Source organism: Flavobacterium sp. (assembly GCF_004295795.1).
Classification (GTDB): Bacteria; Bacteroidota; Bacteroidia; order Flavobacteriales; family Flavobacteriaceae; genus Flavobacterium.
In genome coordinates this window covers 1-48,224 of sequence record NZ_SEBR01000024.1, presented here as the reverse complement: position 1 = coordinate 48,224, position 48,224 = coordinate 1, and the positions used below count along the sequence as shown (strand labels likewise).

Annotated in this window: 54 protein-coding genes; 35 read left to right on the top strand and 19 right to left on the bottom strand. The window is 46.6% G+C overall.

Annotated elements, in window-relative coordinates; genetic code table 11:
• The coding region (locus EOO49_RS16635) for a hypothetical protein (RefSeq protein ID WP_290847741.1) at positions 1 to 274 on the top strand (274 nt) is incomplete at its 5' end.
• Positions 275 to 451: 177 nt separating this feature from the next.
• On the opposite strand, the gene EOO49_RS16630 is transcribed toward EOO49_RS16635, so the two are convergent.
• From EOO49_RS16630 to EOO49_RS16620, 3 genes are all read right to left on the bottom strand, one after another.
• Positions 452 to 763 (bottom strand): rhodanese-like domain-containing protein, encoded by a 312-nt coding sequence (locus EOO49_RS16630; protein ID WP_290847739.1) that lies wholly within the window; start codon positions 761 to 763, stop codon positions 452 to 454.
• A gap of 99 nt (positions 764 to 862) precedes the next feature.
• On the bottom strand, positions 863 to 1,468 hold the full coding sequence (locus tag EOO49_RS16625) for a thioredoxin family protein (protein WP_290847737.1): 606 nt from the start codon (positions 1,466 to 1,468) through the stop codon (positions 863 to 865).
• 4 nt (positions 1,469 to 1,472) lie between these two features.
• Positions 1,473 to 2,015, bottom strand: a complete 543-nt coding sequence (locus EOO49_RS16620; RefSeq protein WP_290847736.1) for a TlpA disulfide reductase family protein — start codon at positions 2,013 to 2,015, stop codon at positions 1,473 to 1,475.
• A 121-nt stretch (positions 2,016 to 2,136) separates the two neighbouring features.
• Here EOO49_RS16620 and EOO49_RS16615 point away from each other — a divergent pair, with 121 nt between their 5' ends.
• Genes EOO49_RS16615 through EOO49_RS16605 form a run of 3 tightly spaced genes read left to right on the top strand, consistent with a single transcriptional unit; the run spans position 2,137 to position 3,842 of the window.
• A complete protein-coding gene (locus EOO49_RS16615; RefSeq protein ID WP_290847735.1) occupies positions 2,137 to 2,589 on the top strand; it encodes a MarR family transcriptional regulator in 453 nt (150 codons plus the stop codon).
• Positions 2,590 to 2,610: 21 nt separating this feature from the next.
• A complete protein-coding gene (locus EOO49_RS16610) occupies positions 2,611 to 3,246 on the top strand; it encodes an NAD(P)H-dependent oxidoreductase (RefSeq protein ID WP_290847734.1) in 636 nt (211 codons plus the stop codon).
• 26 nt (positions 3,247 to 3,272) lie between these two features.
• Entirely contained in the window at positions 3,273 to 3,842 is a 570-nt protein-coding gene (locus EOO49_RS16605; RefSeq protein ID WP_290847733.1) for a YceI family protein, read from the top strand.
• Here the strand turns inward: EOO49_RS16605 and EOO49_RS16600 are convergent.
• Positions 3,826 to 4,065, bottom strand: coding sequence for a hypothetical protein (locus EOO49_RS16600; RefSeq protein WP_290847732.1), 240 nt, complete (start codon positions 4,063 to 4,065; stop codon positions 3,826 to 3,828). The genes EOO49_RS16605 and EOO49_RS16600 overlap by 17 nt on opposite strands.
• Positions 4,066 to 4,496: 431 nt before the next feature.
• Here EOO49_RS16600 and EOO49_RS16595 point away from each other — a divergent pair, with 431 nt between their 5' ends.
• From EOO49_RS16595 to EOO49_RS16540, 12 genes are all read left to right on the top strand, one after another.
• The gene (locus EOO49_RS16595) at positions 4,497 to 5,897 is read left to right on the top strand and encodes an anthranilate synthase component I family protein (protein ID WP_290847731.1); all 1,401 of its coding nucleotides are present in this window, start codon (positions 4,497 to 4,499) and stop codon (positions 5,895 to 5,897) included.
• 35 nt (positions 5,898 to 5,932) lie between these two features.
• Entirely contained in the window at positions 5,933 to 6,496 is a 564-nt protein-coding gene (locus EOO49_RS16590; protein WP_290847730.1) for an aminodeoxychorismate/anthranilate synthase component II, read from the top strand.
• A 35-nt stretch (positions 6,497 to 6,531) separates the two neighbouring features.
• Positions 6,532 to 7,524: an anthranilate phosphoribosyltransferase gene (gene trpD, locus EOO49_RS16585; protein WP_290847729.1), complete on the top strand. Its 993-nt coding sequence runs from the start codon at positions 6,532 to 6,534 to the stop codon at positions 7,522 to 7,524.
• Positions 7,521 to 8,315 (top strand): indole-3-glycerol phosphate synthase TrpC, encoded by a 795-nt coding sequence (locus tag EOO49_RS16580; protein ID WP_290847728.1) that lies wholly within the window; start codon positions 7,521 to 7,523, stop codon positions 8,313 to 8,315. Before trpD ends, EOO49_RS16580 begins: the two co-directional genes overlap by 4 nt.
• A complete protein-coding gene (locus EOO49_RS16575; protein ID WP_290847727.1) occupies positions 8,312 to 8,914 on the top strand; it encodes a phosphoribosylanthranilate isomerase in 603 nt (200 codons plus the stop codon). Before EOO49_RS16580 ends, EOO49_RS16575 begins: the two co-directional genes overlap by 4 nt.
• A complete protein-coding gene (gene trpB / locus EOO49_RS16570; RefSeq protein WP_290847726.1) occupies positions 8,911 to 10,092 on the top strand; it encodes a tryptophan synthase subunit beta in 1,182 nt (393 codons plus the stop codon). Before EOO49_RS16575 ends, trpB begins: the two co-directional genes overlap by 4 nt.
• Positions 10,093 to 10,256: 164 nt before the next feature.
• On the top strand, positions 10,257 to 11,018 hold the full coding sequence (gene trpA, locus EOO49_RS16565) for a tryptophan synthase subunit alpha (protein WP_290847725.1): 762 nt from the start codon (positions 10,257 to 10,259) through the stop codon (positions 11,016 to 11,018).
• A 120-nt stretch (positions 11,019 to 11,138) separates the two neighbouring features.
• The gene (locus EOO49_RS16560; protein WP_290847724.1) at positions 11,139 to 11,741 is read left to right on the top strand and encodes a TetR family transcriptional regulator; all 603 of its coding nucleotides are present in this window, start codon (positions 11,139 to 11,141) and stop codon (positions 11,739 to 11,741) included.
• Positions 11,728 to 13,065 carry a TolC family protein gene (locus EOO49_RS16555; protein WP_290847723.1) on the top strand — a complete coding sequence of 446 codons (1,338 nt, stop codon included), beginning with the start codon at positions 11,728 to 11,730 and terminating at the stop codon, positions 13,063 to 13,065. The genes EOO49_RS16560 and EOO49_RS16555 overlap by 14 nt, the downstream gene beginning before the upstream one ends.
• A 9-nt stretch (positions 13,066 to 13,074) precedes the next feature.
• A complete protein-coding gene (locus EOO49_RS16550; RefSeq protein ID WP_290847722.1) occupies positions 13,075 to 14,172 on the top strand; it encodes an HlyD family secretion protein in 1,098 nt (365 codons plus the stop codon).
• Positions 14,173 to 14,541: 369 nt separating this feature from the next.
• Positions 14,542 to 16,137 (top strand): DHA2 family efflux MFS transporter permease subunit, encoded by a 1,596-nt coding sequence (locus EOO49_RS16545; RefSeq protein ID WP_290847721.1) that lies wholly within the window; start codon positions 14,542 to 14,544, stop codon positions 16,135 to 16,137.
• A gap of 101 nt (positions 16,138 to 16,238) precedes the next feature.
• The gene (locus EOO49_RS16540) at positions 16,239 to 16,592 is read left to right on the top strand and encodes a hypothetical protein (RefSeq protein ID WP_290847720.1); all 354 of its coding nucleotides are present in this window, start codon (positions 16,239 to 16,241) and stop codon (positions 16,590 to 16,592) included.
• 163 nt (positions 16,593 to 16,755) lie between these two features.
• On the opposite strand, the gene EOO49_RS16535 is transcribed toward EOO49_RS16540, so the two are convergent.
• The 5 genes from EOO49_RS16535 to EOO49_RS16515 all read right to left on the bottom strand — a co-directional run bounded on the left by EOO49_RS16535 (position 16,756) and on the right by EOO49_RS16515 (position 21,597).
• A complete protein-coding gene (locus EOO49_RS16535; protein ID WP_290847719.1) occupies positions 16,756 to 17,307 on the bottom strand; it encodes a cupin domain-containing protein in 552 nt (183 codons plus the stop codon).
• A gap of 46 nt (positions 17,308 to 17,353) precedes the next feature.
• A complete protein-coding gene (yaaA, locus tag EOO49_RS16530; RefSeq protein ID WP_290847718.1) occupies positions 17,354 to 18,112 on the bottom strand; it encodes a peroxide stress protein YaaA in 759 nt (252 codons plus the stop codon).
• A gap of 720 nt (positions 18,113 to 18,832) precedes the next feature.
• Positions 18,833 to 19,537, bottom strand: coding sequence for a hypothetical protein (locus tag EOO49_RS16525; RefSeq protein ID WP_290847717.1), 705 nt, complete (start codon positions 19,535 to 19,537; stop codon positions 18,833 to 18,835).
• A gap of 385 nt (positions 19,538 to 19,922) precedes the next feature.
• Positions 19,923 to 20,981, bottom strand: coding sequence for an RluA family pseudouridine synthase (locus EOO49_RS16520; protein ID WP_290847715.1), 1,059 nt, complete (start codon positions 20,979 to 20,981; stop codon positions 19,923 to 19,925).
• Positions 20,974 to 21,597, bottom strand: coding sequence for a PASTA domain-containing protein (locus EOO49_RS16515; protein WP_290847712.1), 624 nt, complete (start codon positions 21,595 to 21,597; stop codon positions 20,974 to 20,976). The genes EOO49_RS16520 and EOO49_RS16515 overlap by 8 nt, the downstream gene beginning before the upstream one ends.
• Positions 21,598 to 21,756: 159 nt before the next feature.
• Here EOO49_RS16515 and EOO49_RS16510 point away from each other — a divergent pair, with 159 nt between their 5' ends.
• The 5 genes from EOO49_RS16510 (at position 21,757) to EOO49_RS16490 (ending at position 25,804) form a co-directional block, all read left to right on the top strand.
• Positions 21,757 to 22,734: a D-alanine--D-alanine ligase gene (locus EOO49_RS16510; protein ID WP_290847710.1), complete on the top strand. Its 978-nt coding sequence runs from the start codon at positions 21,757 to 21,759 to the stop codon at positions 22,732 to 22,734.
• Between the two features lie 5 nt (positions 22,735 to 22,739).
• Positions 22,740 to 22,868 (top strand): hypothetical protein, encoded by a 129-nt coding sequence (locus EOO49_RS16505; RefSeq protein WP_290847709.1) that lies wholly within the window; start codon positions 22,740 to 22,742, stop codon positions 22,866 to 22,868.
• A 13-nt stretch (positions 22,869 to 22,881) separates the two neighbouring features.
• A complete protein-coding gene (gene coaD, locus EOO49_RS16500) occupies positions 22,882 to 23,346 on the top strand; it encodes a pantetheine-phosphate adenylyltransferase (RefSeq protein ID WP_290847706.1) in 465 nt (154 codons plus the stop codon).
• A gap of 152 nt (positions 23,347 to 23,498) precedes the next feature.
• A complete protein-coding gene (locus tag EOO49_RS16495; protein ID WP_290847704.1) occupies positions 23,499 to 25,226 on the top strand; it encodes a M14 family metallopeptidase in 1,728 nt (575 codons plus the stop codon).
• A complete protein-coding gene (locus EOO49_RS16490; protein ID WP_290847703.1) occupies positions 25,223 to 25,804 on the top strand; it encodes a hypothetical protein in 582 nt (193 codons plus the stop codon). Before EOO49_RS16495 ends, EOO49_RS16490 begins: the two co-directional genes overlap by 4 nt.
• Positions 25,805 to 25,817: 13 nt before the next feature.
• Here the strand turns inward: EOO49_RS16490 and EOO49_RS16485 are convergent, their stop codons facing one another.
• The 4 genes from EOO49_RS16485 to EOO49_RS16470 all read right to left on the bottom strand — a co-directional run bounded on the left by EOO49_RS16485 (position 25,818) and on the right by EOO49_RS16470 (position 29,357).
• Positions 25,818 to 26,207: a RidA family protein gene (locus tag EOO49_RS16485; protein ID WP_290847702.1), complete on the bottom strand. Its 390-nt coding sequence runs from the start codon at positions 26,205 to 26,207 to the stop codon at positions 25,818 to 25,820.
• An 87-nt stretch (positions 26,208 to 26,294) separates the two neighbouring features.
• Entirely contained in the window at positions 26,295 to 26,858 is a 564-nt protein-coding gene (locus EOO49_RS16480; RefSeq protein WP_290847700.1) for a Crp/Fnr family transcriptional regulator, read from the bottom strand.
• Positions 26,858 to 27,277: a DUF1801 domain-containing protein gene (locus EOO49_RS16475; protein ID WP_290847698.1), complete on the bottom strand. Its 420-nt coding sequence runs from the start codon at positions 27,275 to 27,277 to the stop codon at positions 26,858 to 26,860. The genes EOO49_RS16480 and EOO49_RS16475 overlap by 1 nt, the downstream gene beginning before the upstream one ends.
• A gap of 1,480 nt (positions 27,278 to 28,757) precedes the next feature.
• Positions 28,758 to 29,357 carry an NUDIX domain-containing protein gene (locus tag EOO49_RS16470; protein WP_290847696.1) on the bottom strand — a complete coding sequence of 200 codons (600 nt, stop codon included), beginning with the start codon at positions 29,355 to 29,357 and terminating at the stop codon, positions 28,758 to 28,760.
• 7 nt (positions 29,358 to 29,364) lie between these two features.
• Here EOO49_RS16470 and pyrE point away from each other — a divergent pair, with 7 nt between their 5' ends.
• From pyrE to EOO49_RS16445, 5 genes are all read left to right on the top strand, one after another.
• Positions 29,365 to 30,012, top strand: coding sequence for an orotate phosphoribosyltransferase (gene pyrE / locus EOO49_RS16465; protein ID WP_290847694.1), 648 nt, complete (start codon positions 29,365 to 29,367; stop codon positions 30,010 to 30,012).
• Positions 30,013 to 30,020: 8 nt separating this feature from the next.
• Complete coding sequence (locus tag EOO49_RS16460) at positions 30,021 to 30,413, top strand: SRPBCC family protein (RefSeq protein ID WP_290847692.1); 393 nt, start codon at positions 30,021 to 30,023, stop codon at positions 30,411 to 30,413.
• Positions 30,414 to 30,597: 184 nt separating this feature from the next.
• On the top strand, positions 30,598 to 31,038 hold the full coding sequence (locus EOO49_RS16455; RefSeq protein ID WP_290847690.1) for a response regulator: 441 nt from the start codon (positions 30,598 to 30,600) through the stop codon (positions 31,036 to 31,038).
• Positions 31,039 to 31,045: 7 nt separating this feature from the next.
• Positions 31,046 to 31,633: a biliverdin-producing heme oxygenase gene (locus tag EOO49_RS16450; protein ID WP_290847688.1), complete on the top strand. Its 588-nt coding sequence runs from the start codon at positions 31,046 to 31,048 to the stop codon at positions 31,631 to 31,633.
• Positions 31,633 to 33,894 (top strand): ATP-binding protein, encoded by a 2,262-nt coding sequence (locus EOO49_RS16445; RefSeq protein WP_290847686.1) that lies wholly within the window; start codon positions 31,633 to 31,635, stop codon positions 33,892 to 33,894. The genes EOO49_RS16450 and EOO49_RS16445 overlap by 1 nt, the downstream gene beginning before the upstream one ends.
• Here EOO49_RS16445 and EOO49_RS16440 read toward each other — a convergent pair.
• Positions 33,888 to 34,616 carry a biotin--[acetyl-CoA-carboxylase] ligase gene (locus tag EOO49_RS16440; RefSeq protein ID WP_290847684.1) on the bottom strand — a complete coding sequence of 243 codons (729 nt, stop codon included), beginning with the start codon at positions 34,614 to 34,616 and terminating at the stop codon, positions 33,888 to 33,890. The two genes, EOO49_RS16445 and EOO49_RS16440, sit on opposite strands and share 7 nt — an antisense overlap.
• 94 nt (positions 34,617 to 34,710) lie before the next feature.
• Here EOO49_RS16440 and rsfS point away from each other — a divergent pair, with 94 nt between their 5' ends.
• The 7 genes from rsfS to EOO49_RS16405 all read left to right on the top strand — a co-directional run bounded on the left by rsfS (position 34,711) and on the right by EOO49_RS16405 (position 40,205).
• Positions 34,711 to 35,082 (top strand): ribosome silencing factor, encoded by a 372-nt coding sequence (gene rsfS / locus EOO49_RS16435; protein ID WP_290847682.1) that lies wholly within the window; start codon positions 34,711 to 34,713, stop codon positions 35,080 to 35,082.
• A 14-nt stretch (positions 35,083 to 35,096) separates the two neighbouring features.
• Positions 35,097 to 37,025 carry an ATP-dependent zinc metalloprotease FtsH gene (ftsH, locus tag EOO49_RS16430; protein ID WP_290847680.1) on the top strand — a complete coding sequence of 643 codons (1,929 nt, stop codon included), beginning with the start codon at positions 35,097 to 35,099 and terminating at the stop codon, positions 37,023 to 37,025.
• A gap of 101 nt (positions 37,026 to 37,126) precedes the next feature.
• Positions 37,127 to 37,726, top strand: coding sequence for a lactate utilization protein B/C (locus EOO49_RS16425; protein WP_290847678.1), 600 nt, complete (start codon positions 37,127 to 37,129; stop codon positions 37,724 to 37,726).
• A 1-nt stretch (position 37,727) separates the two neighbouring features.
• Positions 37,728 to 38,528, top strand: a complete 801-nt coding sequence (locus EOO49_RS16420; protein ID WP_290847676.1) for a phosphatidate cytidylyltransferase — start codon at positions 37,728 to 37,730, stop codon at positions 38,526 to 38,528.
• Positions 38,518 to 39,177: a phosphatidylserine decarboxylase family protein gene (locus EOO49_RS16415; protein ID WP_290847674.1), complete on the top strand. Its 660-nt coding sequence runs from the start codon at positions 38,518 to 38,520 to the stop codon at positions 39,175 to 39,177. The genes EOO49_RS16420 and EOO49_RS16415 overlap by 11 nt, the downstream gene beginning before the upstream one ends.
• Complete coding sequence (locus tag EOO49_RS16410) at positions 39,170 to 39,439, top strand: acyl-CoA-binding protein (protein ID WP_290847672.1); 270 nt, start codon at positions 39,170 to 39,172, stop codon at positions 39,437 to 39,439. The genes EOO49_RS16415 and EOO49_RS16410 overlap by 8 nt, the downstream gene beginning before the upstream one ends.
• A 1-nt stretch (position 39,440) precedes the next feature.
• Complete coding sequence (locus EOO49_RS16405) at positions 39,441 to 40,205, top strand: superoxide dismutase (RefSeq protein ID WP_290847670.1); 765 nt, start codon at positions 39,441 to 39,443, stop codon at positions 40,203 to 40,205.
• A 217-nt stretch (positions 40,206 to 40,422) separates the two neighbouring features.
• Here EOO49_RS16405 and EOO49_RS16400 read toward each other — a convergent pair whose 3' ends face one another.
• Positions 40,423 to 43,050, bottom strand: a complete 2,628-nt coding sequence (locus EOO49_RS16400) for a valine--tRNA ligase (RefSeq protein WP_290847668.1) — start codon at positions 43,048 to 43,050, stop codon at positions 40,423 to 40,425.
• Between the two features lie 157 nt (positions 43,051 to 43,207).
• Here EOO49_RS16400 and EOO49_RS16395 point away from each other — a divergent pair, with 157 nt between their 5' ends.
• Positions 43,208 to 43,645, top strand: coding sequence for a DUF1573 domain-containing protein (locus EOO49_RS16395; RefSeq protein ID WP_290847666.1), 438 nt, complete (start codon positions 43,208 to 43,210; stop codon positions 43,643 to 43,645).
• A 76-nt stretch (positions 43,646 to 43,721) separates the two neighbouring features.
• Here the strand turns inward: EOO49_RS16395 and EOO49_RS16390 are convergent, their stop codons facing one another.
• Positions 43,722 to 45,047, bottom strand: coding sequence for a PDZ domain-containing protein (locus EOO49_RS16390; RefSeq protein ID WP_290847664.1), 1,326 nt, complete (start codon positions 45,045 to 45,047; stop codon positions 43,722 to 43,724).
• A gap of 123 nt (positions 45,048 to 45,170) precedes the next feature.
• Between EOO49_RS16390 and EOO49_RS16385 the strand changes: the two genes are divergently transcribed.
• Positions 45,171 to 46,364, top strand: a complete 1,194-nt coding sequence (locus EOO49_RS16385) for a pyridoxal phosphate-dependent aminotransferase (RefSeq protein WP_290847662.1) — start codon at positions 45,171 to 45,173, stop codon at positions 46,362 to 46,364.
• A gap of 316 nt (positions 46,365 to 46,680) precedes the next feature.
• Here EOO49_RS16385 and EOO49_RS16380 read toward each other — a convergent pair whose 3' ends face one another.
• The 3 genes from EOO49_RS16380 to EOO49_RS16370 all read right to left on the bottom strand — a co-directional run.
• Positions 46,681 to 46,875, bottom strand: coding sequence for a hypothetical protein (locus EOO49_RS16380; protein WP_290847660.1), 195 nt, complete (start codon positions 46,873 to 46,875; stop codon positions 46,681 to 46,683).
• 227 nt (positions 46,876 to 47,102) lie between these two features.
• Positions 47,103 to 47,639, bottom strand: a complete 537-nt coding sequence (locus EOO49_RS16375) for a hypothetical protein (RefSeq protein ID WP_290847658.1) — start codon at positions 47,637 to 47,639, stop codon at positions 47,103 to 47,105.
• Between the two features lie 447 nt (positions 47,640 to 48,086).
• Positions 48,087 to 48,224 (bottom strand): T9SS type B sorting domain-containing protein (locus tag EOO49_RS16370; RefSeq protein WP_290845401.1); only part of this gene is annotated, 138 nt, incomplete at its 5' end.

The following is a 48,224-nucleotide window of genomic DNA, read 5'->3' as shown; positions in this document are numbered from 1 at the left end:
GGCTGTCAGGTCGCCAAAATCGGTCGTGCCGCGCGCCCTTTTGTTACTTTTGCGGCGAGGCAAAAGTAAGCCCCGCTGGCAGGCGACGAATCAAAATCAAAGCCTGCGGCAGCGCAGCTGCCGAAAGAAGCAAAATGAGCGAAGCTCATTTATCCAGGTTTCGAGAGTGAGAGAAAGCTCCGTGAACACCGAATTAAATAAAAAGAAAAAAGATCGTCTTACGACAATCCTAGCCCGGATGACGGCAACTAGCCTTTTGCAGAAAAAGACGTGATTTTCTTGACTTGAAACAGCGACCAACGGAAGCTCGTTTCAAGACATAGAAAAACCGGCTTTTACAAAAAAGCTAGTGCCAGTTAGCCGGAAAAAGCTCCAAAAAAATTTGAAACAAAAACAGAAAACCATCAAAAGAAAAATTCCCCTGATGGTTCTCAAACTAAAAATGTGCGGTTTAAGGCTCGGTCGTAGCGCCTTGCCACTGCGAAAATCCGCCGACGAGATTGTAGGTCGTCGGGAAACCGAGTTGGTTCATGATCGCGCAGGCTTGAGCGGAACGTCCGCCGGCTTTGCAGTACACGAAATAGTTCTTGTTCTTGTCGAGTTGGTCGACTTCGTAGATGAAGCCCTGGCCTTTGTAGATGTCGATGTTGATCGCTCCGGGAATGATGCCGTCGTTCCATTCGTCCTCGGTGCGCACGTCGAGAATTACTGCGTTCGGGTCGTTCTGGAGTTTTTCCTGCCAGTCGTTTTGGGATAAATCCATTCTTTTAATTAATAATTGATAATGAATAAATAATAATGAGCGGTGGGTGTGATTGACAATTAACAATTATTAATTAATAATTATTAACTATTAATTGAATCAGGCTTTGATCGAGCATCCGATCGCTTTGGTTTCGGTGACTTTTATGGACTGGCCTTTGAGCAAGGCATCGACGGCATTTTCAACATATTTCTCTTTTACGGCCGACGGTTCGTCATAATTGTCATCGATCGCGCCTATGTACTTGACCTCGTTCCCTTTGGCGGTTTTCTGCAAAATGTAGACGTGTGGTGTTTTGGTCGCTCCATATTGCGGATGGATTTTCTGGCCTTCGTCGAAAAGATACGGGAACGCGAACCCTTTTTCCTTGGCACGCACTTTCATCAGGTCAAAACTGTCCTCTTTTTGTTTTTCGGGATTGTTCGGATTGATCGCGATCACGGGATAGCCTTGTGGCGCGTATTTTTTGTTCAGGGCCACGATTCTGTCCTCGTAGGCTTTGGCGTAAGGACAATGATTGCACGTAAAGACGACGATGAATCCTTTTGCCGATTTGTAATCCGATAACGAGACCATTTTCCCGTCGACGTTCCTGAGTTTGAAATCGGTGGCGATGTCGCCTACTTTATAACCAGTTCCGGGCAGAGTGAATGCCGACATGAACGCCACGATGGCAAAGGCGGCAAGAATTTTTAAAGTTTTCATGGGATTATTTGATAAAAGGTTTGACTTGTGATTCGAGTTCGTCGTAAGTGAAACTTTGTTCGTAGAATTTGCGCTCGCCCGTTTTGCCGTTGTAGACTACCGTGGCCGGAATCGCTCCTGACCAATCGGGGTTGACCTTTGGAATCCACGAATTCATATCCGGATCGGCCAAAAGCACATATTGCGATTGCAGTTTCTTCTTTTTGATGAATGGGATGAGTGACTTCTCGACGACCTTGCGCGAATCGAGGCTCACCAACAGCACTTTGACTTTCTTGTCCTTGTACTTTTGGTTCAGTTGCTCGAAAAACGGCAATTCCTTGATACACGGCGCACACCAAGTAGCCCAGAAATTGACTACATAAACCGTGTCGTCGGATTTATTTAAAAAAGGTTCGAAGGTGCTGAAATCGTATGCGTTGACTGTGATTCCGTCTTTTGAGAAAACTTCCTTCGGTTTTGGATCGGATTGGGAATATCCGAAAGAAAATACGCACAAAAGAAACAGTGTCAAGGTTTGGCGTATAGAAAGCGACGTTGATTTCATCCTATAAAATTAGGCTGTTTGAAATCTGTCTAAATCGTATTAACAAAAAAATAACAATGACATTTGTAGCTACAAATAAAAAATCGGCATACATTTGTACCTACAAATTTTGAACTTACAAATGACAATCGAGGAAATCATCAAAAGCAGTGTTCCGATGTCGCCCACGAAACGGGTCATACTGAACATCGGCTACACGCAAACCAGATTGGGCGAAAGCATCCAGGCGGTTTTGAAGCCGTTTGATATTTCTACCGAACAGTTCAATGTACTCAGGATTTTACGTGGCCAAAAAGGGAAGCCCGCGAACATGTCGCTTATACAGGAAAGGATGTTGGCAAAAACCAGCAACACAACCAGATTGGTCGACAAATTGCTGGCGAAAGAACTTGTCACGAGAAAAATCTGTCCGTCCAACCGACGCAAAATGGAGATCGAAATCACGAAAAAAGGCCTCGACCTGCTTTTGAAGATCGACCCGGTGATCGATAATCACGAAACGCTGTACGGACGAAAAATGACAGCCGAAGAACTCAACACATTGAGCCTTTTGCTAGACAAATTCCGCGATTGATAACATCACATTAACATTCTTATGAATACTTTTATATCAGATTTGAACTGGCGTTATGCCACCAAAAAATACGACGCTTCGCAAAAGATTTCAGGCGAAGACCTCGACGTTCTTAAACAGGCGATCCGTTTTAGCCCGTCGTCCATGGGATTGCAGCCTTATAAGGTCGTTATCGTGGAAGATGCAAAAATTCGCGAGCAATTGGCCGAAGTTTCTTTCATGAACAAACAGTCGGTGCTCGAGGCTTCCCACCTTTTCGTATTCGCGAACATACTCGACCTTTCCGGCGATCATGTCGCCGATGCGATCGGACAGATCAGCAAAGTGCGCGGTATTCCATTGGAAAATCTCGAACAGATGATTTCCGGCTACAGTAGTTATGTCGCTTCGAAAGAAATCGTGGAGCGCAATATCTGGACTTCCAAACAAACATATATCGCTTTGGCAAACTTATTGAATGCAGCCGCTGCGTTAAAGATCGACGCTACGCCTATGGAGGGTTTCAACCCTGACGCCTACAACGAGATTCTCGGTCTTGGCGAAAAAGGACTGAGCGCCTCGGTTATCGCAACGGTCGGTTACAGGCACGAGGATGACCGTTTTCACGGATTGGCCAAAGTGCGCAAACCCGAATCAGAATTATTCATCACATTATAATCAATATCTAATCCTTAATTAATCCAATGAAAAATTTCAAAACAATCGCAGTAGCGCTTTTCCTTGCAGTAGGAACTTTGACAGCGACAGCACAGAACAAGGCTGTTGACGTGAAGAAAAGCACGATCAAATGGGTCGGAAAAAAAGTGACAGGTTCACACGAAGGAACAGTCAACCTCAAAAGCGGAACTTTGGTCCTTAAAGCAGGAAAACTTGCCGGTGGATCTTTCGTGATCGACATGACTTCCATCGCCGTTACAGATCTTGAAGCCGGAAAAGGCAAAGAGAAATTGGAAGGCCACCTCAAAGCTGACGATTTCTTCGGAACAGACAAATTCGCTACAGCAAAACTTGACTTCAAAACCGTTCAGGCAAAACCGAACAACGTTTACGCAGTTACCGCTGATCTTACCGTAAAAGGCAAAACAGCTCCCGTGACTTTCGACCTTACTTTGGGAAAAAATACGGCTACGACCGCGTTCAAAGTCGATCGTACGAAATATGACGTGAAATACAACTCGAAAAGTTTCTTCGAAGGTTTGGGCGACAACGTGATCTACGACGATTTCGACGTAACGGTCAACCTCGTTTTCTAATAGCTTTCTTTTTACAGCATGGCCTCGGAGTTTTCTTCGGGGCTTTTTTTTTGAGTGCCTGAGTGGCGGAGGTGCTGAGTGCCTGAGTTTGCTGTGCCGGAAACTGTTCTATTTCTGCGCCTGTTACTGCAACTGCTTCTGCTTCTGCTACTGCTTCTGCTTCTGCTTCTGCTTCTGCTACTACTTCTGCACCTGCTTCTGCTACTGCTACTGCTACTGCCACTACCTTCCAAATCACGGCGTGCCGGCGGCGGTCACACAACCCAATTCTATAATCGTTAGCATACCTGTTTTCCGAACGCGCTCCAAAAAGCCGCCGTCGGGCTACAGGCACTCGCTTTTTGCACGAAAAATATCTGTAAGCGACAAATCCTGAGACGCAAAAGAGCTCAAACAATGCCAGTATCCCTCACGCAATCGGGAAACACGAACAGGCATTTTCAAAACCACATTTTGTCCAAAATCCAAAAAAATCCCAAAAAACTTGCACACCAAAACCACTTGCCTATCTTTGCCACATGTACAAAATGCAACAAAACAACTGGTGGTGGAAAACTTTACGTCGATATTCGTGAAGCGCGTCCGCTATTAGTATTTTCATACAAAAGGCCCGTCAATCACGACGGGCCTTTTTTTATACCTAAAATCCAAGATATGGACACTTACAACTTCCAGACTTTCCACAAAACCGTTCTCGCCGATACGCTCACGCCAGTGGGAGTTTACCTCAAGCTGCGCGACCGTTTCGCCAATTCAATCCTGCTCGAAAGTTCCGATTTCCAGGCCGGGAAGAACAGTTTCTCGTATATCTGTTGTGATCCGATCGCTTCGGTGAAAGTCGAGAACGGCGAGTTGCGACAGGAATTTCCCGACGGAAAAATACTTTCAGAAAAGCTTTCCGCTTCCGACAATCTGATGCAAAAAATCCAGGGTTTTTCGTCGAGATTCGAATTGGCAAAAACCCACCACAAATGCATTCAGGGCGGACTTTTCGGTTATATTGCCTATGACAGCGTGCGCTATTTCGAATCAGTGGAAATCGCCAAAAAAGACGGCGACCTCGAAATTCCCGATCTGCAGTATTCGTTTTTCAGGAACGTCATTGCCATAAACCATTTCCGAAACGAGGCTTATCTGTTCTGCCATTCGCTCGACGAAAATTCCAATCTTGAAGAAATTCTCGGATTGCTCCAAAACAGCTCGCTCCCGAAATACAAATTCACAAAATCGGGCGAAAAGACGGCAAATATTCCAGAAAGCGATTATCTCGAACTCGTCGCGAAAGCCAAATCGCATTGCCAGCGCGGCGACGTTTTCCAGCTTGTGCTTTCGCGTCGGTTTTCACAAGCGTTCAAAGGTGACGATTTCAACGTTTATCGCGCCTTGAGAAGCATCAATCCGTCGCCTTACCTTTTCTTTTTCGACTACGGGAACTTCCGCATTTTTGGGTCTTCGCCCGAAGCGCAACTCGTCGTCGAGAACGGAAAAGCCGAAATCCATCCTATCGCGGGAACTTTCAAACGCACCGGAAACGACGAAGAAGACGCGATTTTGGCGCGCGCACTGTCTGAAGACAAAAAGGAAAACGCCGAACACGTCATGCTGGTCGATCTGGCCAGAAACGATTTGAGCCGAAATGCATCCGAAGTAACCGTCGAGAAATATGCCGAACTGCAGTTTTTTTCGCACGTAATCCACCTTGTATCCAAAGTCACTGGAAAACTCAAGAACCAGAACGGAACGTTGCAAGCCGTCGCCGACACTTTTCCGGCCGGAACACTGTCGGGAGCGCCAAAACACCGCGCCATGCAGCTCATCGAAAGTCTCGAGAACCGCAACCGGAGTTTTTACGGCGGCGCGATCGGTTTCATGGATTTCGACGGCAATTTCAACCACGCCATCATGATCCGGACTTTCCTGAGCAAAGCCAATACTTTGCATTTTCAGGCCGGAGCCGGAATCACGGCCGCATCTGACGAAAAATCGGAACTTCAGGAAACTTACAACAAACTGGCCGCACTCGAAAAAGCGATTGCATCGGCAGAATCAATCTAAACAAACATTTTTCACTACATTTAGCTTCCTACCACATGAAAGTCCTTATCATAGACAATTACGATTCCTTCACCTACAATCTGGTGCATTACCTCGAAGATCTTGGGGCCGAAATCACGGTTTTCAGAAACGACCAATTCGATTTGGAGGAAGTGGCGCAGTTCCACAAGATTTTGCTTTCGCCCGGTCCCGGAATTCCGGATGAGGCCGGTTTGCTCAAAGATGTGATCCGCGAATACGGAAAAGACAAGAGCATTTTGGGCGTTTGCCTTGGCCAGCAAGCCATTGGTGAGGTTTATGGCGGATCGCTCGTGAATCTCGATTCGGTTTTTCACGGCGTTTCCACCAAGGTAAAAATCGTCGACAGGAACGAAGCTTTGTTCAAGGATCTGGATTCCGAAATCGAGGTCGGACGGTATCACTCCTGGGTTGTCGATGCAAAGTTGCCCGATGCGCTGATCGCGACTTCGATAGACGAAAACGGACAGATCATGTCGCTGCGCCATTCGGTTTATGACGTGAAAGGCGTGCAATTCCATCCCGAAAGCGTTTTGACGCCTCACGGGAAATCGATCCTCAAAAATTGGCTTGAGAGCTGACAGACGAAAATCAGTTCCAATCCAATCAGAATCCCATGAAAACTATACTCAACAGGCTTTTTGGCCACGAAACTTTATCGCAGACCGAAGCCTACGACGTGCTGACCTCGATTTCGAACGGAGCGCACAACCAAGCCCAGATCGCATCTTTCCTCACGGTTTACATGATGCGCCCGATCACGATCGCCGAACTTTCCGGTTTTCGTCAGGCGTTGCTCGATTTGTGCATCAGGATCGATTTGTCCGATTTCGACACGATCGACCTTTGCGGAACGGGCGGCGACGGCAAGAACACGTTCAACATTTCGACTTTGGCGTCGTTGGTCGTGGCAAGTTGCGGCGTGAAAGTCGCCAAACACGGCAATTACGGCGTTTCTTCGGTTTCCGGGTCGAGCAATGTCATGGAAGCCCTGGGCGTGAAATTCACCAACGACGAGAGCGTGATAAAACGCTGCATCGACGAGGCGAACATCGCGATCCTGCATGCGCCTTTGTTCCATCCGGCGATGAAAAACGTGGGACCGATCCGCAAGGATTTGGGTGTCAAGACGTTTTTCAATCTGCTTGGGCCGCTTGTGAATCCGGCCTTTCCGAAGAATCAGCTGTCGGGTGTTTTCAATCTTGAGCTTGCCAGAATGTATGGCTATCTTCTCCAGGAAACCGATGTGAATTTCCGCGTACTCCACGATTTGAACGGCTACGACGAAATTTCGCTCACGGGTAAAACCAAAGTGATTTCCAAAAAAGAAGATTCGATTTTTTCACCTTCCGATTTCGGGCTGGAACAAATCCGCGAAAGCGACATATACGGCGGAAATACAGTCGAGGAAGCCGTTTCCATTTTCAGGAATATCCTCGAAGGAAAAGGCACGAAAGCCCAAAACGATGTTGTGTGCGCGAATGCGGCACTTGCTTTGGAACTCCTGCACAATACCGACAAAAAACAAGCGTTTGAAACGGCTCACGAGGCACTTTTATCAGGAAAGGCCTTGCATACTTTATACCACATCCAACAGTTGACCAAATGAACATTCTAGAAAAAATCGCTGCCAACAAGGCCCGGGAGGTCGAGTTGCGCAAAAAGGTCGTCTCGCGACCGCTGCTCGAGAACACACAACTTTTCAAACGTCCGACGTTTTCGCTTGCCGATGCGCTTGTGACGAGTGACTTCGGAATCATCGCCGAACACAAAAGACGTTCGCCATCGCGCCCGAACATCAACCAGAATCTGCCTGTAGCCGATGTCGTGACAGGTTATGCGAACGCCGGCGTTTGCGGGATTTCCGTGTTGACCGACATGACTTATTTTGGCGGATGCGTCGACGATATTCTCATGACGCGAGCCGCTGTTTCGACACCATTGCTGCGAAAGGAGTTCATTTTGGACGAATACCAGATCGTGGAATCGAAATCGACCGGAGCCGATGCGATTTTACTGCTGGCTTGCATGCTGAAACCTTTCGAGATCAAGAATCTATCGGTTTTGGCGATGTCTTTGGGCATGGAAATTTTGCTCGAGGTCAGAACCAAAGAAGAATTTGAGAGATCGATCTGTCCCGAAATTTCGCTCGTTGGCGTGAACAACCGCAATCTCAAGGATTTTGTCGTCGACGTTGATGTAAGCCACGAATTGGCCGAGCACATTCCGAGCGAGTTCGTGAAGGTGTCAGAAAGCGGGCTCGACAGTGCCGACACCGTGAATGCTTTGCGAGCTTCGGGCTATCAAGGCTTTCTCATGGGCGAACACTTCATGAAACACGAAAATCCCGGTTTGGCCGCTAAGAATTTCATGGAAGAAATGCAAACATTGGCGCGATGAAGATCAAGGTGTGCGGCATGAAAGACAAGGCTAATATGACGGCGGTCGCCTCACTCCTTCCCGATTTCATGGGCTTTATTTTCTGGGAAAAGTCGGCGAGATATTTTGATGGGGATTTGCCAAATTTGTCCGGATCCATTAAAAAAGTCGGTGTTTTCGTGGATGCATCCGAAGCGGAAATTCGAGCAAAAATCGACAGATACGATCTGGATCTGATCCAATTGCACGGAAGCGAGTCGCCCGCTTTTTGTCGCGAACTGAAATCCGGAACGATCGAAATCATCAAAGCTTTTTCGGTCGACGAAGATTTCGATTTTGGGATTTTGGACAGATACGAAGCCAGTTGCGACTATTTCCTGTTCGACACCAAAGGCAAAAACCCCGGTGGAAACGGGTTGGTTTTCGATTGGAAGCTGCTTGCAAATTACGCCGGACAAAAACCGGTCTTGCTAAGCGGCGGAATTGCGCCCGATTCTGTTCAAGCCTTGAAAAACCTGACATTTCCAATTTACGCGATCGACATCAACAGCAAATTCGAGATCGAACCCGGAGTGAAAAACGCATCGGCAATCGCCAACTTCAAAAACGAGTTACAATGAAATATGCAGTAGACAAAAATGGTTTTTACGGAGATTTTGGAGGCGCTTTCGTGCCCGAAATGTTGTATCCGAACGTAGAAGAATTGCGAGAAAATTACCTCAAGATCTGCCAAACCGACGACTTCCAGAAGCAGTTCCGCGATTTGTTGCAAGACTACGCCGGCCGCCCGACGCCGCTGTATCTCGCATCTCGCCTTTCGCAAAAATACGGAGCGAAAATCTACCTGAAACGCGAAGATCTGTGCCACACGGGCGCCCACAAAATCAACAACACGATCGGACAGATCTTGCTGGCCAGGCACTTGGGAAAAACGCGCATCATCGCTGAAACCGGCGCGGGTCAACACGGCGTTGCGACCGCGACGGTTTGTGCTTTGGCGAATCTCGAATGCATCGTCTTCATGGGCGAAATCGATATGGAACGCCAAGCTCCGAATGTGGCCCGCATGAAAATGCTTGGAGCCGAGGTGCGTCCGGCCAAATCGGGTTCGAGAACATTGAAAGATGCCACGAACGAGGCGATCCGCGACTGGATCGCAAATCCTGAAAACACTTATTATTTGATCGGATCGGTCGTTGGGCCGCATCCTTATCCAGATTTGGTGGCGCGTTTCCAGTCGGTTATTTCAGAGGAAATCCGCAAGCAACTTCTGGACAAGGAAAAGCGCGAAAAACCAGATTATGTGCTGGCTTGCGTTGGCGGCGGAAGCAACGCTGCGGGCGCTTTCTACCATTTTCTTGACGATCCTGACGTGAAATTGGTCGCGGTTGAAGCCGCCGGTCACGGAGTCGATTCCGGTGAAAGTGCGGCGACTTCGATGCTTGGAAAACCGGGCATCATCCACGGAAGCAAAACGCTTTTGATGCAGACCGAAGACGGGCAAATCACCGAGCCTTACTCGATATCGGCGGGTTTGGATTATCCCGGAATCGGGCCTTTGCACGCACATTTGTTCGCTTCGGGGCGCGCTGATTTTTTGTCGGCGACCGATGACGAGGCGATGAAAGCCGGACTTGAATTGTGCCGACTTGAAGGCATCATTCCCGCGATTGAAAGCGCGCACGCTTTAGCTGTTCTCGAAAAAATGAGTTTTGATCCGGACGATGTCGTCGTGGTTTGTTTGTCAGGTCGTGGCGATAAGGATCTGGCGACTTACATCAAACATTTCAATATTTAGGAATAACGTTCAAGTCATTTTGGACCATTGAGATCGTTAAGAAAATTAAGGTTTTTCATAGCCGTATTCAGTCAATATAAATTCAGTTAATCTAAGCGCGGATGCACTAATTCCCTAAAAATTAGTTCGTTATCCGTGCAAAAAAATACTTTCATAACGAAACAATGAAAAGACTTTCCAACCTATTCCATTCGGACAAAAAGCTTCTTTCCGTATACTTTACGGCCGGTTTCCCGAATTTGGACGACACCACAAAAATCATTTCCGAACTCGAAAAATCGGGCGTTGACTTTGTCGAGATCGGACTGCCTTTCAGCGATCCTTTGGCCGATGGCCCGGTGATCCAACACAGTTCTACGGTTGCGATAGAAAATGGCATGACGGCCAAATTGTTGTTCGACCAACTGCGAAACATCCGCGAAAGCGTGGATATCCCTTTGATGATCATGGGCTATTTCAATACGATGTTGCAATTTGGCGTTGAAAATTTTCTGGAGAAATGTTCCGAGGTTGGAATCGACGGACTGATCGTGCCCGATTTGCCTGTCGACGTTTACGTTTCGGACCACAAATCGATGTTCGAATCGCACGGAATTCCGATGGTTTTCCTTGTGACGCCACAAACTTCGAACGAAAGGATCCGTCAGATCGACTCGGTTTCGGACGGCTTTATTTATTTGGTTTCATCGGCGGCGATTACCGGAAATGCTTCGGAATTCGGACAAAAACAATCGGATTATTTCAAAAGAGTCTCGAACTTGAAACTCAAAAATCCGCTCGTGACCGGCTTTGGCATCCACGACAAGTCTACTTTTGAATTGGCTACGGAGTTTACGCGAGGCGCGATCGTTGGTTCGGCATTCATCCGACACATCGAAAAAAACGGTCTGGAAACCATCTCCCATTTCGTACAAAATTTCCACTAAAACGTTTGAATCTGTTAAAGAAAAGTTAAACCAAAAACTAAACAAACGTTTAACTTAAACAAGCGTTTAATTTTGCATCGTAATCCGAACGAAGAAATGTCAGAATTGAACGAAAAACAAATGCAGATTTTGCTGGTGGCCGAAAAGCTTTTTGCGGAAAAAGGCTTCGACGGAACTTCCATACGCGATATCGCCAAAGAGGCGCACATCAACGTGGCCATGGTTTCGTACTACTTCGGTTCAAAGGAAAAAATGCTCGAGTCGCTCATTTTGTCAAGAACGAGCGACATGGAACTCCAACTCACGACCTTGCTCAAACTTCAGGTCGACCCTTGGGAAAAAATGGAGCGCCTTATCGATCTCTACATCACGCGCGTCAACAAGAACCGCTGCATTTACAAGATCATCCATTCCGAAGTGCTGAATTCGCAGCGCAATCTTTCGATCCAACAGTTCAATGAAGTCAAGTTGCGCAACCTCAACCTGATTAGGCAGATTGTCGAGGAAGGCCAGAAAACGGGACAATTCAAACAGGACATTCCCGTGCATTTGCTTCCCACGACGGTTTTGGGAACGTACTTCCACTTTACCAACACGCGAATTTTCTATGAGGAAATGCTCCACCTCAAAACCGATCGCGACTTCGACAATTACGTCAAGAACAACCTTATCCCTTATATCAAACAAGTAATAAAAGCCCTGCTCAAAAATGAAAATCAGTAAGATTCTCGGTTTGGTCGTGTTGTTTTTAGCCGCTTCGCAACTTCAGGCGCAAAAGAAAAGCCTGTCTTTGAACGAAGCCGTGAAAATGGCCGTGACCAACAGCAATCAGGCGGTTTTGGCAGACACCAAAGTCACTACCGCAAGTTTCGAAACGCAATCGGTCAAGATGAACCAGTATCCGGATTTGAAGATTTCCGGACAGTACATGCGCTTGACAAATGCCGACATCAACCTCAAAAGCTCGAGTGAATCCAACAGCGGAGAAGACACCCAAGAAGGCGCTTCTTCACCCAAAGTGAACCAATTGATCTTGGGCCAGGCGAATTTGTCTGTGCCGATTTTTTCTGGTGGAAAACTTCGCAACAGCATCAAATCGAGCGAAAACCGATACAGATCGGAACAAGCTAATGCCGCGCATTCGAAAGAGCAAGTCGCGATGGAAGTCGTGCAATATTACGCCGATCTTTACAAAGTGCAGAAGTCGATCGAACTCTTGCGCGAAAGCATCAAAAGCCAAAAACAGCGCGTGACCGATTTCACCAACATGGAAGAAAACGGACTCATCGCAAGAAACGATCTGCTCAAAGCCCAATTGGCGCAATCCCGCGTTCAGATTTCACTCGACGAAGCCGAAAAGAACGAACGCGTGATCAACTACTATCTCGTGACATTGCTGAAATTGCCGGCCGGAACGCAAATGCAGGTTACGCCCGAGAACATCGACCGCGACGTTTTCGAGATGCGTTTGAATTCCGAAGGTCAGGCGATCGAAAGCCGAAAAGACCTCGAGGCTCTGAGCTATGCCAAAAAGGCTTCCGAGGACGAGGTTAAAGTGGCCAAAGCCGATTATTATCCAACGTTGGCACTTACCGGCGGTTACATCTTCGCCGATCTGCAGAATGTCGTGAGAATCGAGAACGCTATGAATGTTGGTGTCGGGCTTTCTTACAACATCAGTTCGATCTTCAAGAACGGAAGTTCGGTCAAGGCCGCAAAAAGCCGCACTGCCGAACTCGAGCAACAACAGGCGATTTTGACAGACGAGATCAAACAGGAAGTCGTTCGTGCCAACGAAGACTATCAACTTTCGCTCAAACAGGACAAGGTTTACAACGAGGCTGTCGGTCAAGCCGATGAGAATTTCAGGATCGTCAAGGACAAATATGACAACGGGCTCGTCGATACGAACGATTTGCTCGAAGCCGACGTAGACGATTTGAACGCCAAGATAAACGTCGCTTATTCCCAAGCCAACATCGTCCTTAAATATTACGAGCTTCTCGAAGCCAACGGACAATTAACCCAATCATTCAAACTCAACTAATATTTCGTCATGAAAGAAGAGAAACAAGTCGAAAAGAAAAAGACAAACAAGAAATTCATGTTGATTTTCGGAGTGCTGATCCTCGTGGGCGGAACTTTCGGGATCTACAAATACATCCATTCCCTGTCTCACGAATCTACTGATGACGCACAGATCGAGAAGAACATGAACCCGATCATTCCGCGTGTTTCCGGTTATGTGACCAAGGTTTTCGTGAAGGACAACGATTACGTGAAAAAAGGCGATACTTTGTTTACGATCGACGACAAGGATTACGTGGTTCGCGTGGAAGACGCCAAAGCGGCCTTGCTCGCTGCCGAAGGGAATTTCGCGGTTTCGAAAGCCGATGTGGGAAGCGCTTCTGCCGGAGTTTCGGTTTCGGAAGCCAACGTGCAAAGTGCCGGCGGAAACATCGAATCGGCGAAGATTAGATTGACCCGCGCACAACAGGACTACGACCGATACAAGATTTTGTACGACAAGCGTTCGATCACCAAACAGCAGTTCGAGCAAGCCGAAGCGGTTTTCCTCGAAGCCAAAAACCAGGTGAAAATCCTGCAAGACCAACAACGCGCGAGTTCTTACCAAAAATCGGTGAGCCAGGCCAGAAGTACGGTTTCAGGCAAGCAGACCGAAGTTGCCGCGGCGAACATCGAGCGTGCAAAAGCGGCTTTGGCGGCTGCCCAATTGAACGAAAGCTACACGATAGTCACGGCGGCGGTCGATGGACAGGTTTCGAAGATCAACGTGCAACCGGGACAACTGGTCGCCCCGGGACAATCTTTGTTCTACATCATCAACAATCAGGAAACTTGGGTTGTGGCCAACTTCAAAGAAACACAGTTGAACAAAATGGTCATTGGGCAAAAAGTTACCGTGAAAGTCGACGCTTATCCCGATACCGAATTCGAAGGTGAACTGGTTTCTTTCTCGCCTGCTACCGGAGCTCGTTTTTCGTTGCTTCCGCCCGATAACGCGACTGGAAACTTTGTGAAAACCGTGCAGCGTCTGCCTGTGAAAATCGCTTTGAACAATAAGGAACAAGCCGAGAAACTCAAGAGTTTGCGTCCCGGGATGAATGTTGAGGTCGATGTGCATTTGAAGTAAAGGGATCCTGAGTGAAAAAGTACCTGAGTGCCTGAGTTTTTTTCCGAGTCACAGACTCGGTCACACGCCTCGCGAAGTTAAAAACTTCGCTCCCAAGCAAAAAAGCAAACTCAAAGCCAACCCGCTCTGGACATTTGCCGACCAAAGAACATACAACAAATAGTTTCGAACAAAGAACAATTCCCAGCCCGGATGCAAGTGGTTAGCCTTTCGCAGAAAACAACCTGGTTTTGTTCGCGCCCAAAAGCGACCGCAGGAAGCTCTTTGGGCGCGTTACAAAACCGGTTGTTTGCAAGAAAGCTAAAAACGGGCAGCCGGATAAAGCTCAATTATCAATTATTGATTAATAATTATTAATTACCAATCACAATGTCTGCCCAAACCATTACCCAAAATCCCGACGACCTCGTAGAATACGGCTTTCGGCGCGTGATCATCACCGTTACGGCTGTCATGTGCGCCTTGCTCGAGATTGTCGATACGACTATAGTGAACGTGGCTTTGACACACATGCGAGGTTCACTTGGCGCGACCTTGACCGATGTTGCCTGGGTTATCACGGCCTACGCGATCGCGAACGTCATCGTGATTCCTCTTACTAGCTGGCTTTCGCAACAATTCGGGCGTCGCAACTATTTCGCGGCCTCGATCATCATTTTTACCATAGCCTCATTTCTCTGCGGAAACGCAACAAACATTTGGGAACTCGTCGCCTTCCGCTTCATTCAGGGAATGGGAGGCGGTGCGCTTCTCGTGACGGCACAAACGATCATTACCGAATCTTATCCGTTGGCAAAACGCGGGATGGCGCAGGCGATTTACGGGATGGGCGTGATCGTCGGCCCTACGCTTGGTCCGCCGCTTGGCGGTTGGATTACCGACAACTGGGATTGGTCGTGGATTTTCTACATCAACATCCCGCTGGGAATCATCGCGACTTTCCTCACGCTTACTTTCGTGAAAAGTCCGAAATATGCCGAAAAACTCAAGGCGAGCCAAGTCGATTGGTGGGGCATCGTTTTCCTGATTTCTTTTATCGGATCGCTTCAGTTCGTGCTCGAACACGGACAACAGGATGATTGGTTCGACGAGCCGCTGATCGTGATCTTGAGCATTGTTTCGGTTTTGGGATTACTTGCTTTCATTTGGCGCGAGTTGACTTACAAATATCCGATCGTGAACCTCAGCGTTCTCAAGGACAGCAATTTGCGCGTCGGAACCGTGATGTGTTTCATTCTCGGATTCGGGCTTTATGGATCGACTTTGGTAATTCCAATCTACACACAACAGATTTTGGGTTGGACGGCGACAGAAGCCGGGTTATTGCTGATTCCGGGCTCGCTTACGACCGCATTCATGATGCCTATCATCGGAAAAATGATCCAGAACGGCGTGCCGCAAACACGATTGGTCGCCATCGGATTCGGGGTTTTCTTCCTTTTCACCTTCTGGATGTACAACGTCATGACGCCTGACACGGGAGCCGAACACTTCTTTTGGCCGTTGATCATGCGCGGAATCGGACTTGGACTGCTTTTCGTACCGATTACCACCATGTCGCTTTCGACCTTGAAGGGAAAACATATCGGGGAAGGCGCTGCTTTCACCGGAATGATGCGTCAGCTTGGCGGCTCTTTCGGAATCGCGATCATCACGACTTTCATCACGAGATTCACGCAATCGCACAGAGTCGACCTTGTGGCCAATCTCGATCCTTCGAGACCGAGCGTCGCTACTCGCGTTTCCCAAATACAGCAAGGTTTTGAGGCTAAAGGTTTCTCTTTCAACGAGTCGCTTCAAAAAGCGTATCAGGCCTTGGAAGGCGCGGTCATGAAACAGGCGACAGTCATGTCTTACATGGATATTTTTCTTTACCTCGGACTGTTGTTTTTGTGCTGTATTCCCGTAATTTTGCTGGTGAAAAAGAGCAAGAACAAAGTCGATATGTCAGAGGCAATGCATTGATTTTCAGCCTCCGATGTTAAAAAATAATGACCAAAAAGTTATTCCGGCTTTAATTTTTGCCTATATTTGAGATTCCTCCAAGACAAAAAAACAACCAACAAATGGGACTATTCGGAAACAATATCAAGAAAATTATCCGCGAGGTCCGCAGGATGAGTGAGTATTATTCGAACGACCTCAGCAAAGAGATCAACGAATCGTTCGAAGACCTGAAGTCGGAATACGACCAAAACAGCAACGTAGTTCCGGAGTTTATGGAATTCGTGAATCAGCTCAAACCGAAACTCGATTCGGCAGATGCGAGCAAATTGGATGTGTTCACCCAAAAGATCTCAAAAGTCGATCGAAACGCCCAAAAAGGTGTGGACGCGCTTTACGAACTCTCGCGAAACCAGCGAAAGATCACGACCGAAAGCTTAAGAGACATCGAAGAACTCGAGCTCGAGTTAAAATAGAGAAAGAACCGTCAGCAATGGCGGTTTTTTTTTGAAATTCCATTTTCCAAATCCCAAATTCCAATTGGCTTTGAACGCTTTTTGGTGTTTGGGGTTTTAGTTTTTGGCTTCGATTCCAATTGTCGAATTTTGAGCTGCAGTTTTGGATTTTGGATTTTAAAACCTATAACTTTATCGGAGCGCCCACGACAGGCGAATCGGGATCGATCTCATAATCTGGCATTTTTTCGTAAGTGCAAAGGTATTTGAAAAACTCTTCGTTCTTTCCGGCCGGTTGGTGTATCGAAATCAAACTTCCGGGATTGTTGGCTATCGGATTGGCAAACGTGTGAGGAACGCCTCTCGGAATAAAAACCGTATCGCCTGTTTTTACCGCGAAGATGTCCTTGTCAACCTGAATCAGGAATTCCCCGCTCGAAACGAAAAAGATTTCGTCCTGAAACTTGTGTATGTGCAATGGCGGACCGCCTTTGAAGGCGAACGTTTTTTCTCCAGGCGCGACAATCAGCAGTTCACCTTCCGTATCAGCTGCGGAAATCAGGCATCGACCGATTACGTTCTTGACCGTTTTTTGTTTTCCGTCAAAACGGCTTTCGTTGGCTCTGATCAAAATGCCCTTTTTGGGTCTTTCGCTTTTCTTGAAATCCCAGAACTTCGCCAAAGCCAATCCAGGAAGCGACAAAAGCGTCGTAAGTACGAAATTCCTTCTTTTCATCTTTCAGTCGTTTCCCGAAAGATACCGTATTATCCTCAATGTTAGATCATCTGGTAAAAACCAAACTATTTCCGGTAGACAAATTCGCGTCAAACGAGTATCCGTCATAATTGAAGCCCTTCAAATCGTCGACGGTTTCGGCATTCGTATCGATGATGAAACGCACCATCATGCCTCTGGCCTTCTTGGCAAAAAAGCTGACAATCGACAGTTTCCCGTTTTTATAATCCTTGAATTCGGGCGTTATCACGGGCACCTTGAGCGCTTTTGTATCGATGGCAGAAAAATATTCGTTGCTGGCCAGATTCACGAAAAGTTCTCCTTTTTTGAGTTCTTTGTTCAGCGCTTTGGTAAGCGTTTCTTTCCAGAAAGCATACAAGTTTTTATCCTCGCCGATAGGAAGTTGTGTGCCCATTTCGAGTCTGTAAGGTTGGATCAGATCTAGCGGTTTGAGCAATCCGTAAAGTCCCGACAGGATTCGCAGTTTGTGTTGCAAGTCGTCTATTTTATCGGCAGGAATCGTGTACGCATCAAGCCCGATGTAAACGTCACCGTGAAAAGCATACATTGCCGGACGCGCATTTTCGGCTGTGAACGGCGTTTTCCAGGCCTTGTTCCTTTGCCAGTTCAGATCGGCGAGCTTGTCTGAAATGTCCATCAATTCCATGAGTTCTTTCGGTTTTTTGGACTTGAGCTCCTTGTGGACTTTTCGGCTTTGGGTCAAAAACGCCGATTGCGTGTGGCGTTTTGATGGAAGTTCAGATTCGAAATCGAGTGTTTTGGCTGGGGAAATGACGATTTTCATTGGTTTGGATTGTTTGGCTAAGATACGAAGTGTGGCAATTTCGGTTTTGCTTCGGATGCTACAAATTTCCTTTTCCTCCACGGATTTTTTGCCGCGGATTTTTTGCCATACTTCGCTTTCGTCCAGTTCGTTTTGATCGGACAACTCGTGTCTGCAAATCTCTGCGGCTTAAAAAACTATTCGCCAAAGATTACTTTTCAGCCGCGAATTCGCGAATTTCATCTTCTGATTTGAAAACGAATTCGCCAATTAGCGGTAAAAAAGATTTGCCCTATCAAAATCCGCAGACAAAAAATCCATTCGCCAAAGATTATTTTTCAGCTGCGAATTCGCGAATTTCATCTTCTGATTTGAAAACGAATTCGCCAATTAGCGGTTAAAAAGATTTGCCCTATCAAAATCCGCAGACAAAAAATCCATTCGCCAAAGATTACTTTTCAGCCGCGAATTCTCGAATTTCATCTTCTGATTTGAAAACGAATTCGCTAATTAGCGGTTCAAAAGATTTGCCCCATCAAAATCCGGAGATAAAAAATCCATTCGCCAAAGATTATTTTTCAGCCGCGAATTCGCGAATTTCATCTTCTGATTTGAAAATAATTCGCCAATTCGCGGTTAAAAAGATTCATCCTTAAAATCGGCGGACAAAAAATAATAACGACTTGCCGCGGACTTTCCAACCGCAAGCATTTCCTTTGAAGTGAAAAATAGGTGGAAACGTTATTTTTTCTCGGTATAAATCCGAAGCAAAGCCAAGGCTAGATTCGGTTCAATCCGATGGATCGTGCCGGTGTTGATGCTGATTCCGCCGCCACCGCCCGCAGTAATTCCAACTTGGTTCACGCCAATTCCCGAGAATCCGAAAAACGAGGAATAACCCGACGCATTTCGCTTGACCCAAACCGCCATTCCCGTGATTCCGCCTTTTACGATCTTGATTTCCTTATTTTCGGGAATGTCGAATTGCTGGAATTTGCCGCTTTCGATCTCGTACTTTTTGCCGTCGAGTTTGTAGCCCTGCGATTTGTTATCAGACAAGTCCGGACTTCCGAAGATGAAAATCCTGTTGGCCGGAATATTCAGGAAATTCCGGTCGAAAAAATCGCCTTCGACAAAATAAACCGACAACACGAGTTCGCCATTTTCGGCATCTGTTTTTTGGAAACTCTCGAATTTGAAAGCCGTCGCTCCTACTTTTTGGGCACTCGCCTTGATGCTGTTGAACAGGCCCGAAACGTCTTTGAGTTCGCCGGTCGCTTTGATTTTTCCAACGTAAACCACGTCCGCTAAATCGGTCTTGTCGTCTATGTAGATGAAGATTTGGTATTCTGGTTTTTGGATGGTGTCGGCTTTTTCTAGAAACACAACTTTTTGGGATTTTGCCGCGAATGATGCGAAAAGCGTTAGCAACAACAAGTATTTCATGGCCGATGTTTTCCGTAAAGATAATACGGTTGCAGGTTTTTCGTCCCGATATTCCTTGCTTCTGATTTTTGGCCAACGATTTCACGGATCTTCACCGACCCGGATGTCTATTTTCGTCAATCGTATTTCACGAATTGCGATTTCTCATTGCTCGCGTTCCAGATTCAAAAGATTTTGCCCGTAATCGATTCGTGCATTCGTGGCCAAAATTTTCATATGGTTTTGGCCACGAATGCACGAATTTGTTTTGCGGAGTTCCGTATGTACTGAATTGGCAGCTCATCCGCGGAAGCCATAAGAAATAAAGACCTTAATGTTCCTAATGGTCTTAATGGTCTTAATGGTCTTAATGGTCTTAATGGTTCAAAAAAACTAAAATGTAAGATCAGTCTTCCTCGTCCTCAAAATCGACCTTCGCAGCAGAAGAATAAGTGCGCCATTTCTCGATTAAGGCTTTCATGTCGGCCGGCAATTCCGTATCGAAACGCATCCATTCGCCCGTTACCGGATGTTTGAAACCCAAAGTCTTGGCATGCAACGCCTGACGCGGACAAACCTTAAAGCAGTTATCGACGAATTGTTTGTATTTGGTGAAAGTCGTTCCCTTGAGGATTTGCGAGCCGCCGTATCGTTCGTCGTTGAAAAGCGTGTGCCCGATGTATTTCATGTGCACGCGAATCTGGTGCGTGCGGCCGGTTTCGAGTCGGCAAGAAACCAAAGTCACGTAACCCAGACGCTCGAGCACTTTGTAATGCGTGACGGCCGGTTTCCCGATGTCTTCGCCTTCAAAAACCGCCATTTGCATGCGATCGCGCGTGTGGCGTGAAATGTTTCCTTCGATCGTGCCCGAATCTTCTTTCACATTTCCCCAAACCAAAGCCACATATTCGCGCTCGGAAGTCTTGAACTCGAATTGGGCCGCGAGATTGGCGAGTGCGGTATCGGTTTTGGCCACGACCAAAAGTCCGGATGTATCTTTGTCTATTCGATGGACCAAACCCGGACGATTGCTCGAATTCATCGGCAAATGCTGGAAATGGTAGACCAAAGCATTGACCAAAGTTCCGGTGTAGTTGCCGTGTCCGGGATGCACGACAAGTCCGGCGGGCTTGTTCAATACGATCAGAGAATCGTCTTCATAAACGATATCGAGCGGAATATTTTCGGGATCGATCCTGTTTTCGAAAGGCGGATGCGAGAGCAAAACGCGCAACACATCGCCGGGTTTTACGCGATAGTTCGATCTTGTCGGAACGTCGTTTACGTAAATGTCGCCGTTGTCAGCCGCATTCTGGACTTTGTTTCGCGTAGCGTTCGGAATGAGTCCGGTGAGATATTTGTCGATTCGCACCAAAGCTTGTCCTTTTGGGACATCGAATCTGAAATGTTCAAAAAGTTCCTGGCTTTCCTCCTGGCCTTCGAGGTCGAAATCTTGGTTACTCATCTGTTTTCGGTGTTGCCGACGATTTTGAGGACGTGCTGTCTTGCTCGTCTTCCTGTTCTTCAAAACCTACTTTTCCGTCTCCGAGTACCAAATCGATCTTGGACGACTTCCAAATCTTGTCGCCGGGCTTGATTTTCTTGCCATTGTAGCGCATTTCGAGAACCATGTCTTTCCCCAGATAGGGCTTGTAGGTGATTTTTCCTTCGACCAAACCGAGCGCCAAAAGGGTCGGAATGGCTTGTCTGTAAGTCTTCTCGATAAGATCTGGCATTTTGATTGACGTGAATCCGGACGAATTGATCTTCACATAAATCTTTCGGTCTTCCTTGACTTTCATGCCCGGAGCCGGATCTTGCGTAACGACACTGTGTTTCGGATAATCCTTCACGAAATCGACGCTGTCCAAAACGACGTAATCCAAATCGACGGCATCGAGTTTTTCCTCGACCTGGGTTTCGGTGAGCTTGCGCAAATCTGGCACCGTGATCTCGTTCCCGTGATCTGTGGTAAAAGTCAGCCAGTGCATGAGCAGATAACCGAGGACGAAAAGGATAACTACGGCGGCCAGCATCTGCAAGGCGAAAACGCGGCTGGTCAAGTATTGTTTAAGACTCATCAAAAATGGATTTGCGCAAAGATATGAAATGAGACCAATGGAAAAAAAGGTTAATTTTGGGGTGAGTGCCGGAGTGCGGAGTGCGAAGTGCCTGAGTTGGCCGTGCATCTGGGTTTATCCGGAAATCCGACACCAACTTTGAACCTAAAACGAATACAGATGAAAAAAATTGCCATTGTGATGGGCGGTTATTCGAGTGAATTTGAAATTTCCCTAAAAAGCGGCAACGTGGTTTACGACTATTTGGACAAAACGCGCTACGTCGGGTATCGCATCCATATTTTCAGGGAAAAATGGGTTTATGTGGATGAAAACAATCAGGAATTCCCGATCGACCGAAACGATTTCTCGGTTGTCGTAAACGGCGAAAAAGTCAAGTTCGACGCGGTTTTCAACGCCATTCACGGCACTCCGGGTGAAGACGGATTGCTCCAGGCCTATTTCGAGCTTTTGGGAATTCCGCAGAATTCCTGCGATTACTACCAAGCGGCCTTGACATTCAACAAACGCGATCTTCTATCAGTGCTGAAACCTTACGGAATCAAGACCGCGACTTCGTTTTACCTGAACAAAGGCGATCATTTCGAGACGTTCGAAATCGTGAATAAGGTCGGACTTCCATGTTTCGTGAAACCGAACAAATCCGGTTCGAGTTTCGGAATCTCGAAAGTCAAGACCGAAGCCGAATTGCCCATCGCCATTGAAATCGCTTACAAGGAAGACAACGAGATCATCGTAGAAAGTTTCCTCGACGGCACTGAAGTTTCGGTTGGAGTGATCGATTATCAGGGCGAAATCATCGTTTTGCCGATCACCGAAATCGTGTCCGAGAACGACTTTTTCGATTACGAGGCCAAATATCTCGGAAAATCACAGGAAATCACGCCGGCTCGAATTTCGGATGAACTCGCGCAAAAAGTCCGCCAGACGGCCAAAAGAGCTTATGAAGTCTTGAAGATGAAAGGTTTTTCGCGTTCCGAATTCATTATCGTCGACGGCGAACCTCATATGCTTGAAATGAACACGATTCCGGGTTTGACTACTGAAAGCTTGATTCCGCAACAGGCTCGCGCCGCCGGGATTTCTTTGGAAGAGTTGTTTACCAATGCTATCGAACTGGCTTTGGCCGGGAAATAGTTGCAGTGGCAGAAGCAGTGGCAGTAGCAGAAGCAGTGGCAGTGGCAGTGGCAGAAGCAGTAGCAGTGGCAGACGTTCCGAAACAGATTGCAGATTATAGCAAAACGAAAGGTCATCCTAAGGGCGACTTTTGACATCCGATACAACATGAGAAAAGCAATATTCCCGGGTTCGTTCGACCCGATCACGAACGGACATTACGACATCATCAAACGCGGCATTCCACTATTCGACGAAATCGTGGTTGCCATTGGTGTAAATGCCGAGAAAAAATACATGTTCAGCCTTGAAGAACGCCTTCGCTTCATCGAGGAAAGTTTCAAGGACGAACCCAAAGTTTCCGTGATCACTTACGAAGGACTGACCATCGATCTTTGCAAAAAACTCGGGGCGAAATTCATACTTCGCGGCCTTCGCAATCCCGCCGATTTCGAGTTCGAGAAAGCCATCGCGCACACCAACAGGCAATTGTCAAAAATCGAGACCGTTTTCCTTTTGACCGCGGCCAAGACTTCTTACATCAGTTCATCTATCGTCCGCGATGTTTTGAGGAATGGTGGTGATTATACTGTTTTGGTTCCGGAGGCGGTTCGGGTTTCAGGTAACAAATAGTTAACCATTAAGTTCATTAAGTCCATTAGGGAAGCCAATAGCAGGCTTCATTTAAACTTGATTTCAATTGGAGAATTAAACTTAATGTTCTTATTGTTCTTAATGTTCTTAATGTCCTTAATGTTAAATGTAAAAGTTTCCGAGTCGGCCCTATGAGAAACATACTTTTCTTAGTATTCCTTTTTCCGATTTTTCTCTTCGGACAAAAACCAGATTTCAAGACGCCATTCGAGAAAGGAAACGGCAACCAATCGGCGACTTATGGGCAAGTCGTGGCGTTTTACGACGACCTCGCGGCCAATTTCGAGACGATTTCAATCAACGACGGACGTCCCGACGACAGCGGCGAATTGCTGCAACTCGTAATTTTCGATCCCGACAAAATCTTCTTCGATCCCGAACACAAGAAAACCGTCATTCTCATAAACAACGGCATCCACGCAGGCGAACCCGACGGAATCGATGCCACGATGGCGCTATTCCGCGATCTGGCCACGGGAAAAATCAAAGCACCTAAGAACGTCATTCTCGCGACGATTCCGGTTTACAACATCGGCGGTTACCTCAACAGGAATTCGACTACAAGAGTGAATCAGGACGGACCCGAAGAATACGGCTTTCGCGGCAACTCGCGCAATTACGACCTGAACCGCGATTTCATCAAAGCCGACACGGGAAATTCTTGGGGATTCGCGAAATTCTTCCAATTGCTCGACCCCGAAATTTTTATCGACAATCACGTCAGCAACGGAGCCGATTACCAATATGTGCTCACCTACATCATGACCAATCACAATCGATTGGGCAAAAGTCTCGGCGATTATCTCAACAAGGAAATGACGCCAAGCCTGGTTTCGGACCTCAAAAAGAAGAAAATCGAAAGCACGCCTTATGTGAATGCTTGGGGCGAAACGCCTGACAAACACGGGTTTGCGCAATTCGACGATTCGCCAAGATATGCCACAGGTTATACTTCGCTTTTCAATTCCATCGGATTCGTAGTCGAGACGCACATGCTCAAAAAGTACGACAAACGCGTCAAGGCGACTTATGAATTCATGGTTTCGACCTTGGCTTTCGCCGATAAAAATTCGGGTGAAATCAAGGCCAGACGTCGCGAAAACGCCAAGGAATTCGTTCCGGGCGCGAAATATCCGATTTCCTGGGCTATCGATTCGGCCAAAGTGGAAAAACTCGAGTTTCTCGGATACGAAGGCTCGTATAAGAAGAGCGACGTCACGACGGGCGAAAGATTGTACTACGATAGAAAGAAACCGTTCAAAAAGACGATTCCGTTCTTCAAGGAATACAAACCTGTAAAAGAAATCGTCATTCCGGAATTTTACGTGATTCCGCAAGGCTGGTGGAACGTCAACAAACTTTTGGCCGCCAACGGAATCGAGTCGAGACGCATCGAAAACGATACGACAATCGAAGTCGAAAGCTATAAAATCGCCGAGTACAAGACGAATCCTAACGCTTACGAAGGTCATTACAACCACCGGAACACGAAAGTCACGTCCGCGAAAGCGACAGTAAAGTTCCGAGCTGGCGATTTCTTGTATCCGACAAGGCAAAAAGGCGTGAAATATCTCGTCGAAACCCTCGAACCCGAAGCCGGAGATTCGTTTTTCAACTGGAATTTCTTCGACACAATCCTGCAACAAAAGGAAGGTTTTTCCGATTATGTTTTCGAAGATCTGGCCGCGGAAATCCTTCGCAAAAATCAAGATTTGAAGTCACAGTTGGATGCCAAATGCGCCTCTGACGCGGAGTTCGCCAAAAACCCCGAAGCGCAACTCGACTGGGTTTACAAACATTCGGAACATTACGAAAAAGCGCATTTGCAGTATCCGGTTTATCGAATCGTCTCACCATGAAAAAAATAGTCGCCTTAGCCGTTTTGTCGCTTTTTATCGGTTGCGGCAAAGAAAAATCGGTTCAAAATACCGAAGGAAAGCCATCGGAATCAACTCAAAAACCACTTGCGATTGCTGACGTAAGCGGAAAAGCGTTCTCGTTCGGACCGGAATTCAATGCCGAAACCTGCGAAATCATAGCCGAATGCGACTGCTGCGGATCGGACTTTCTATTCCTCGACGACTCGCGTTTTGTCGTGATCGCCTATTGCCTCGAAGGCGATTCTTTCCTTAAAGGCACTTACAGAATCGTAGGTTCCAAAATCGAAATGACCTATGAAGGAGAAATGATCGTTCAGGAAACAAATTGGGAAAAAGAAGCAGATTCGACCAAAACCGAGGCACCTTTTTATTTCGAGAAGGCCGAACCCGCGCCAAAAAAAGGGCTGACTTTGAGCCGTCAGCATTGCAATGGCGACCGCCTGATCCTCAAACTGGAAGGCAATGAGAACGATTTTGGCGCTGAAGAAGGAAAGCTCGGGCAGGCAATCGCGCAATTGAAAAAATCAGGAATCTGGCAAAAGCTGGGTTCCAATTGATAATTATTAATTATTAATTGACAACAGTCGCCTCCAACTCCACTTTCAAGGTTTCGAACAATTTTACGACTTGCAGACACGTGATCGTAGTCTTGATTCCGTTGGCCGAAACCCAATCCTGGAACACGTCGAAATCGTTGAAGAACTCGTCGTGATCCGTTGTGAAAATGTTCAGCCTTGCGATGTTTTTCACTTCGTAACCCGCTTGCGTTATGACTTTTTCGAGGTTGGCGATTGCCAGTGCAATTTGGGTTCTCATGTCTGCATCGCTCGAAATCCCATCGTCTGAAATCGCGGTTTGTCCCGATACGTAAAGCGTTCCGGTCACGTTTTTTACCTCTACGGCTTGGACGTAATTTCTTGCGTCTTGCCATTTCCACGGATTGGTGTGTGTCTTTTCCATAATCGTTGTTTTAGAATTATGGTACAAATTTCGGTGGCGATCGCAAAAATCGCGCGTGACAAAACGCACATTCGGCAATAGGAAATGTTAAGAGGAAAGCCGGCTCAGGGTTTCTCTGGTGACGCCGAGATAGGACGCGAGCAGTGATTTCGGAAGGCGTCGGAACAAAATCGGACGCTGCGCCAAAAGTTGTTCAAAGCGTTCCTTGGCAGTCATCGTCGTAAGGGCAAGGATGCGTTTTTGGCCGGCAATGTGCGAAGCGATCGATTTCTCAAGGAAGAAATGCTGCATTTTGGGCAAAGCGTCGCAAAGCTTTCTATAGTTTGGGAATGTCAGGCAGAAAACGGCCGTGTCTTCGAGACATTGCACTTGCATCGTGGCCGGCGTCTGCCTGAAAAACGCGTCACTGTCGGTTTCCCACCAATCTTCCATGGCGAAGGTGACGACGTGTTCGGTATTGTTCGAATCTTTTGCCGAAAGTTTGGTCAAGCCCGAAACGATAAAGTAATTCGGAACGTTTTGTTCGCTTTCGCGGATGAGAAAATCGCCCTTGCGCAGAAATTTTTCGGTAAAATGTGACAGTACGAAAGCGAATTCGTCGTCAGACAACTTTATAATCTTCTCAAAATGCTTTCTCAGGAAATCCTGCATTACGGATACATTTTTTTGGTATGTTCCGCCGATGCGACGATCATTTGCGACAAAACCGATTCGTCTATGTCCGAAAGCCGTTTGACGTAAACGCAGCCTTTGGTGACTTTGTGTTTGCCGAGTTTTTCGAGCAAGGCTTCGCGTCCGTTGAATTCGGATGAAAAATAGAACACCAGATTGGCCTTTCTCGGTGCGAATGCCGCCAATGGCGCGTCGCCTTCGTGCCCGGAATCGTATTTGTAATGATAAGTTCCAAAGGCGATTATCGTTGGCCCGAACATGTGCGCCGGAAGTTTTGTTGCAGCCTCGAAAAGCTCGACAAGACGGCGCGCTTCGTCTCTTTTGGTTTCGTCTTCGAGGTTCGAGATGAATTGCTCGACGGGCACTTGGGTGATTTTGGTTTTGGTTTCGTAGGCCATTATTTCAAATTCGTTGTTCGTTGTTGGTGTTCGCTGTTCGCTGTTCGTTGTTCGTTGTTCGTTGTTCGTTGTTCGTTGTTCGTTGTTCGTTGTTCAAAATTCTATCTACGAATTTCGGGAATTTTTCGAAAAGTGATGTTTTTTTGACGGCTTCGCCTTTTTTTTTGCCACGGATACACGGATTTTCACCGATTTCACGGATTTGCGCTTCGCTTTTTTGATGTCACGGATTTGGACTTGTTACGATATCGAAATCTTAGGAATTAATGATTTAAGCCACGAATACACGAATGAAGCCTTTTATGAAAGCTGACAAACACTTTCAAACCGCGAATTCGCGAATTTACATGCGCGCTGAACATAATTCGTGAATTCGTGGCTTAACGTGTAACGAATTGGCTTCGCATTTTTGCCACGGATGCACGGATTTACACAGATTTCCCGGATTTGCACTGTGCTTTGTGGATATCACCGATTTGGGCTTATACTATGACGAAACCCCACATTTAATAGGCTGAGATATTTAAGCCACGAATACACGAATGAAGGCTTTCAGAAAACTGACAAATACTTTAACCGCGAATTCGCGAATTTATATACTTGCTGAGTTTAATTCGCGAATTCGCGGCTTAACACATATTAATCGGCTTCGCTTTTTTTGCCACGGATTTACACCGATTTGCGCTAAGCTTTCTGGATCTCACGGATTTGGACTTGCAACAATATCGAAATTCTAAGTCTTGAATACATGGAGATATTTAAGCCACGAGTACACGAATGAAATCCTTTTCTGAAAACTGACAAATACTTTAACCGCGAATTCGCGAATTTTTATACTTGCTGGGATTAATTCGTGAATTCGTGGCTTAACGTGTAATGAATTGGTTTCGCTTTTTTACCACGGATGCACGGATTTACACGGATTTGCGCTAGGCTTTATGGATTTCAAGGATTTGGACTTGTAACAATATCGAAACGCTACGTCTTGAATACATGGAGATATTTAAGCCACGAATAAACGAATGAAAGCCTTTTCTGAAAGCTGACAAACACTTTCAAACGGCGAATTCGCGAATTTATATACTTGCTGAGTTTAATTCGTGAATTCGTGGCTTAATACATAATTAATCGGCTTCGCTTTTTTTGCCACGGATTTACACCGATTTGCGCTAAGCTTTATGGATTTCAAGGATTTGGACTTGTAACAATATCGAAACTCTACGTCTTGAATACATGGAGATATTTAAGCCACGAATAAACGAATGAAAGCCTTTTCTGAAAGCTGACAAATACTTTTAACCGCGAATTCGCGAATCTATATACTAGCTGAGTTTAATTCGCGAATTCGCGGCTAAGCTATCGAATGAAAGAGTTTCGCTGTTGAATTGTCAACGATTTACACTCGTCGCTGATAGAAATCCCGATGTATAAACAGATGTATAGGTTCAGTTTTAGGATTTGGAATTTGATTTTCGACCCTTCAGCCCGCCGTTTGCTCCTCAAAAAGCAATTTGATGTTCTCGTAAGAATTGTGCAGCGCCTGCTCGATGTCTTCAGGGTTTAGCCAGGCGACTTTCTCGATGCCTTCCTCAAGTTGCGGATGCAGCGTGCCTTCGAAGTTCGATTTCATCTCAAACCAGTGCGTGACTTTGAGTTTGTAGCGTCCGTTTCGCTTGAAGACGTGGTAGGTTTTTTGGAGTTTCCGCACGATCGTAAGCTTGCCGACGCCGGTTTCTTCCTCGACTTCGCGCATGGCCGTTTCCTCGATCTTCTCGCCTTTTTCGAGTCCGCCTTTTGGCAAATCCCATTTCCCGTTCCGGAAGATGAACAAAACCTGGCCTTTTTTGTTGTAAACGAGTCCGCCTCCGGCCTTTTGCACCGGAATTTTGGCCTTGATCGCCTTGAGCATTTCCTTTTCGTCGGGATGATACAGGTAAGCTTTCTTGACCTTGTTCGAGAACAGCTTCGAGATAAGCTGCGTAAAGTCAATGCCTTCCAACAAAAACAGTTGGAAATCGGTCTCCTTTTGTATCTCTCCAGTCAGGAAAAGAGGTTTGTCGTTAACAAAAACTTTATACATTTGCAGTATGATTTTCAATAAAGATACAGCCGAAAAAACCGCAGAATTGCTTTTGCAAATAAATGCAATAAAATTGAATCCGAAAAATCCTTTCACTTGGGCTTCGGGTTGGAAATCTCCAATTTACTGCGACAATCGAATGGTTTTGTCGTTTCCTCCTATCCGAAACTACATTCGTGAGGAATTCTCGAAACAAATCGAAAAACAGTTCGGAAAACCCGATGTGATTGCCGGTGTTGCCACAGGCGCTATCGGGATCGGGATGTTGGTTGCCGAATATCTGGGGCTTCCGTTCGTATACGTTCGTCCGGAACCAAAAAAACACGGACGCCAGAATCAGGTCGAAGGCTTTTTGCAGAAAGGACAAAGTGTCGTGATCGTAGAAGATCTGATCTCGACGGGAAAAAGCAGCCTGATGGCCGTTGAAGCCTTGAGAGAAGCCGGAGCCACGATCAAGGGAATGGTAGGGATTTTTACTTACGGATTTCCGGTCGCGGCCGAAAACTTCAAGGGTGCCAACGTCGATCTTTACACTTTGAGCAACTACGAGAATCTGTTGAACCTCGCCGTGACCAAAAAATATATCACTGAAAACGAGCTCGAAACGTTGAAGGAATGGAATTCCAATCCGGCGGAATGGGGCGTCGAAGCATAATCTGACCTATGAATCTAGAAAGCCCGAAAGTTTCCGTAGCGAAACCAGCACACTACATTTTCGAACAATTGACCGAGGTCAAAAACTTCGAGAAACTGATGCCAGAATCTATCGCCAAGTTCGAATTGACGGGAGAAGATTCGTTTATTTTCGCCTTGAAGGGCATGCCCGAAATCAAGTTGCGACTCAAGGAACAAACCGCTCCCACTTACGTAAAACTTGGAGCGGCGAGCGATAAATTGCCTTTTAGCCTCGAGGCGAAGATCGATGCGGTTGCCGAGGACAAATCGGATATCCAACTTTTCTTCGAAGGCGAATTCAATGCGATGATGGCCATGATGGTCAAAGGTCCGATCAGCAAATTTATCGAGACATTGGCCGCCAATATGCACAAGTTGTAAATCGACGTTCGGCTAAAATTTTGCCTTTCCCTTCGGAAGGGCTTTTTTTTGCATTTCGCCTTTTGTTTACTTTTGTTGCGAAATCGTTCGACAATCTACAATTTCGGCCATAAAATGGGAATTTTGTAACATCACAAGCTTCGTGTTTTGGCTATATTTGTCGGTAATGCAGCAACAGCACCAAATGAAAACAGATTCAAATCTTACCATTTTTTACACCGACGACGATGTCGAGGATCTGGAATTCTTCAGGGAAGCAACCGAGAGCCTTGATCGGCACATCGAACTTGTTACGCTCAACAGTGGCGAGGCTTTGTTGGACATTTTGCAAAATCCGCCACCAAGACCACATTTGATTTTTTTGGATATCAATATGCCCGGATTGACGGGATTCGACGTACTCGAAAAAGTGCGAAAAACCAACAATTTCTCGAAACTTCCGGTGATCATGTTCACGACATCGAACGATCAGGTCATCATAGATCGCAGCCGCAATTTGGGTGCGAGTTTCTTTGTTCAGAAGTCCGGAAATTTTCCTAACCTCAAAAAATCGATCGAATTTGCGATGAGCATCGATTGGAAAAACCACAAAACCACGGCCGACAATTTCGTCTACGCCGCCTAATTTTTATATGAATTCAGACACTACCGCCTCGGTTTCCTTTTTGGAAAGACTCAGGAATGAAACTACAGACGCCCACACGGCCTTGGAACGCATTCCGGTTTCGGCCGCGATCTTGAAGCCCGAAGTCACCAAAGAAGAATATGCCGACTATCTCAAATTGATGTTTGAAGTCGTTTCGGCTCTGGAAACTGAAGTGCATCCGAAAATCTCGACGATCATCAGCGATTTATCCGACAGGAAAAAAGCCAAAGATCTCGCGAACGACCTGAGTCATATCGGAGGCACGATTCCGCTTGACGGGAAAAATCCTTTTGAGACCACAAACGATAAAGCTTTCAACCTAGGAATTGCTTATGTCGTGGAAGGTTCGACTTTGGGCGGACGATTCATCCTCAAAAACATACAAGCCAATCTCGGTCTCGACGAAAATGCGGGAGCGACGTATTTTGCGGGCTACGGCAACAAAACCGGAAGCATGTGGAAATCGTTCCTCAACGAAATGACCGGATTCGCGTCGAAAACAAATTCAGAAAACCAGATCATCGCCGGCGCCAACCACGCTTTCGAAGCTATCCACAAACATTTGAGCGCCTGATGAAGATCAAGGACATCGTGAACCGGGAAATCGTCAACCTCACCAACTGTGAGCACGAACCCATACATATTCCCGGAAGCATCCAGCCTCACGGTTTCCTTCTAGGCCTGAAATCAGACAATTTCAACATCGATTTTTGCAGCGCCAATACAATCGATTACATCCATACGCCTCATGGTGAACTGCTAGGAAAATCTTTCGATGCGGCTTTTGGGGACGAACAACTTCAAAAACTCAAGGATTACCTGAGCCACGCCATGTGGAGTTCTCCGCTCAAGCTAGATTTTGGCGGAAGCACTTTCGGATGCACGGTTCACAAAAGCGATGCGACCTTTATCGTCGAAGCCGAACCGATCGCTTACAACGAGCTTCCGATGTCAAGCATCTACGACCAGACTTCTCAGTTTTTGTCGTACATGAACGAAACCCACACACTCAAGGAACTTTGCCAGCTCGTGGCCGAAGGAACGCGTGAAATCACAGGTTACGACCGCGTGATGGTTTACAGATTCGACAAGGATTACAACGGGGAAGTTTTTGCCGAATGCGTAAGGGACGACCTCGAACCTTTCCACGGCTTGCATTATCCGCATACCGACATTCCTGTGCAGGCGCGCGAACTTTACCTCAAGAACCTTTTGCGCCTTATTTCGGATATCGGATACAAGCCTGTTCCGATATTTACCGTTGACGACGCTCACGGCAAGAATCTCGATCTGAGCCATTCGGTTTTGAGAAGCACCTCGCCTATCCACATCCAATACCTTCAGAATATGGGCGTTGGCGCGACATTGACGATTTCTTTGATCCACCAGAAAAAACTTTGGGGATTGATCGCCTGCCACCATTATTCCCCGAAAAATCTTACGCCGGAAATTCGGCTTGCGGCACAATTGCAGGGAAATTTCCTGACCTCGCAAATCGACGTGCGACAGTCTTATGAGGAATATGAGGTTTCGAGAAAGACGAATGCGGCTTTGGAAAGACTCAATGCCTTGCGCCTTTTGCCGAAACCCGAGGCTTTCGAGCGCGTTGTCGAATTTCCTGAAATGCTCGATTTGTGTAATGCCAGCGGCGTTTCCATAAAGTTTGGAGGCGAGATTTTCACGGCCGGATCGGTTCCTGAGATCGAAGACATCAACGAACTTTCGAACTGGCTTTTCCATTATACGAACGGCGGACAACTTTTCACCGACAAATTGCTGGGACATTTGCCGGACAAACCCGAATTGTGTCAAAAAGTACCCGGAATAATCTACCACTCGCTTGGCACGAACGAGGAAAGTTGCGTGATTTGGTATCGTCCCGAAACTGTTACGGAAGTGCATTGGGCGGGCGATCCGTCGAAAGCGATCGTGAAAGACGCCAAAGGTTTGTCGCCCAGAATGTCGTTTGAGCTATGGAAGGAATTCGTCAAATACCAAAGTAAGCCGTGGCAAAACCCCGAACTCAATTCGGCGGCGAACTACGCACACTCGTTGCAGCGCCAAATGAGCCTGATCTTGCTTACCGAAGAAAGCCGACGCAATCTCGAACTGAACCGGATTTTGGCCGAAACCAATTCCGAACTCGAGAACATCAACTGGATTTCGACGCACGATTTGCAGGAACCGCTGCGAAAAATCCAATTGATGGCTTCTCGTTTGCTGTCGAAAGATCTAGATATTTCTCCCGAAGTATTGGATTCGCTGGTTCGCATGAACAATTCGGCCAACCGCATGCAGACTTTGCTCATCGACATTCTCAAATACACGAGAATCCAGCATACGAAAGGCACGTTCGAACCTGTCGAGCTATCTGAAATGGTCAGTCAGACGATAGAAGAACTCAAGGAATTGGCCGTCGAGAAAAATCCCGAGATCAGCGTGGACAAATTGCCCGAAATCAAAGGTGTCCTGTTTTTGCTGAAGCAACTTTTCTCGAATCTGATCTCGAATGCCATCAAATACAGTCGCGAGGAAGTCGCTCCAAACATTTCTATTTCGTATTTGGGGCAACGCAACAACATCAATCCTGCAAGTCCCGAAAAGTTGTTCGAGGCGATTTCAGTGAGCGATAACGGCATCGGTTTTGACCAAAAATTTGCCGACAGCATTTTCAACATCTTCACGAGATTGCACTCACACGCCGAGTACAAAGGTTCTGGCGTAGGATTGGCTTTGTGCAAGAAAATCATGCAGACGCACGGCGGATTCATCGAGGCAAAAGGCGAAACTGGACTCGGTTCCATCTTTACACTTTACTTTCCCGTCGATCAATAAAGCATCGTCACTTCCTTGATCCCGAACGATTTTATGGAATCGTCCCCGAGCTTTATTTCGAGCAAGCCTTCTTTTGTGGCGTTTGCGATAATTCCCATGAATTTGTCGCCGGAAAGGTCTTGAAAAAGCGTCGGTTTTCCTTTTCGGAAGAGGTTTTGCTGATAATCTGACCAGATTTTCTGCGATGTCTTTTCGAAGACTTCCAATCGTTTTTCCAAAGCCGATGCAATGTGGATACAGATTTCGTCTTTTTCAAAAAAAACGCCTGAAACCAACGCCAACGAACTTGCATTTGGCAATCCTTCGAAATCCGTCTGGTTGACGTTGAGTCCGATTCCGATCACCGAAGCTACCGAATTGTCAGTTTTGACACTGTTTTCTATAAGGATTCCGCCAACTTTTGTGCGACCTGACATTATGTCGTTTGGCCATTTTAGGCTCAATTCCGGTATGCCGAACGTTTTCAGCACCTCAAGAATCGTCAGCGCAACAGCAGCATTCAGCGCGAACAATTGTGTAGTTTCCGACATCTGAACCTTCACAAAAACACTCATAGTCAGATTCTTGCCTGGTTCAACTATCCAGGTTGCGCCTCTTTGGCCGCGTCCGGCAGTTTGGGTTTCGGCCGTCACGATCGTGAATTCGGAAAGGTTTTCGGCCTTGGCCAAATCTTTTAAATAATCGTTGGTGGAACCGATGGCATCGAGTTTGATTAATCGCATGGCAACCGAGTGAAATACTGTTTTTAATCTTTTGTTAAGTGTCAAAATTAACGACAAAAAATGGTAACTTTGCGAACTTATATAAAATTGTTAAATGGCGAAAAAGACAAACAATAACGATATCCTGCTGTCACTCATCATCAAAGGAATCGAAGACGTAAAAGGCAACGATATCGACATTCTCGACCTGAGGGAAATCGAGAATTCAGCCTGCGATTATTTCGTGATCTGCAACGGTAATTCCAACACTCAGGTCAACGCCATTGTCAATTCGATACAAAAGTCGGTCTCCAAGGAAATTCACGAAAAACCGTGGCATGTTGAAGGCGCCGAAAACGGTGAATGGGTTCTTATGGACTACGTTCACATCGTCGTTCACGTGTTCCAGAAGCAAATCAGGGAATACTACGACATCGAAAGCTTGTGGGGAGACGCAAAGATCACCAGTATCGAAAACAAATTCTAATCCCATTAAGCTAAATGGCCCAAGAAAATAATAACCCGACCCCAAAAATGAGGTTCAATCCGTGGTTGCTCTATGTAGTTGTCATCTTGATTTTCCTTGCGATTTTCACGATGAACGGCGATTCTGCCTTCCAGGAACCAAAAAAAATAAGTTTGCCGCAATTCAATGCGTTGCTTGAAAAAGGAGATGTTGACAAAGTGGTGATCTTCAACAAGACCGAATGTGAGGTTTTCCTCAAACCGGCAGCGTTGAAGGAACCGGCGAACAAGAAAGTTTCCAAAGATCTTTTCGACCGCGAAAACAAAGGCCCGCACTACACCTTGGAAATCGGTAACGACGAGATTTTCCAGAAAAATCTCGATCAGGCAGTAGCCGACAAGAAACTGCGAGATTTCCAGTTCCAGCCCAAAAGCAATTGGACGGACATCTTCCTGACCTTGCTTCCGGTTTTTGTGATCGTGGCCATCTGGATCTACATCATGAGAAGAATGTCGGCAGGCGGACCGGGCGGCGGCGGACAGATTTTCAACATCGGGAAATCGAAAGCGCGCTTGTTCGACGAAAAGACCGACATCAAGACAACATTCAAGGACGTTGCCGGATTGGAAGGCGCGAAAGAAGAAATACAGGAAATCGTCGAATTCCTTCGAAACCCTGAGAAATATACGAGTTTGGGCGGCAAGATTCCGAAGGGTGCCTTGCTGGTAGGACCGCCGGGAACCGGAAAAACGCTGCTTGCGAAAGCGGTCGCCGGTGAAGCGAAAGTTCCGTTTTTCTCGCTCTCGGGATCCGATTTCGTGGAAATGTTCGTTGGCGTCGGAGCTTCGCGTGTTCGCGACCTGTTCAAGCAAGCCAAGGAAAAATCGCCTGCAATCATCTTTATCGACGAGATCGATGCCGTTGGGCGCGCCCGTGGAAAAAACAATTTCTCCGGATCGAACGACGAACGCGAAAATACCTTGAACCAACTCCTTACGGAAATGGACGGTTTCGGAACAAATTCTCACGTAATCGTTCTTGCGGCCACAAACCGCGCAGACGTCCTGGACAAAGCCCTGATGCGCGCCGGACGTTTTGACAGGCAGATTTTCGTGGATCTTCCGGACATCAGGGAAAGGAAAGAAATCTTCGAAGTACACCTCGGTCCGCTAAAAAAGGTCGAAAATCTCGATACCGACTTCCTCGCCAAACAGACGCCAGGTTTTTCCGGGGCCGATATCGCAAACGTCTGTAACGAAGCTGCTTTGATCGCTGCCCGTAAAAACAAACTTGCGGTCGACAAACAGGATTTTCTTGATGCCGTGGACAGAATCGTCGGCGGACTCGAAAAAAAGAACAAGATCATCACTCCCGACGAAAAACGCGCCATCGCGATCCACGAAGCCGGTCACGCAACTGTAAGCTGGATGCTTGAACACGCGGCTCCGCTTGTAAAAGTGACGATCGTTCCGCGCGGACAAAGTCTTGGGGCGGCTTGGTACTTGCCCGAAGAAAGACTGATTGTGCGTCCGGATCAAATGCTCGACGAAATGTGCGCCACGATGGGCGGACGTGCTGCAGAGAAAGTGACGTTCAACAAGATTTCCACCGGAGCTTTGTCCGATCTTGAAAAAGTGACCAAACAAGCTCGTGCGATGGTGACGATCTACGGCTTGAACGACAAGGTTGGAAATGTGACGTATTACGATTCCACGGGACAAACGGACTATAATTTCTCGAAGCCTTATTCTGAGGATACGGCCCAGATCATCGACAAGGAAATTTCCGTGTTGATTGAAAGCCAATACCAACGCGCCATCGATATTTTGGAGCAGCACAAAGAGAAATTGTTCCAGTTGGCCGACATCTTGATCGACAAGGAAGTCATCTTTAAGGACGACCTTGAAAACATTTTCGGCAAACGCCCATTTGACAAAAATTTGCAGGAAGAGACAAGCCTGTAATTATATAGCCTTATTTTTACAAAAATCTTAATTCGAAAACTTTTTGAATTAAGATTTTTTTATCTTTGGGTGAATTCGAACGCTAGGAAACGTCAGATTATATGAGCCTTTTCAGGAAGATTTTCGGTTCGGGAAACGAACCACATGGCGATGAAAACGAAAGTGAGTATCGTCCTCAGGCGCAGCCAAATATGCCTGTAGATGAATTGTTCACTTCCAATTTCAAGCGCAACGGCGGGAAATTCATCTATTGCGAAAATCTCGACGAGGTTCACGAACAATTTGAGAATATCCTTGAGGAAAACGATTGGTTCGAGTCTGAAGCGATGTGTTATGAGCAGAAATTGTTCAGCATGCTTGACGACAACAACGTCCACCACGGAAATCTGCCCGAGCCCAAATTCCTGCTCGCGTCTTGCGAAAACCTCGTCGCCGACGAAGGTTCCATCCTATTTTCATCCAAACAGATCAAGCAGAACAAGCCAAACGATCTTCCTTCGAACATCGTCATTTTGGCCACTACAAGCCAAATACTGGAATCGAAAAGCGACGGACTTCGCGCCATCAAGAAAAAGTACGAAACAGATTACCCTACCAACATTACGACCATAAAATACTTCGAAAAAGCGAAAGAAGAGGATTTCCTTCAATACGGAAGCGCTCCCAAAAACCTATATTTGCTGCTTCTAGAAGACCTTTAGTATGAATGAAACCTTAACCAGGACGCTTTCCGGGGCGGTTTACATCGTTATTTTAGTCGGTTGTGCTTTGTTCCCAATGAGCTTTGTTGCGCTTTTCGGGATTTTTTTATTGCTGGCTGTTTTCGAATTCTGCGAATTGACGCAGCTTCCAAAACTCGGACCGTTACTTACTTCGGCCTTACTTTATTTCCTTTTTACAAGTCTGCCTTTGTCCAACATGATGGAATTGGCTTTGCTTGTTCCAACGATTTACGTCTCAGTCAGACTACTACTATTCTTGTTTTCGTCGAAATTCATCGGATTGGACAAAACCACCAAATATGTTTACCTTATCGGATACGTCGTGCTTCCGATGGTTTTCATCACCAAACTGCCATTCGAGAAAGGCCAATTCAGACCCGAAGTCATCATTTCGATTTTCGCGCTCATCTGGTCGAACGACACTTTCGCGTTTCTTGTCGGAAAAGGCTTCGGAAAGCGCAAACTTTTGCCGAGCGTTTCTCCGAAAAAGACCGTCGAAGGATTTTTTGGAGGGTGGATTTTCGCACTTCTTTTCGCAATCCCGATCGCGATCTGGCTTGTCAAGGAACCCATACTTTTTTGGCTTGTCATCGCAACCATAGTGAGTTACGTGGGTACGATAGGTGATTTGGTCGAGTCCAAATTCAAGAGAATTGCCGGCGTAAAAGACAGCGGACGCATCATGCCCGGTCACGGAGGTATACTGGATCGCCTCGATAGTGTTATATTTGTAGCTCCATTCGTATTTTTGTTTTATCAAATCGTTTTTTATGTTTCATAAGGAAGGCGGAAAAATAATCCTGATTTCAACGACACTTTTCGTGGCGCTATTGCTAACGACAGATTATTTTCTCAAAGACATCGCGTGGTTGCGCATGACCGTAATGCTCGCAGGATTGTTCTTTTTGATCATGATCCTGCAGTTTTTCAGGAATCCGAAAAGGTTTCACAACCCAGACGACTCTATCGTAACTGCTCCCGTGGACGGAAAAGTCGTCGTGATCGAAGAAGTGTACGAAGGCGAATATTTCAAGGATCAACGCCTTCAGGTGTCGATTTTCATGTCTCCGATAAACGTACACGTAACGCGCTATCCGTTGAACGGAAAAGTGAAATTCAGCAAATACCATCCGGGAAAATATCTTGTGGCTTGGCATCCGAAAGCGAGTACGGAAAACGAAAGGACGACTGTCGTGATCGAAAACCGCATTTTCGGGGAAGTTTTGTACCGACAGATTGCCGGTGCGCTCGCCAAGAGAATCGTGAATTACGCTCAGGAAGGCATGCAGGCCGTGCAAGGCGAAGACGCCGGATTCATCAAATTCGGGTCGCGCGTCGACTTGTACTTTCCCGTCGGAACCAAAATCGACGTAAAACTCGGGCAGAAAGCTATCGGGAACAAAACGGTCATCGCTTCGAAGAATGTCTGACCAAGATCTAAATACACGCTTTCAGGAAGCTTTTGCCCTCGCATCTGCCATGTCACAAGCCGATTTGCCGCAAGACACGCAATTGCGCCTTTACGCCTACTACAAACAAGGTTCACTCACGCAGCCATCGATGAACGTGAATTCGGGAATCGATTTGCGCAATGCTTTCAAGACAAATGCGTGGATGCAGATCCGGAATATGGCACCCGACGAAGCCAAACGCCTTTACATCGAACTCGTCGAATCGCTCCAGCACCGCTAACATGAGAAAGTCCGCAGTTTTGCTTTTCGTTTTTTCGGCTGTACTTTTTTCGTGTCAGCAGAAAAAACTCACCGAGGTCGTCGAAGTGCCGCTTCCGGCTGCCGAAGAAAAAATGACGATTGGCAAACCCGAAGACGTTTCGGCCGACGAAGGCGCTTTCTCGATGTACAAACTGCCGTTCGCCTACGACGCATTGGCTCCGAATCTGGACGCGATGACCATGGAAATGCACTACGGACGCCACTATCTGACTTACACGAACAATCTCAACCGACTGCTCGACAGCACCGAAAACGCCAAACTTCCAATAGAGGAAATCTTCAAGAAACTCAATATGTCGGACACCGATTTGAGAAACAACCTTGGCGGCTATTACAACCACACGCTCTATTTCGAGACACTTCGCGCCAAATCGCAAGGCGCTCCAAAAGACACTTTGGCCAATGCGATCAAACGCGATTTCGGTTCGTTCGACCTGTTCCGAACTAAATTGGAAGACGCAGCCGAAAGACAATTCGGTTCAGGCTGGGCTTGGTTGGTGACCGATAAAGCCGGAAAATTGCAGGTTTGCGCCACTGCGAATCAGGACAATCCTTTAATGCCGGGAATGCCCGTGAAAGGCACTCCGATTTTGGCGATCGACGTTTGGGAACACGCATATTACCTCGGCTACCAATACCGACGCAAGAAATACATTTCCAACTTTTTCAATTTGGTTGACTGGGAGAAGGTTTCGGCCCGATATGAAGCAGCCATTAAAAAATAGTGGCAGTTGCAGAAGCAGTTGCAGTTGCAGACGCCGAGTACGAGACCGAGAAAAGCCTTAAAATTCCCACGTTATAATCAGGCCACGACTGCGCGAATATCATCTATTCGTGCATTCGTGGCTTTTTCATTCAAAAAAAACTTCTCGATGGACAACCGAAGTCGATCCAAAGAGAAGTCTTATTTAATTTGTTCCGATATTGGCCGGAATCCGATTCTTATTTCAGCGAAGTCAGACTTTGCTCGATCGTGGCGATTTTGGCCAACGCATCGGCTTCTTTCTTGCGCTCGTTGGCGATTACGGCTTCTGGCGCGCCACTCACGAATTTCTCGTTCGAAAGTTTGCCCTGAACCGATCTCAGAAAACCTTGCGTATATTTCAATTCCTCGCTCAATTTCTCGATTTCGGCCGCGACGTCGATATTTCCCGTTACCGGAATAAAATACTCGTTCGATTTGACGCGGAAAGAAAGCGCTCCGTCGACCTTTTCGTTCACGAATTCGAGACTTGACAGATTCGTCAGTTTTTCGATTACCGAATGAAAAGTGTCGGACGCATTCTCGTTGTTGAGCACCTTGAGCTCGATCGCGTCGCGGAACGAAATGTTCTTGTCTTTGCGGATCGTCCGTACTCCTGAAATCACTTCGGATGCAAACTCGAAATCGGCGATGATTTTGGTGTCGAAACTTTCGGCTTTTGGCCAATGGTTGACGATAAGCGCTTCTTCGGTGGAACGTTCGGCTATATATTGCCAGATTTCTTCCGAAAGAAAAGGCATGAACGGATGCAATAGACGCAGTACGTTCTCGAGTGCATCGATCGCGCCCGCGAAAGTTTTGGCATCGATCGGCTGTTGATAAGCCGGCTTGATCATCTCGAGATACCACGAACAGAAGTCGTCCCAAACGAGTTTGTAGATCGCCATCAATGCGTCAGAAATGCGGTATTTCTCGAAATGGTCTTCGATCTCGAGCAAAGTCTGCTGCAATTTGGCGTTGAACCAAGCCACGGCTTTTTGGGATGCGTCCGGAGCTTCGATAGCATCCGAAACTTCCCAACCTTTGATCAATCGGAAGGCATTCCAGATTTTGTTTGCGAACGAACGTCCGTTGGCGCACAATTCCTCGTCGAACATAATGTCGTTTCCGGCAGAGGCGCTCAAAAGCAATCCGACGCGAACGCCATCGGCACCGAATTTCTCGATCAAATCGAGCGGATCTGGCGAATTGCCGAGTGATTTGGACATTTTACGACGTTGCTTGTCGCGAACCAATCCGGTAAGGTAAACGTTCGAAAACGGTTTTTGGTTAGTGTATTCGTAACCTGCGAAAATCATTCGGGCAACCCAGAAGAACAAAATGTCCGGGCCAGTCACAAGATCGTTCGTTGGATAATAGTACTTGAAATCATCGTTCTCCGGATCGTGTATTCCGCCAAAGACCGCAATCGGCCACAGCCACGAGGAAAACCAAGTGTCGAGCGCATCGGCATCTTGTTTCAAAGTTTCGGCCGTTATGTTCGGATTTTTGGCCTTTGCCATTTCCAAAGCCTGCTCCTTGGTTTCGGCTACTACGAAATCCTCTTTTCCATCTCCGTAATAATAAGCCGGAATTTGTTGTCCCCACCAAAGTTGGCGCGAAATGTTCCAGTCGCGGATGTTTTCCAGCCAATGGCGGTAAGTGTTGTCGAATCGCTTCGGATACAACTTGATTTCCTCGGTTTCCAAAACGGCTTTCAGCGCAGGCTTGACCATTTCTTCCATGCTCAGGAACCATTGGTCGCTCAAACGCGGTTCAATCACGGCTTTGGTCCTTTCGGAAGTGCCGACTTTGTTGTTGTGGATCTCAACCTTTGCCAAAGCTCCGATGTTTTCGAGTTCTTTCTCGATTTCCTCGCGCACGACGAATCTGTCCTTACCCGCATAATGCAATCCGAACGAATTCAGCGTAGCATCGTCGTTGAAAATATCGATAACCTCGAGATTGTGCTTTTCGCCCAACGTCTTGTCGTTCACGTCGTGGGCTGGCGTAACTTTCAACGCTCCGGTTCCGAATTCCATGTCGACGTAATCGTCTTCGATGATCGGAATGACGCGGTTTGCGATCGGGACGATCACTTTTTTGCCTTTCAGATGCGCGAATCGCTCGTCGTTCGGGTTTACGCACACGGCCGTGTCGCCCAGAATCGTCTCGGGACGCGTCGTTGCAACGGTCACGAATTCCTCCGAACCTTCGATTTTATAGTTGAGGAAGTAAAGTTTACCTTGTCTCTCTTCGTAATTGACTTCTTCGTCAGACAGCGTCGTTTTGGCTTCCGGATCCCAATTTACCATTCTGTATCCGCGGTAGATCATGCCTTTTTTGTACAAATCGACGAAAGATTTGATGACAGATGCCGACATGTCAGGATCCATCGTGAACTTGGTACGATCCCAGTCGCATGAAGCTCCCAGCTTTTTCAATTGCTCGAGGATTACGCCACCGTATTTTTCTGTCCATTCCCAAGCGTGTTTGAGAAATTCCTCCCGCGTCAGATCGGCTTTGTCGATGCCTTCTTTTTTGAGTTTGTCGACCACTTTGGCTTCGGTCGCGATCGAGGCGTGATCTGTTCCAGGAACCCAACAGGCGTTGAAACCCTTGAGTCGTGCACGTCTGATCAAGACATCCTGGATCGTATTGTTGAGCATGTGTCCCATATGCAGCACACCGGTCACATTTGGAGGCGGAATTACAATGGTGTAAGGCGTTCTGTGATCTGGAGTAGAATGGAAGTACTTGTTTTCCATCCAGTACGAATACCACTTGTTCTCGATTTCTGCAGGCTCAAATTGCGATGGGATAGCCATATTTTGTTTAGCGTAATGGGTTGATTTTTTGGCTCGGTTCTTGAAATTACCGACGCGGCACAAAAATAGTCGTTTATGTGCCTTTTAAAAAATTAAGAAGTAATAATTTGTGCAGAAGTTAAAACACTCTATTTTTACGAACCAAATCATTTCACCCATGAGAAAATTCTTGTTTCTGTTGGCTTTCGCCGCCTTTCACGCAGCTGCTTTGGCGCAACACGGTCCGAAAATCGAATTCTTGAATAAAGACAACACCGTCGATTACGGAAATGTGACAAAAGAATCCGACAGCGGCGTACGCTCATTCGAGTTCAGGAACACGGGAGACGCGCCATTGGTCATCACAAACGTACAGTCAACTTGTGGTTGCACGGTGCCGTCGAAACCGACAGAACCGATCATGCCGGGAAAAACCGGAAAGATCGACGTGAAATACAACATGAATCCGGGACCGATCCGAAAAACCATCACAGTCGAATCGAATGCGATCAACTACGAAGGCGGAAGAATCGCCCTGAAGATCAAAGGCGAAGTCATCGTCAAGAAAGAGGATAATCTGCTGGAAAAGAAAAAGACCAGTCCTATGATGCAGTAGTTCTCAGATAAAAGATGATAGATAATTGATGATAGACTAAAAGATGCTAGACAACCTCTCGATTCGGGAGGTTTTTTTATAGCATTTTGCGAAGTCGGAAACTCGCGTTGATCCTTATGCCGTTCCTTTCTACCTCTATCACCACTTCTCTATCGGGTTCAGATCGCATCATATCGGTGATTTGCTGTAACGTGTATCTGTAAGCCAGTCGGCCGTTTATCGCCAGAAGCGCGTCGCCTTTTTGCAGACCTGCCTCGGCCGCCGGAGAATCGGTTCGCACGCTTGTGATCTTGTAGACCGGTTTGAGTTCGAATTTATAATGAAATCCGGAGAATCGCTTTTCGAAGTTTCCATCGTATTCGTCCCCTTTCATATTCGTGTTGAGCTCGACGGTTTCCTTTATCCATTGCAGTCCGCCGTGCTCGATTTCGAGTCCGCTCATATTATAGTGGAAAGCTTCCGAAAACGCTTCTCCTTTGCTGAAGAACATTTGCTTGTTCGGATAATCCAAAACCACGACGAACCGTTTGAGAATCTCGCCTCCCACCGATCCCAGACGATCCTTGACCATATTGACATGCCGCACCGAGACAGCATCCGGAAAAGCGACGATCGGTTCCTCGAAAGTGAATCCGGCAATGCCGAACTTCTTGATGCGTCCGCGCTTTCCGAAGATTTCGCCGCTGAATCCGCGTCCGAGAAAATCCTCGAAATACTTCTTGGGCAATAAAATCTCATCGGACAAATTCTCGAAAAGCCAAACCGCGTCGCCGCTTCCCGTATCCACCAAAAGTTTTGCGTTCAAATTGTCGCTTTGCTGCAGCACATCGGCAAAAATATAGGGCTTTCTGAGCTCGATAGAAATCGGGAGCCTTTTCATTTTGCGCTTGATTTTCCGCAGTGCTTTTTCGGTGTCGTGAAAAATCGTGATCCGCTTTCTGTCGTAATTGATCTCAATGAGGTTGTTCCTGAAAAATTGATAGCCGATGATGCCGTTTACCGGAATCCCGATGTGGGACGAAAAGTTGAAATCCTGATCGAGCACGATATAAAGCATGTGGTTGGAATCGTACATATCGTCGAATCTCAGCGTATTTCCGGACGATTTCATGCCTTCTATCGATTCCTGCTGACCCAATCCGCGCAGCCAGACTTTCTCCACGTTCTCGAATTTGATCTCTTTGGTTTCCTCGAGACTGAACAGGATGGTTTCCTCCACGCCCGTGTCCAACAGAAAGTTGAGCCGCACGCCGTTCAATTCAACCGGAATGATGATGAGATTGTTGATCAGGTTGAAGTGGATGACCGTCTTTGACCTCTTTTTGTCGAACTGGAAATTCCCCTGTGAAAACGACACGTTGGCCGTCAAGAGAACCGACAAAAAAAGCAGCAGACGCTTCATGCAAGTTTTTTTATAAAGTTAATAATTTCCTAACCCTAATTTTCAGAATGCTGATGCAAACACAAAATTTCCTTGCCGAAACTTGCAAAAAAATTGCAACTTTGCGTTTCAAACCACGCTCCCATGCCAAAAATTTCGAATAAAGGGCTACAAATGCCCGAATCGCCAATCAGAAAGCTAGTTCCGTATTCTGAAGCTGCCAAAAAGAAAGGCCATAAAGTCTATCATCTCAACATTGGCCAACCCGATATCAAGACACCCGAACTCGCGCTCGAAGCCGTTCGCAATGTCAAAATGGAAGTGCTCGAATACAGTCACTCGGCAGGTTTCGAAAGCTATAGAAAAAAACTCGCGGCCTATTACACTAGGCAAGGTTTGGCCGTTGAGACACAAGACATAATCATCACCACCGGCGGTTCCGAAGCGCTTTTATTCGCCATGGGAAGCACAATGGACCAAGGAGACGAAATCATCATTCCCGAGCCATTTTACGCAAATTACAACGGGTTTTCGACCGCTTCGGGCGTGACCGTAGTTCCTGTGATTTCCGGTATTGAAACGGGTTTTGCGCTTCCGCCGATCGCTGATTTCGAGAAACTGATCACTCCAAAAACCAAGGCGATCCTGATCTGTAATCCTGGAAATCCGACTGGGTATCTGTATTCGAAAGAGGAAATGCAGCAATTGGCCGAACTCGTCAAAAAACACGACCTGTTCCTGATCGCCGACGAAGTTTACCGCGAGTTCGTATACGACGGCGGCACGCATTATTCGGTCATGAGCATTCCGGGACTTGAAGAATATGCGATCATGATCGACTCGGTTTCCAAGCGTTACAGCATGTGCGGGGCGAGAATCGGTTGCATCGTTTCCAAAAACAAAGATGTGATGGCCGCCGCAATGAAGTTCGCACAAGCACGTCTGAGCCCGCCAACTTTCGAGCAAATTGCCAGTGAAGCCGCGCTCGATACGCCACAAAGCTATTTCGACGAAGTGTCTGCCGAATACCTCAAGAGAAGGAATATTTTGGTCGGGGAATTGAGCAAGATCGAAGGCGTGACCGTGGCCAATCCAAAAGGCGCGTTCTATTGCATCGCCAAACTTCCGGTCGCCGACGCCGACGATTTCGCCCAATGGTTGCTCGAATCTTTCGACTTGAATGGAGAAACCGTAATGGTCGCGCCGGCCGCAGGTTTCTACTCGACTCCGGGCGCCGGAAAAGACGAAATCAGAATGGCTTATGTACTCAAAAAAGGTGATTTGGTACGCTCTGCCGAAATCTTGAAAGCAGCGCTCCAAGCCTATAACTCAAAATGATTTTTAGAAGCTGATCCGGTTGTCCGCTATTAGCTTTCTCGAAAAAGCCTGGTTTTCCAAAGGGCGAAACGAGCTTCCTTCGGTCGCTGTTTCGCCCTGGGAAAACCAAGTCTTTTTCCGCAAATGGCTAACCGCGACATCCGGGCTAGGCCGCGAATTTCAAAACTTCAATCACGGAGTTGTCATTTCAATCGCCAATCTTTTTCCAAAGGCATCGGCTACCATGAAAAATAACTTATTATTTTGCTGCATTGCTATCGTCAACTTTGCCTCGGCGCAAAAAATCTCCATTTCAAATGAGCTCTTGGCGAAGTTGCTATGCAGGAAATGGCAAGTGGACTTCGCGTTTTCCGACGGAAAAAAAATCGACCGCAACCAAATCCCCGACGCTCAGTTTTACGAACTGACCTTCCGTGCCGATTACACAGTACAAGTACGTGTCGCCGATAGTACTTTTTATGGAAATTGGTGCTACGACCAGGTTCGGAAACACGTGGAGGTCGAACTCCATGGAAAAAATGTGCTCCGGATTCTTTCAGTCAGCGAAAAGGAACTCATAGTGACGAATCGGGATGATCCGACAAAAGGTTTTTCGATTCTGCCACAAAATTTCACGCACTTCAGTCCTAAATAGACTTTATCTTATCAGAATAATATGGTCTTTTGTTAGATGCGTCGGTCGAAATCGGAAACCAGCCAAACCTTATTCGAAATCCATCAACATCCCGAGATTTGCTATCATTGGTTTGAGCCTTCTGCTCTGTAAAGAACTTCCCTAAAATAGGAATTGAACAAATCGTTGCCTTCGAACCTTGAAATCACTTCTGGAGCGGCCGTTTTGCATGCTTGAAGATATTCGGTTTCAGCTCCGGAAGGAATTGAACCCAAATAGGCCAGTTTGTATATTTTGTCTTCGGGCGACAAGACATGTGCGCTTTCGAGAAACTGCTTTGCCGTATTTTCCCATTCCGTGTAGTCTCCGAATAAGTATGGAAAAATCCCAATCGTGTAACCTAGCACGAATAACGCGTCAGGGTTGCCCCGATGTCTTTTTATTCCTTCGTCGCCGAGAACTTTGAGTTCATCGGCAATTTTTTGATCGGCGACAAAATCCTGCAGTCCCAAAGGATAATCCTCGACGGTCAGGTACCATAGAAAAAAATAGTAATGCCTCCAAAGCCTATAATCTGACGGATTCTCAGCGTAAGCTTTTCGATACTCTTCCAATGCGGGAATATAATTTCTGTCTGCTTCTAACTTTAAAATAGCGTTCACTGTTTCTGTTTTTTGGAAGATTCTTAATAATGAAAGTTTGTGGCAATTTGTATTTCGAAAGTTGTATTTATATTTCTTTTTTTTCGGAATGGAAGTTGTCCAAAGTGATACCGTTTTGCTCAAAGCGAATTTGCAAGGACTTGTCTTTTTTTACGACGATATTATTTTTTGTACGTGAAATGAATGTAAGAAATAAAGAATCCTTTTCACGTATTTGCCAAATCCAATTTCCTGAATAACAAAAGACAGTGGGCAAAATCGTTTTCTATTTCGATGCAAACCCATAATTGCCGAAGTGCCTAATATTTCGTGTGAGCAACTTTTGCTGTTTTTCAAAATGAAAATTCTGTCAGGCTGTCTGAAACTAGCGGCAATTGCATTCAACTGAAATGCAAAAAACCGCGACCTTTTAGGATCGCGGTTTCTTTATTCCTGTCTAAACGAAACTTAACGTTTCAAGGAGAAGTGGGCTCTAAATTCTTTCATGGCGCCACTCGGATCCGGATACTCGACCAGGAACCAGTAATCGGTCGACGGCATCGGCTTCCCGTTGAAGGTTCCGTCCCACCCGTTCCCGCTCTCGGG

Excerpts from the sequence above, each read along its gene's own strand:
- EOO49_RS16400 (WP_290847668.1), bottom strand. The coding sequence starts at position 43,050 with ATGGCTATCCCATCGCAATTTGAGCCTGCAGAAATCGAGAACAAGTGG.
- EOO49_RS16445 (WP_290847686.1), top strand. The coding sequence starts at position 31,633 with ATGAAGATCAAGGACATCGTGAACCGGGAAATCGTCAACCTCACCAAC.
- EOO49_RS16460 (WP_290847692.1), top strand. The coding sequence starts at position 30,021 with ATGAATCTAGAAAGCCCGAAAGTTTCCGTAGCGAAACCAGCACACTAC.
- EOO49_RS16405 (WP_290847670.1), top strand. The coding sequence starts at position 39,441 with ATGAGAAAGTCCGCAGTTTTGCTTTTCGTTTTTTCGGCTGTACTTTTT.
- EOO49_RS16560 (WP_290847724.1), top strand. The coding sequence starts at position 11,139 with ATGCAGATTTTGCTGGTGGCCGAAAAGCTTTTTGCGGAAAAAGGCTTC.
- EOO49_RS16395 (WP_290847666.1), top strand. The coding sequence starts at position 43,208 with ATGAGAAAATTCTTGTTTCTGTTGGCTTTCGCCGCCTTTCACGCAGCT.
- EOO49_RS16410 (WP_290847672.1), top strand. The coding sequence starts at position 39,170 with ATGTCTGACCAAGATCTAAATACACGCTTTCAGGAAGCTTTTGCCCTC.
- EOO49_RS16605 (WP_290847733.1), top strand. The coding sequence starts at position 3,273 with ATGAAAAATTTCAAAACAATCGCAGTAGCGCTTTTCCTTGCAGTAGGA.
- EOO49_RS16535 (WP_290847719.1), bottom strand. The coding sequence starts at position 17,307 with ATGAAAAGAAGGAATTTCGTACTTACGACGCTTTTGTCGCTTCCTGGA.
- EOO49_RS16515 (WP_290847712.1), bottom strand. The coding sequence starts at position 21,597 with ATGAGTCTTAAACAATACTTGACCAGCCGCGTTTTCGCCTTGCAGATG.
- EOO49_RS16580 (WP_290847728.1), top strand. The coding sequence starts at position 7,521 with ATGAACATTCTAGAAAAAATCGCTGCCAACAAGGCCCGGGAGGTCGAG.
- trpB (WP_290847726.1), top strand. The coding sequence starts at position 8,911 with ATGAAATATGCAGTAGACAAAAATGGTTTTTACGGAGATTTTGGAGGC.
- ftsH (WP_290847680.1), top strand. The coding sequence starts at position 35,097 with ATGGCCCAAGAAAATAATAACCCGACCCCAAAAATGAGGTTCAATCCG.
- EOO49_RS16545 (WP_290847721.1), top strand. The coding sequence starts at position 14,542 with ATGTCTGCCCAAACCATTACCCAAAATCCCGACGACCTCGTAGAATAC.
- EOO49_RS16520 (WP_290847715.1), bottom strand. The coding sequence starts at position 20,981 with ATGAGTAACCAAGATTTCGACCTCGAAGGCCAGGAGGAAAGCCAGGAA.
- EOO49_RS16470 (WP_290847696.1), bottom strand. The coding sequence starts at position 29,357 with ATGTATAAAGTTTTTGTTAACGACAAACCTCTTTTCCTGACTGGAGAG.
- EOO49_RS16485 (WP_290847702.1), bottom strand. The coding sequence starts at position 26,207 with ATGGAAAAGACACACACCAATCCGTGGAAATGGCAAGACGCAAGAAAT.
- EOO49_RS16425 (WP_290847678.1), top strand. The coding sequence starts at position 37,127 with ATGAGCCTTTTCAGGAAGATTTTCGGTTCGGGAAACGAACCACATGGC.
- EOO49_RS16575 (WP_290847727.1), top strand. The coding sequence starts at position 8,312 with ATGAAGATCAAGGTGTGCGGCATGAAAGACAAGGCTAATATGACGGCG.
- EOO49_RS16590 (WP_290847730.1), top strand. The coding sequence starts at position 5,933 with ATGAAAGTCCTTATCATAGACAATTACGATTCCTTCACCTACAATCTG.
- EOO49_RS16440 (WP_290847684.1), bottom strand. The coding sequence starts at position 34,616 with ATGCGATTAATCAAACTCGATGCCATCGGTTCCACCAACGATTATTTA.
- EOO49_RS16385 (WP_290847662.1), top strand. The coding sequence starts at position 45,171 with ATGCCAAAAATTTCGAATAAAGGGCTACAAATGCCCGAATCGCCAATC.
- EOO49_RS16550 (WP_290847722.1), top strand. The coding sequence starts at position 13,075 with ATGAAAGAAGAGAAACAAGTCGAAAAGAAAAAGACAAACAAGAAATTC.
- EOO49_RS16490 (WP_290847703.1), top strand. The coding sequence starts at position 25,223 with ATGAAAAAAATAGTCGCCTTAGCCGTTTTGTCGCTTTTTATCGGTTGC.
- EOO49_RS16475 (WP_290847698.1), bottom strand. The coding sequence starts at position 27,277 with ATGGCCTACGAAACCAAAACCAAAATCACCCAAGTGCCCGTCGAGCAA.
- EOO49_RS16630 (WP_290847739.1), bottom strand. The coding sequence starts at position 763 with ATGGATTTATCCCAAAACGACTGGCAGGAAAAACTCCAGAACGACCCG.
- EOO49_RS16390 (WP_290847664.1), bottom strand. The coding sequence starts at position 45,047 with ATGAAGCGTCTGCTGCTTTTTTTGTCGGTTCTCTTGACGGCCAACGTG.
- pyrE (WP_290847694.1), top strand. The coding sequence starts at position 29,365 with ATGATTTTCAATAAAGATACAGCCGAAAAAACCGCAGAATTGCTTTTG.
- EOO49_RS16540 (WP_290847720.1), top strand. The coding sequence starts at position 16,239 with ATGGGACTATTCGGAAACAATATCAAGAAAATTATCCGCGAGGTCCGC.
- EOO49_RS16555 (WP_290847723.1), top strand. The coding sequence starts at position 11,728 with ATGAAAATCAGTAAGATTCTCGGTTTGGTCGTGTTGTTTTTAGCCGCT.
- trpD (WP_290847729.1), top strand. The coding sequence starts at position 6,532 with ATGAAAACTATACTCAACAGGCTTTTTGGCCACGAAACTTTATCGCAG.
- rsfS (WP_290847682.1), top strand. The coding sequence starts at position 34,711 with ATGGCGAAAAAGACAAACAATAACGATATCCTGCTGTCACTCATCATC.
- EOO49_RS16495 (WP_290847704.1), top strand. The coding sequence starts at position 23,499 with ATGAGAAACATACTTTTCTTAGTATTCCTTTTTCCGATTTTTCTCTTC.
- EOO49_RS16615 (WP_290847735.1), top strand. The coding sequence starts at position 2,137 with ATGACAATCGAGGAAATCATCAAAAGCAGTGTTCCGATGTCGCCCACG.
- EOO49_RS16510 (WP_290847710.1), top strand. The coding sequence starts at position 21,757 with ATGAAAAAAATTGCCATTGTGATGGGCGGTTATTCGAGTGAATTTGAA.
- EOO49_RS16620 (WP_290847736.1), bottom strand. The coding sequence starts at position 2,015 with ATGAAATCAACGTCGCTTTCTATACGCCAAACCTTGACACTGTTTCTT.
- coaD (WP_290847706.1), top strand. The coding sequence starts at position 22,882 with ATGAGAAAAGCAATATTCCCGGGTTCGTTCGACCCGATCACGAACGGA.
- EOO49_RS16455 (WP_290847690.1), top strand. The coding sequence starts at position 30,598 with ATGAAAACAGATTCAAATCTTACCATTTTTTACACCGACGACGATGTC.
- EOO49_RS16415 (WP_290847674.1), top strand. The coding sequence starts at position 38,518 with ATGTTTCATAAGGAAGGCGGAAAAATAATCCTGATTTCAACGACACTT.
- EOO49_RS16525 (WP_290847717.1), bottom strand. The coding sequence starts at position 19,537 with ATGAAATACTTGTTGTTGCTAACGCTTTTCGCATCATTCGCGGCAAAA.
- EOO49_RS16625 (WP_290847737.1), bottom strand. The coding sequence starts at position 1,468 with ATGAAAACTTTAAAAATTCTTGCCGCCTTTGCCATCGTGGCGTTCATG.
- EOO49_RS16380 (WP_290847660.1), bottom strand. The coding sequence starts at position 46,875 with ATGGAGTTCGACCTCCACGTGTTTCCGAACCTGGTCGTAGCACCAATT.
- EOO49_RS16450 (WP_290847688.1), top strand. The coding sequence starts at position 31,046 with ATGAATTCAGACACTACCGCCTCGGTTTCCTTTTTGGAAAGACTCAGG.
- EOO49_RS16480 (WP_290847700.1), bottom strand. The coding sequence starts at position 26,858 with ATGCAGGATTTCCTGAGAAAGCATTTTGAGAAGATTATAAAGTTGTCT.
- EOO49_RS16420 (WP_290847676.1), top strand. The coding sequence starts at position 37,728 with ATGAATGAAACCTTAACCAGGACGCTTTCCGGGGCGGTTTACATCGTT.
- trpA (WP_290847725.1), top strand. The coding sequence starts at position 10,257 with ATGAAAAGACTTTCCAACCTATTCCATTCGGACAAAAAGCTTCTTTCC.
- EOO49_RS16610 (WP_290847734.1), top strand. The coding sequence starts at position 2,611 with ATGAATACTTTTATATCAGATTTGAACTGGCGTTATGCCACCAAAAAA.
- yaaA (WP_290847718.1), bottom strand. The coding sequence starts at position 18,112 with ATGAAAATCGTCATTTCCCCAGCCAAAACACTCGATTTCGAATCTGAA.
- EOO49_RS16595 (WP_290847731.1), top strand. The coding sequence starts at position 4,497 with ATGGACACTTACAACTTCCAGACTTTCCACAAAACCGTTCTCGCCGAT.